The sequence below is a fragment of the Isoptericola sp. Y581 genome (assembly GCF_059445475.1).
In genome coordinates this window covers 539,690-597,360 of record NZ_JCAIUK010000001.1, presented here as the reverse complement: position 1 = coordinate 597,360, position 57,671 = coordinate 539,690, and the positions used below count along the sequence as shown (strand labels likewise).

Below are 57,671 nucleotides of genomic sequence, written 5' to 3'. Positions count from 1 at the left end.
CACGCGGGCGTGGCAGTTCGGGGCGGGCGCGCTCCTCGCACTGCTCCTGGCGCGCCCGGCACACAGGCAGGACACGCCGTGGCGGACGGTGGTCAGCTGGGCGGGCTTCGCGAGCATCGCCCTGGCCGGCCTGATCTACGGCACGTCGACGCCGTTCCCCGGCACCGCAGCGCTGTGGCCGGTGCTGGCCACGGCCGCGGTGATCTGGGCCGGGACGCCCCGGACGCGCGGCTCCCCCGCCGCCCTGATCACGTGGCGCCCGGTGCAGTACACGGGCGAGATCTCCTACTCGCTGTACCTCTGGCACTGGCCGGTGATCGTGCTCGCCCCGTTCGTCCTGGGCCACGTCCCCGGGCTGCTCGAGCGCGTCGCCCTCCTCGCGGGCGTCGTCGTCCTGTCCGCCCTCACCAGGAGGTACGTCGAGGACCCGGTGCGCTTCACCCGTCGCTGGGGGCTCCAGCGGACCGGCCGCGTCCTCGCGCTGACCGCGGCGGGCGCGGCGGTGCTGGCGCTGGCGGCCGGCTCGGTGTGGTTCGTCACCGACCAGCGCGCGCGCCAGCAGGAGGACGTCACCGCGCGCCTGGTCGCGGACATGCCGCCCTGCTTCGGCGCCGCCTCGATGGACCCCGACAAGCCCTGCGAGAACCCGGACCTCGACGGGATGCTGGTCCCCTCGCTCGAGGCCGTCGCCGGCGACTGGGACCACACCCCGTGCTTCGTCGAGAGCGCCGAGGAAGATCTCAAGGACTGCTCGTTCGGCCCTGTGGACGACCCCGACGTGCCCCACGTCGTCCTCGTCGGCGACTCGCACACCCGGGCCATGCTCCCGGCCTTCACGGCGCTGGCGGAGGACGGCACGATCAGCCTCACCCTGCAGCTCAAGGCGACGTGCACCTGGACCACGGGCGTCATGAACTACGACGAGCCCCAACGCGTCGCGACCTGCGAGACCTGGAAGGACCAGCTCGACTCATGGTTCGTCGAGCACGCGTCCCAGATCGACCTGGTCGTCACGACCGGATTCCTCGAGAAGCTGTCGGGTGACGCCGACCAGCAGGTCGAGGACATGGCCGCTGCCTGGCGCCCGGTCGCCGACCTCGGCGTGAAGATCGTCGCCCTGTCCGACAACCCCAGGCACGACTCGCGCCCGGTCGACTGCCTCGCCGAGCTCGACGTGATCGAGCCCGACAGCTGCGACACATCCGTCCGCGAGGCGTTCCCGTTCCCGGACACGTTCGCCGCGACGGCGAAGGCCGTCCCGGGGACGGCATACGTCGACCTGACGGACTACTACTGCAGGGACGGCAGGTGCCCCTCCGTGATCGGCGGCGTCACCGTCTACCGGGACAGCAACCACCTCACCACGACCTACACGCGCACCATGGCGCCGTACCTGCTGCGCGAGCTGCGCGCGGTCGGCGCGCTGCCGTGAGCCGGAGTCGCGTCAGCCCAGGCGAGAGGCGAGGGCGGGCTCGAGGTGGGGCGCGAGCGTCCGGGAGAACGTCGCCGTCAGGTGCGACGCGTCGAAGTAGACGACCACGTCGCCGATCACCGCGGGGCAGGTGTCCGCCGTGCACGCGTAACCGCTGAGGTCCAGGGTGGACAACCCCGGCTCGTCGAGGGCCTCTGCCGCGTCGTACAGCGGGTCGGGTGGGAGCCAGGCCGACCGCTCCCCGTCGCACTCGGAGGGCGACCCGGCCGCCGCGAGGCAGTCCGGCACGGAGGGGATCGTGAGCTTCGGGTACGGCATGTCACGCACGACGAGCGTCGGGGTGCCGGTCCCCACGAGGTCTTCGAGGTAATGGGTGTACCCCTCGGCGACGGTCGCGTCGTTGTCCGCCGGGGCCACACCCGCAGCCTTGAACGGCGACAGCTGCGAGGTGACGACGAGGTCGAAGCCGCCCGAGCCGACCTCGTCCAGCACCCGCTGTCCCCAGGCCTCGCAGCCCTCGGAGTCCTGCGGGGTCTCGAACTGCCAGCGGATGTCCGACGTGGGGCACTGCGACGCGACGATCGTGGTGAGGGACCAGTCGTTCTTCTCCGCCAGGTCCTGCAGGGGCGGCAGGAGGTTGCCCGCGTGCGAGTTGCCGATGAGCGCGACCCGGGTGTCGGCCTCATCGTCGCCGTAGTGGCACGTCGCTGTTCCGGTGAACGGCGGCGACTCCCAGCAGCCGTCCTCGTACGCGCTCGGCTTGTCGTCCGCCGCCTCCGCCGGCCCGAGGAGGAGGTCGCCGGCGAGATCGCAGTCGGCGCCCGGCTCCATGGCCGCCGCGCCGACGCACGGGGCATGTACGGCGTCGGCCGCCTCGGCGATGTGCGCCTCGGCACGCGCGTCCAGGGCGACGGAGCCAGCGATGGCTGCGGCGCCGATGACCACGGACGCCGACAGAGCCACGGCGAGCGCGCGCCCGGACCCGGCGGCACCACGACGGAAGCGGTCCTCGACCAGCGGCTTCGTCGCCGCGGCGAGGGTGAGCGCGACCGCGAGGACGCCCACCCGTTCGAGCAGCTCCGGGTTGTGGCCCAGCATGAAGGGCGCGAGGACGATGAGCGGCCAGTGCCACAGGTACACGGAGTACGAGACGTCACCGAGCCACTGGACCGGCGCGGCGTCCCCGACCTTCCGCGGCGACCAGCGTGTGCGCTCGGAGCTCGCCGCGATCACGAGCGCGCACCCGAGTACGGGGAGGGCGGCGGTGTACCCCGGGAACGGGACCGACCCGTCGAAGGCCACGGCCGCGGCCACGATCATCGCTATCCCGGTCCAGGCGAGCGGGGTGCGCCAGCGCGCAGCGACGCGGATCGTCAAGGTCGCGAGCAGCGCACCGACGCCGAGCTCCCAGATCCGGGTCGGCGTGATGAAGTAAGCGCTCGCCGGCCGCAGTTCCGTGGCGAGGACCGACCACGAGAACGAGGCCGCGACGATCACCCCGATCGCCACGGACGCCCGCCGCACGAGGTTCCCCCCGCGACGTGCCGCGGACCATGCGACGACGATCAGCACCAAGGGCCAGAGGAGGTAGAACTGCTCCTCGACCGACAGCGACCAGTAGTGCTGCACCGGCGAGGCGGCCGCCTCGGCGCCCAGGTAGTCCACCGACGAGGCCGCCAGCGACCAGTTCTCGACGTAGAGGGCCGCCGCCCCGATCTCGCGGAGGGTGTCGGCCCAGAGCGTGCTCGGGGCCAGGGCGAACATCGCCACCGCCGTGACCAGGAGCACGAGGAAGGACGCGGGCAGGAGCCGCCGCACCCGCCGGGCCCAGAAGTCCGCGAGGTCCCGACCGCTGCGCGGCGGGCGACGCATCAGGTGGGACGTGATCAGGAATCCCGAGATGACGAAGAAGACGTCGACGCCGACGAATCCGCCCTGGAGCCTGCCCGGCCACAGGTGATAGACCACCACGGCGCCGACTGCGAGCGCGCGGAGGGCCTGGATGTCCTTGCGGGTCCCGCCGGTACGGGGTGCGGTGCGCTCAGCGCCACGCTCCGCGATCGGAGCAGTCTCCAGCAAACCAGGGCCTCTCGTCGTACGGCAGTCGTCGTGACCCCGTTCCGGGCCCGGGCCATCTTAGGGCCCGGGCGCAAGTCGGCGGTCGCACCACCCGATCGCCCGGCTTCCGAACGTCGTCCGCACGGACGCGACCGAGTTCCCCTCCATGACCTAGAAGAATTCTGGCGTCGTCACGACGTTCTACGGGACGGCGGACGCAGCCGCCGGTGCCACGAGGCCAGCACCCGCGGCAAGCACCGCCGCGATCGTGGTGCTGATGATGCGCTTCATCGAACCCGCATTCTTGAGATCGGCGAGGTGCCGGGGCCGCACCGCGGCGGCCCCGGCACCCGCTCATGGACGGATCGCGACCGGGCGCGTCAGTCCACGTCGCGCAGGTCCCACGACGGCCGCACGGGAGTCTCCGCGCCCGCGGGATCCTTGGCTGCCGGCGACTCCTGGCTCTCCGAGAAGGCCTTGACCTGCGGTGCGTCGGCGGACCAGGGGCCCCACATGTCGTCGGTGCTCCTGATCATCCAGCCGTCCGGCGTGTTCCAGAAGGAGACGAACACGTTTTCGGAGTCCGGCCCGGTGTACCAGGCGACCTCCAACCGGTCCTCGTCAGACCCCGGGCCGTCCCATCGGGAGGTAATGGTCCCGGCTGAGCCGAACGTGGTGCGCACGTCCTGGAGGGTGTCACTCGTCGCCAGCATGGCGAACTCGTCCTGTGTCGCCAGGTCCTCGGTGGGCTCCGCCGAGCGGTCCCAGTACGCCCACCGACTCTCGACCTTCCAGACGCCCTTGGAGCTCTTGACGAAGTCGACCTGCACGAGGCCGTCAGGAGACGCGGTCGGCCACCCGAGGGACACTGCGTCGTCCGCCGTCCCCGGTGCGTCGTAGTAGTAGCCGATCGTGCCCGCGGTGCCGAACGTGGAGCGGGTGTAGTCGATCGAGTTCCCCGCCTGGACCTTGTCGAACTCTGCGTCGGTCGCCTTGTCCGCGGTCTGGGCCGGCTCGACGTCCCAGTAGGCCGACCGGGTGTCGATCTTCCACACGCCGGACGAGCTCTTGATGAAGTACACCTGGACCCAGCCTTCGGACGACGCCGTAGGCCACTCCAGGACCACGCCGTCGTACTCTGTTCCGGGAGCGTCGTAATACTCGGTGATCGTGCCGTTCGTGCCGAAGGTGCTCCGCACGTACGCAATGCTGTTGCCCTGCTTGACCCTGTTGAACTCCGACTGGGTCGCCTTGTCGGCCGTCCGCGTCGCCGTGTTGCCCCAGAGGGCGTACTTGGTCACGAGATACCAGGCGCCCGACGAACGGCGCAGGAACTCGACCTCGACGGTCCCGTCCTTGTAGTACGTCGGGAACGCGACCTTCACGTAGTCGCCGCCGTACCCCGGTGGGTCGTCGCGGTCGATCACCTTGCCGTTGTTGCCGAAGGTCTTCCGCACGTAGTCGATCGAGTTGCCGTACGCCACCTTGTTGAACTCCGCCGACGTCACCACGTTCGACGGGACGGCGGACGCCGCCGCCGGCGCCACGAGACCAGCACCTGCGGCAAGCACCGCGGCGACGGCAATGCCAAGGATTCGCTTCATTGAGCCCTCATTCTCTCTCTGTGGATCGGCAGGGCGACGGGGCCGCAACGCTGCGCCCCGTCGCCGTGCCAGGTGGGTGGTTCAGCCCGCGTTGCGAAGGTCCCACGTCGGGCGCGACGGGGACTCCTTCTCAGAAGGCACGCCGAGATCGGGCGATTCCTCGACCTCCGAGGACCGCGACGGAGCCCCGTCGCTCCAGGGCCCCGCGATGTCGTCGACGGTCATGGCCTTCCACGTGCCCGACGAGACGGAGAAGTTCATGACGACGTCCTCGCCCTCGGTCCCGGTGTACCACTGGACGAGCAGCTGGTCGTACTCCGTCCCCCGCTCGTCAGCGCGGTACACGATGGTGCCCGCGCTGCCGAACACGCTGCGCGCCTCGTCGAGGGAAACGGTGTCCCCGTTCACGAGCTTCTTCCGGAGCGAGGCGAGCTCCGCCTCGGTCGCGAGGTCGCTGGTGGGTGTCGCCGAGACGCCCCAGTACGCCCACCGGTAGCCGACCTTCCACACGCCCGAGGAGCTCCGGACGAAGTCGATCGACAGGTAGCCGGTCTCCGACTCCGTGGGCCAGTCGACGACCAGTGAGTCGGCGTCGCTCCCGGGGGCGTCGAACTGGCTGACGACCGTGCCCGCGGTGCCGAAGGTGCTGCGGGCGTGATCGAGGGAGTTGCCCACCTTGACCTGGTCGAACTCGGACTCCGTCGCCTTGTCCGTGGTCCGCTTCGTCGCGACCCCCCAGGAGGCCATTCGCGTGTCGACCTTCCAGACGCCGGAGGAGCTCTTGGCGAAGTACACCTGGAGCCAGCCGTCGACGGACTCCGTGGGCCACTCCACGACGACGCCGTCGCCCTGAGTACCGGGGGTGTCGTAGTACTCCGTGATGGTGCCGGCCGTGCCGAAGGTGCTCCGCACGTACCCGATGGAGTTGCCCTGCTTGACCTTGTCGAACTCCGACTGGGTCGCCTTGTCCGCCGTCCGCGCCACCGGGTTACCCCAGGAGGCGTACTTGGCGGTGAGGTACCAGGTGCCGCTGGTGCGGCGGGCGAAGTCGACCTGGACGAAGCCGTCGTCGTAGTAGGTCGGGAACTCGAGCGACACGTAGTCGTCCACGGTGCCCGGCCCGTCGATGCGTTCGGTGATCGTCCCCTTGGTCCCGAAGGTGGACCGCACGTAGTCGATCGAGTTGCCGTAGGCCACCTTGGCGAACTCCGCCGACGTCACCACGTTCGACGGGACGGCGGTCGCGACGGCCGGTGCGACGAGGCCCGCGCCCGCGGCGAGCACCGCGGCGAGCGCGGTGCCGAGGATGCGCTTCATGGAGTACCGCTTTCTCTCGAGATCGCTCGAGCTCTGACGAGGTAACTGATGGAGCGCCTCGTGCGGAGTTCGTCCGTGTCACCGCGTCGTCGCGATTCGCACGGTTGATCCCGATCTGGCAGCGGGCCCTATCTTCCGACAGATAGGTACCTGGGGCCAGGGTGAAATTTCCTCAGCGCTTGCTGGACACCGGCTTGGCCTCGGGGCGCGGCTTGCCGGCATACACGTTCTGATAGCTGTCGCTCAGGTGACCGATGTCGAGGGCGCGAACCCCGGCTCGGTGCAGCCGCCGTGCGAGCACCGTGCCGGCCGGGCCCAGTGCGATCAGGGCGATGTCGAACGAGCCCCCCGACGTCACGAGCTCGACGACCCGGTCGACGTCGGCGTAGGCGTGGGTCGCCGTGGACTCGACCACGGCGGTCGACGCCGCCGAGGAGAACAACGCAGGATCGGCGTCAAACCTCGATCCCGCGCCCGTCACGAGCGCGACACGCTTGTCCTGCCAGACCTGCCGCCAGAGCTCGACGGCGTCGTCGCGCAGGAGGTCGAAGACGGTGGGCCGGGTCACGTGGCTGTTGAGATAGGTGCCGTGCTCCGGCACGCGCGTGCGCAGCTGCGGCCAGAGCTCCGACCAGACGCCTGTCCAGTGCGCGTCCCGGAAGACCTGCGGGAACCCGACGTCGAGGCCGGGTTCGTCGACGCCTTGGAAGATGTCGAGCAGCTCGTTCTGCAGCTCCGGGCTGTTGCGCTGGAACCGGAGGTTGAAGTCGCCGCGGAGCATCAGGCGGAACTCGCCGTCGCCGAAGCGCGCCATCGAGTGGTTGGTCGTCGCGAGACGGCGGAGCGTGGTGAGCATGCTCAGCTGCCGTGCGTTGACGAACTCCTGCACCTCGGTCATCGTCTCGGACGACGTCGCGAGTCGCACCGAGTCGATCAGCCGGCGATGGTCCTTGAGCTCCCGGAGGACCGCGTCGAGCGAGCTGTTGGTCGTGCGGACCGCCGTCACCAGCTCCGCGAGATCGTCCGACGGGAGCCCTTGGGGCGCCTGCGGGCCGGCGGCCATCTCCCCGGCCTTCGACCCTGCGGAGGTCCCGTTCGCGATCCGACGCTTGACCCGCCCGAGTCCCGAGCGCGCGCCGGCCACCAGGCGCGGCGGCCGGGCGGGAAGCGGCGGCAGCTCGAACGGACGACCGGCACGCGCCCCTGTCGGAACGGGGAACGCCGTCAGCAGCGCGTCGAGGGACGTGCGCAGCTCGGGCAACGCGGCGTCGGCCGCCACGGCTGCGAGGTCGAGGGTCGCGAGCTCCTCCGCTCGGACGTCGCGCGTGACCGCCGCCGACTCGTCGAGGGTCGAGAAGAAGTCCCCGAACTTGAACGAGTCCCCACCCAGGGGGTGGTCCTCAACCCTCAGCCAGACCCACGGCACGCCGTAGGCCTGGGCGATGATGGCCCCGTGCAGCGACGTCGACACGCACGCGTCGGCGTTCGCGATCTGGTCGATGACCAGCTCCAGGTCCGCCGCGACGTCGACCATGGTGACGCCGGGCTCGGCCGAGCCGCTGAAGTACTTCTTGTGGACGTAGTGCGGGACGGCGGCGACCTTGGCGCGTGTCGCGCCGGCCGGGGTCGTCGGCGTGTAGAACCGCGGCAGCAGCAGCGCCGGGTCGCCGTACACCTCGGGGACGTTCCAGCCGAGCTTCGTCACGAGCTCCTCGCGGGTCCGGTGCCCGCGGACCGCGTGCACCCGGACGTCGCGCCGCTTGCGGAGCCCTTCGAGCTTGGCGCCCGCCAGCGGCTCCATCAGGCCTGCGCCCCACACGTCGACATCGTTGCGGTCGATGTAGCCGATGATCGAGCCCACACCGTACAGCGCGGGCTTCAGGGTGCGTCGGCGTCGCGCGTTGACCGGCTCCGCCCCGGAGATCCGCTGCACGAGCCACGGCCCGATCGCGTCGCCGAAGTTGGCCCGCTCGTCCCACCAGTACACGGCAACCTCGTCGGCCGCAAGGGCAGGGGCCTTGGCGTCACCAGCCGGCGTGCGCCGGACCGCGCCTGCGAGCCACCGCACCCAGCGGGCCCCGAGAACGGCCGCCATCGCGGCATCCCGGCGTCGTGGGGGCGAGCTCGCCGCGACGTGCGCGAGGACGTGGTGCTCGCCCGGCTCCGTCCGCAGCGGTGCCTTGCCGATCAGCGCGTCGCGCAGTGCGCGACGACTCTCGGGGCTTGCCCCGGACACCGTGACGGTCGCGGCGCCGTCCCGGACGGCGACGACGACCTCCCACTCGTGGGAGCGCGCGCCGCCAGTCACCGCGCAGCCGTCAGGACTGGCACGAACCACCACGCGCGGGCCACCGTCGAGGTGACGCGCGAGCTCCTTCTCGAGCACGGCGGAAAGCTGGAGCGGGTTCATCAGGAGTCTTCCTCGTTCACCGGGGATCTGGGTATGAGCCGTACCGTGGTGCGCGACGACACAGCGCGGCGCACTCTACCTGGACGGCCCGTCTACGAGGCCATCCGCAGCAGCTCGTCGACCACCCGAGCAGCAGAGCGGCCGTCCTCCCAGGGTCCGTACGTGCGCGCGAACTCTTCGATCTTGCCGGCGTACTCCGCCTCGACCGCATCGATCGCCTCGAGCGCCCGGAACAGCTCCTCTTCGGTACGCAGCACAGGCCCCGGCGCCTCGGACTCGAAGTCGAGGTAGAACCCGCGCAGCTCGTCGCGATATGTCTCGATGTCGTAGCAGTAGAAGACGATCGGACGCCGCGTCAGGGCGTAGTCGAACATGAGCGACGAGTAGTCGGTGACGAGCGCGTCGGAGGCGGCGAGCAGGTCCTGCACGTCGGGGTACGTGGAGACGTCCACGATGCGGCCGCGTGCCGACTCCGGTATCTGCACCGCCTGCCGGATGATCCCGTGCTTGCGGATCCCCAGCACGGTCCCGACCGGTAGCCGGTCTGCCAGCTCCTCAAGGTCCACGTGGGGGTCGAAAGCGAACTGCGCGCCGACCTTCTCGTTGTCCCGGAACGTCGGCGCGAACAGGATCAGCCGGACCTGCGGGTCCAGCCCCAGACGTCCCTTGACCAGGCGCGCCAGCTCGTCACGGTCGCCCGACACCAGGACGTCGTTGCGTGGGTATCCGGTCTCGACGACCCGCCCGCCGAACCGGAAGGCACTCGTGAGCCGGGCCGTGGCGAACGGGCTCGGCGAGACCAGGGCGCTCCAATATCCCGTCATCTGCGCAACGCGCTCGAGATATCCGTCGCTGCGACCCGTGGTCGAGACGGCGTCGAACTGCATCCGCTTCAGCGGCGTGCCGTGCCACGTCTGCAAGTAGAACGTCCGACGCGACGGCCGCACGTCGATGGGGAAGTTCTGGTTGTTGACCCAGGCCTTCGCGCGGCCCAGCTCCCAGTAGTACTGGGGAGAGCGCGGGACCACCTTGCGTGTGGTGAGGTCCGGCGGCCGGAATGTCCCGGTCGTCGACCACACAGTCCTCAGGCCGGTGTCACGACGGACCAGCTCCTCGTAGACGGCGCGCGGGCTGTCCGCGTACTGCCGGCCGTTGCCCGCCTCGAAGACGACGGTGTCGCGGCGGGGCAGCATCCGGGCCAAGCCCATGAGGAGGGCCATCGCGCGCGGATAGGAGCGACCGGCGCGGAACTTCAGCCAGGCCCCCTGGACGGCTGAGCCGTCCAGCAGACGCCACCACTGGACGGCAGGCCCGCCGGCGGCGGCGATCGAGGCCATGACCCGCTCGTTGTTACACCGATCGTGGTGCAGTATCAGCCGTGACGCGCGCTCCCAGTGCTCGTCGGCCATCACGAACCCGCCTGCAGCGGCGCGGACGACTTCCTCGACCAGGGAGTCCGCGTCGCGAACGATTTGGCCCGGCAGGTCGCTCTCCAGGTCGAGGTGCGATCCGCGTGGCCCGATGAACCGCTGGCGATCGAACTGGAAGTACAGGACGGGCCGGCGCTGGAAGGCGAAGTCGAACGCCACCGAGGAGTAGTCGGTCACGAGGCATGCGTGCTCGCGCAGCAGGGTCTGGACGTCGACCTCGCCCTGCTTGACGACCCTGACCCCGGGCACGTCGAACAGGTCGGCAAACCGGCGCATGTTCGGGTGCAAGATGAACGTGACGGGCAGCCCCTCGGAGATCGCCTCCTTCAGGCGCGGGTGCGACAGGAAGCCCTGCCACTGCTCGCGATAGTCGCTGATCTCGAATTCGTCACGGTTGCCCAGCCACTCCCGCCATGTGGGGATGACCAGGAGGCCGGTCGGCGGCGCCTCGAGGGGCGCGAGGAGCGCGTCGATCCGGGGCAAGCCCGTGACCCGCACCTGCCCCGGGCGGAACCCGAAGTCGTTGATGATCATCTCCCGCTCCCGGTCAGAGCTCACGTGGAAACGATCGGTGGCGAACCCGTGGGCGAGCTTGCCGTAGTTCGCCACCATGTTCTTGGTCCCCATGACGCCGTGCTGCAGGAACACCCGCACGCCTCGCACGCCCCGCGCTGCCCCGGCCGCCCGCGAGGGCAGCAGGTACTCGGCGTGGTGCGTGCTGATCAGCCGGCTCGCCAGGAACGCGACACGGATGTGCTCGCGCGAGTTGCGCAGCACCACGTTCCCCCACGGGGCGACGCGCTGCAGGTCGGGGGCGTGCTCGTCGATCACGTAGTAGGCGGACCGGCGGGGACGGTTCTCGCGGACCCATCGGAAGAAGTGGTAGCCGTTGTCCTGCGCCTTGTACGGGAGCTCGCCGACGAGCCAGATCCCGAGGAACGGCCGCACCAGGGGGAGCATCCAGGCGGCGCGGGTCCACCGTCGGAGGTACGCGAACGAGTCCGCGCTCATCCGCTCGACGTGTATCGAGATATTCGCCCCGCGGAAGGTGGCGTATGGGACGAACTGGACGATCCCGTCGGTACCCGGCGCCTGCCCAGGCCGCAGCGCGCCGTGGCGGCCGGCACTGTTGACCCGTCTGCTCTGCACGCAGCCGTCCGCGTCCTCGACCTCGACGAAGAGGTCGAGCGTCTCGTCACGAACGTCGAGCCGCCCCGCCAGGTCGTGCAGGTCGACGTCGACGGAAGCGCGCTGGACGAAGCGCCCCCGGTCGAGGAGCGCCTCATCCGCCCGGTCGGCCAGTCGGCCCACGAACGCATGGCGAACACCGCTCTCGCGCGCGACCGCGACGATCCGCACCTCGCGCGCGCGCCGGTCCGCGCCCCGGACATCGACCTGGAATTCGGCCCCGCTCTCCGCGAACCGGAGCTCCTCGACCGTCACCTGGAACCTGCGGCCTGGGACGCCACCGAGCAGGACGCTCAGGTTGCCCTTCTGCGTGACCACGACCCGGTCGTCGGCAACGCGGGAGCTCCCACCGTCAGCGGCGACCTGGCGCACCGTTCTGCCGAAGTTGCCGAGACGGACGGGGCCCGGGACGTCGGAGAGGTCCGGCCGGTCGCCGTCCTCCAGGGTGTCGCGAGGCACGAGGTGCATCCAGAGGTCCGCCACGTCGCCGTTGCCCGCGGACAGGCGCCGCAGCTCGTCGACCGGCAGTGTGACGGAGAAGTCGTAGTCGCCGTCGGCGGCAGCCCGGACCGTGGCCCCGCTCTCGCGCAGCACTGCCGTCACCTCGCCCACCCGCCAGTTCGGCCGGACGTAGTTCCCGCTGATGTGCAGCGACCCGTCCGACAGGGAGAACTCGATGTTCCGTTTCGCCGGCCTGGGCCAGGCGCCCGAGCGGCGGCGGAGTCGGCGCCGCACCGGCTCCGGGGCCACTCGTCGGAGCACTCCGCGCACACGAGAGGTCAGGGGTGCAGTCAAAGGTGATCGGCCCTTCGGTGTTGCTGCGAGAACTCCTCAGCATCGACGCCGATCAAGCCCGGCTCGTGCCGCGCCCGTTCCCAGCAGTGCGTCGTGCGGTTACGCATGGATGGCCCGCACAGTGTACGGCCCGTCGGGCACGGAGCCGCAAACTCAGAAGCGCTCCGAGAACCTCGCCAGATCACGGGACGCGCGCGACAGGACCCGAGCCGGGAGGCTCCTCCTGGGCGGCACCGGCAGCGGCACGTCCCGGTACCCGAACTTGCGGAAGTCCTTGAGGTAGAACTCCTCGAGGCGCGACTCGAGCGCCGGGGACACCTCGACGTCCTTGCTCGAGATACCGCGGGTCGTCTCGCTGGTGCGTACGCGCGCGACCTCGGTCGGCAGGCCGAGCTCGTAGCGCTCGTTGAGATCCTGCACGGCGGCGTCCAGCCCGTCCTCGAGCCGATAGACGCGCGCGCCCTTGACCAGGAACTCCACCTGCGGGCGGATGTGGTTGTCGTGGACGTACGGGTTCGAGGCGAACTGCTCGAAGCGCTCCTGCGCCCATCGCTCGACCGCGTCCGCGCTGGTGGAGAGCTCCTGCTTGTGCCGCATCACGTACTCGGAGCGGAGCCGCGCGACCGGGTCGCGCACCACGGCGAAGACCGCGTCGAAGCGCCGCAGCCGGAACGTCTCGGACAGCAGGAGCCCGTGCATGTGCTGCGGCGTACATCGGCGCAGGTGGTTCGGGTCGCCCTTGTGCATCCGGCCGTCGTGGTACGACATCCCCCAGCCGTCGGCGAGGAAGTGCTTCTCCATCGCCGACCCGCCGGTCTTGGGCACGTGGATGAACAGGACGTTCCGGCCGTCCTTGGTGAGGACAGGCATGAGCTCTCCTTCGCCGTCAGGACGCGTGCGGGAGGGTGCCGACCATCCCCGCCGCCACCGTCTTGTTCGTGGCCTCGTCTACCAGGATGAACGCCCCGGTATGGCGGTTCTGGCGGTAGGGGTCGACGAACAGGGGCTGCGTCACCCGCAGCCGGACCCGTCCGATCTCGTTCAACCGGATCTCGGTGGCGCCCTCGTCCCGGTGCAACGTGTTGACGTCCACCCGGTACTTGACCTCCTTGACCATCGCGCGCGCCCACCGCGTGGTGTGCTTGATGGCGTACTTCTTGCCCTGCACCAGCGGCGCGGACTCGTCCATCCAGCAGATCTGCGCGTCGATGTCCTGCAGCGCCGCGGGGGTGTTGTGCGGGCGGCAGATCATGTCGCCGCGCGAGATGTCGATCTCGTCGGCCAGGCGCACCGTGACCGCCATCGGCGGGTACGCCTCGTCGACCGGGCCGTCCGCGGTGTCGATCGCCGCGATCGTCGTCTCGAGGCCCGACGGCAGCACGCGCACGGCGTCGCCCGGCTTCAGGACGCCGCCGGCGACCGTGCCCGCGTACCCCCGGTAGTCGCGCGCGTCGTGCGACTGCGGCCGGACCACGTACTGCACGGGGAACCGGACGTCCTGCAGGTTGCGGTCGCTGGCCACGTGCAGGCTCTCGAGGTGGCTGAGCAGCGGCCGTCCGTCGAACCAGGGCATGTTCTCGCTGCGGTTCACCACGTTGTCGCCCGCGAGCGCGGAGATCGGGATGAACGTCAGGTCGGGGACCTGCAGGCGCGAGGCGAAGTCCGTGAAGTCGCGCCGGATGCCCTCGAAGACCTCCTCGGCGTAGTCGACGAGGTCCATCTTGTTGACGCACACCACGATGTGCGGCACGCCCAGCAGCGTGGCCAGGAACGTGTGCCGGCGGCTCTGCTCGATGACGCCCTTGCGCGCGTCCACGAGGATGAGCGCCACGTCGGCCGTCGACGCCCCGGTCACCATGTTCCGCGTGTACTGGATGTGGCCCGGGGTGTCCGCGATGATGAACTTGCGCTTCGGCGTGGCGAAGTAGCGGTACGCGACGTCGATCGTGATGCCCTGCTCGCGCTCGGCCCGCAGCCCGTCGGTGAGCAGCGCCAGGTCCGTGTAGTCGTTGCCGCGGTCCTTGCTGACCTGCTCCACCGACTCGAGCTGGTCGGAGAAGATCGTCTTGGAGTCGAACAGCAGCCGCCCGATGAGCGTGCTCTTGCCGTCGTCCACGGAGCCCGCGGTCGCGAAGCGCAGCAGGTCGGCGGAGGTGTCGATCGCGGTCTGGGTATGGGTCTCGGTACTCGTCTCGATACTCATAGCTTTAGAAGTAGCCCTCTCGCTTGCGGTCCTCCATCGCGGCCTCGCTCACCTTGTCGTCGCCACGGGTGGCCCCGCGCTCGGTGACGCGCACGGCGGCGACCTCCTCGACGATCTCCGCACGGGTCGAGGCCGTCGAGGCCACGGCCGCGGTGAGGTTGGCGTCCCCGACGGTGCGGTAGCGCACCGACCGCGCCTCGGCGGTCTCGCCGTCCTTGAGCGGGGTGAACTCGTTGACCGCGAACAGCATGCCCTTGCGGTCCACGACCTTGCGCTCGGCGGCGAAGTACAGGTCCGGCAGGTCGATGTCCTCGGCCTCGATGTAGGCCCAGATGTCCAGCTCGGTCCAGTTCGACAGGGGGAACACGCGGATCGACTCGCCCTGGTGGACGCGACCGTTGTACAGGTTCCAGATCTCCGGACGCTGGTTCTTGGGGTCCCACTGGCCGAAGTCGTCGCGGAAGGAGAACACGCGCTCCTTGGCCCGCGCCTTCTCCTCGTCGCGCCGCCCGCCGCCGAAGAGCGCGTCGAAGCCGTTCTTCTCGGCGGCCTCGAGCAGCACCGGGGTCTGGATGCGGTTGCGGGATCCGTTCGGCTCCTCCTGCACGAGCCCGCGGTCGATAGCGTCCTGCACCGAGGCCACGACGAGCTGGATGCCGAGGCGCTCCACCCACCGGTCGCGGGTCTCGAGCACGCTCGGGAAGTTCAGCCCCGTGTCCACGTGCATGATCGGGAACGGGATCCGGGCCGGCGCGAACGCCTTGGCCGCCATGTGCAGCATGACGATCGAGTCCTTGCCGCCCGAGAAGAGCAGACAGGGGCGCTGCATCTCGGCCACCACCTCACGGATGATGTGGATGCTCTCCGCTTCGAGGCTGCGGAGCTGGCTCAGGACGTGAGACGTCACGACTGGGCACCTTCCTTGATGTCGACCCCGACCGTCACCAGCGCCGCACGCAGGTGCGACGCCACGGCCGGGTGGCAGACGAAGAGATCTGGGAGCCAGGGGTCCTGGCGGTTGTACCGGAGGGGCGTGCCGTCCAGGCGCGTGCACTCGAGGCCGGCGGCGAGCGCCACGGCGACGGGCGCCGCCGAGTCCCACTCGTACTGCCCGCCCGCGTGCACGTACGCGTCGGCCGTGCCGTCGACCACGGACGCGACCTTGACGCCGGCCGAGCCCATCGGCACCAGCTCGACGTCGCCGCGCGCGGCGAGCTCGCTCACGAAGGCCGGCGGACGGCTGCGGCTGGCGGCGATCCGCAGCGGGCGGCGGCCGTCGAGCACGGCGTCGAGGTCGGACGTGCCGGGGGCCGCGCCGGGAGACAGGGTGTCGAGGACGACGCCGCGCGCGGGCAGCCCCACGGCGCCCGCGGTGAGGCCCGACCCGCGCTCCCAGAGGGCGACGTGCACCGCGAAGTCGTCGCGCCACGCCTCGCTGGTCGAGCCTGTCGAAACCCCGGCGGTCGAGCCCGTCGAAACCCCGTCGGTCGAGCCTGTCGAGACCAGGTCCTTGGTTCCGACAAGCTCAACCAGCGAAGTGGCGCGCTCGGCGAACTCGCGCGTGCCGTCCAGCGGGTCGATGATCCACACCCGGTCGGCGTCCACGCGCGACGCGTCGTCCTTGGCCTCCTCCGACAGCACGGCGTCGTGAGGACGGGCGTGCGCGAGGGCGGCGGCGAGCCAGGCCTGGCTCGCGGCGTCGCCCGCGTCCTTGAGGTCCGCGGCGACGAGCTTGCCGCCGGTGGCGTCGACGTCGGCCCGCAGGCCGAGCAGGACGGCACCGGCGCCGCGGGCGAGCGCGACCGCCAGGTCCGCGTCGCGCAGCGACGGGACGAGGGAGGTCGGGGTCGACTCCGGCATGCGGCACCTCGGCAGGATGGTCTGGGACAGTGGCCATGGCGGGCCGCGGCCGACGCTACCATCGCCGCCAGGTGTGAATCCTGGGGGCTCCGTACCGCGGAATCATTCCGATAATCCCGATAGAACTGGTGCCCATCGTGATCGACCTCCCCCTCGCGCTCGGCGGTCTCGCCGTCGGGTTCGTCGTCGGTCTCACGGGAATGGGCGGCGGTGCGCTGATGACGCCGATGCTCATCTTCGTCTTCCGGGTGGACCCGCTCACGGCGGTGTCGAGCGACGTCGTCGCGAGCCTGTTCATGAAGCCCGCGGGCGCGATCGTGCACCTGCGGCGCCGCACGGTGAACCTGCAGCTCGTGCTGTGGTTGTGCATCGGGTCCGTCCCCGCGGCGTTCTCGGGCGCGCTGCTCATCCGCTACCTCCCCCTCGGCGACGCGTTCGACGAGACGCTGACGCGGGTGCTCGGCGTCGCGCTCCTCGTCGCCTCCACCGGGCTCGTGGTGCGGGCGGTGCTCAGCATGCTCCAGCGCCGCACGGCGCTGGGCGAGGGGCCGGCCGCGCCGAGCAGCCCGGACATCGTGGTCCGCAAGGTCCCGACCGTGGTCCTCGGTGCGGTGGCCGGCCTCATGGTCGGCCTCACCTCCGTGGGCGCCGGGTCGATCATCATCGTGGTGCTGCTCCTGCTGTACCCGGCGCTCAAGGCATCCCAGCTCGTGGGCACGGACCTCGTGCAGGCCGTCCCGCTCGTGGCGGCGGCGTCCCTGGGCCACCTCCTCTACGGCGACTTCGAGCTGGGCCTCACCACGTCGCTGCTGATCGGGGCGATCCCCGGCGCCTGGTTCGGCGCCCACGTCTCGAGCCGCGCGCCGGGCGGGATCATCCGCCGCGCGCTGGCGATCCTGCTCCTCGCGTCCGGCCTCAAGCTGCTCGGGGCGTCGCTCGGCGTCGTCGCGGGCGCCGCGGCCGGCGCGCTCGTCCTGGGCAACCTGCTGTGGATCGTGGTGCGCGAGCGCATCAAGCGGCTCCCACCCAGACCCCTCCCGCGCGGCGCCGTCGCCGCGCCCGTCGACGCCACCGAGGCTGACAATGACAACGACTCCGACCCCACCGCGAAGGACCGGTCCCACCAGCCATGAACCTGCCCGCCACCACCCGCGTCCTCACCGCCGACGAGCTGGACCTGCTGGAGCTCGCCCTCGCGGGCGGGGCCCCCTGGTTCCCGCCGGGCGACCTGCCGGATGGCCCGGTGACCCTCACGGACCCGGAGAACACGCCGCTCGCCGTGACGGCCCGCGGTGCCGGCCCGGAGGAGCTCCGCGCGGTCAAGCCGTTCGCCCGCGCGGCCGGGCCGCACTGGGACCCGGCGCTGCGGCGTGCGGCCGCCGACGTCCGCCGCGGGGGGGCCATGGACGGCTCTGCCGGAACTCTCGCCGTCGTCGTGACGGAGCCGCCCACCCGGCAGGAGCGGGACGCGCTGCCGGGCCTGCTCGACGGCGCCACGTCGGTGCTGCTGCTCGTGCCGGCCTCCCGCCGCTCACCCGCCGCCGGCGCTGTCGGCGCGCCGGGGCTCGTCCGGGTGGCCGGGTCCCTGGCCGCCGAACTGAGTGGCGTCGATCCGACGGGCGGTCCCGCGCCCGCCGTGGACGTCGTCGTCGTCCCGTGGCCGGCCGTCGCCCCCGAGGGCCTGCGCTGGGACGACGTCGCCGCCCGGTACGGCGCGGGGCGTGCGTTCGTCGTGGCGGATCGCCGCGACGACGCCTCGCGGGCCCGCGTGGAGCGGCTCGGCACCCTGTGGGCGGACGAGGTGGCGGCGCTCTACCCGGAGGCCTCCGCACGCGAGGTCCTCCGGGCCGCCCGCACCGCCCGCCGCGCCGGCGCGGTCGTGTTCTTCACCGGGCTGTCCGGCTCCGGGAAGTCCACCGTGGCCCGCGCCCTGGCGGCGGAGCTCGACGACGAGGGTCTGCACACGACCCTGCTGGACGGCGACGAGGTGCGCCAGCACCTGTCCAAGGGGCTCGGGTTCGACCGGGAGTCCCGGGAGCTGAACGTGGAACGCATCGGCTACGTCGCGGCCCTCGTCTCCTCGCACGGCGGGGTGGCCGTCGCGGCGCCCATCGCCCCGTTCGCGTCCGGCAGGGCCCGCGTGCGCGCGCTCGCCGAGGCGGCAGGGGCATTCCTGCTGGTCCACGTGAGCACCCCGCTGGAGGTGTGCGAGGCCCGGGACCGCAAGGGTCTGTACGCCAAGGCTCGCCGCGGCGAGATCCCCGAGTTCACGGGCATCTCGTCCCCCTACGAGGATCCGACGGACGCCGACCTGGTGATCGACACGTCGCACGTCGACGTCGCCGACGCCGTCGCGCAGGTACGCGCCGCGCTGGACACCCGCGTCGGTTGAGCCTGTCGAAACCGCTTGTTGGTTGAGCCGGTCGAAACCGCTGTTGGTTGAGCCTGTCGAAACCGGTTTTCGACAGGCTCAACCAACGATCTCGACAGGCTCAACCAGCGGCGGGGATTCAGTCCTGCTGCTTCTTCTTGCGGCGCGCGCGGGGGCCGACGCCGCCTGCTCGCCCGGAGGAGTTCGCCTGGCGGTGCGCGCGCACGAACTTCCGGTACTCGGCGAGCACCTCACCGGTGGGGCCGTCCATGACCAGCTGGCCCTGGTGCACCCACAGCACGCGGGTGCACATGGCGTCGATCGTGCTGATCGAGTGGCTGACCAGGAAGATCGTGCCGGCGTCCTTGCGGACCTCGTCGATGCGGGCCTTGGAACGGGCCTTGAAGGCCGCGTCGCCGGTGGCCAGCGCCTCGTCGATCATGAGGATGTCGGGGGTCGCGGCAGACGAGATCGCGAACCGCAGCCGGGCCCCCATGCCGGAGGAGTACGTCTTCATCGGCATGTAGACGAAGTCGCCGATGTCGGCGAACTCCACCACCTGGTCGAAGCGCTCCTCGACCTGCTTGGGGGTGAGCCCCAACGCGAGGCCGCCGATCCAGATGTTCTTCTCGCCCGTGAGCTGCGGCATGAGCGCGGCGTTGACGCCGAGCAGGGCGGGCTCCCCCGCCACGTACACGGAGCCGGCGTGGGGCGGGATGAGGCCGGTGACGGCACGCAGCAGGGTGCTCTTGCCGGAGCCGTTGATGCCGACGATGCCGATGGACTCGCCGTGCCGGGCGACGAACGAGATGCCGCGCACAGCATGAACCTCGCTCACCGCGCCCACGTGCTGGGACGTCGAGGAGACCAGGCGCCTCAGGAGCGAGCGCTTCGGCGCGTCGGCCTGCCGCACGTTCTCGGCGCCCTTCGCGGCCACCTGCTTCGCCTTGCCGCCGAACACGCGGTAGACGATGTGCAGGTCGTCGACGACGAGCACCGGGTCGCCGAGGGTCGCGACGGGCGACGGCCCCTCGAGGTCCTCGGGTTCGAAGTCCTCGTCAAGGTCGACGTCGAGATGGAGATCGGACTCAGTCACGACCGTAACGCTCCTCTCCGCGCCAGAAGATGATGAAGCCGACGACGAAGGTCACGACGGCCCAGCCGGCCGCCCAGACCCACATCATCGGGTCCGGGGGGATATCCGGCTCCTGGGTGAGGATCGAGCGCGCCACGTAGAGGAAGACGCCGATCGGCTGGTACTCGAGGATCGCCCCGACGACGGGCTGTACCGCCTCGGGGAGACGGTACACATAGTGCGTCACGGGGAAGATCACGCCGGAGCCGTACATCACGAGCCGCAGGACGAAGCCGATAATGTTGTCCAGGTCCGGCGTGATGGCCACTGCGCGGGCGACGATGAACGCGATGCCGGTGTTGAAGATCCACATCAGCGCCACGATGGCCGGCAGCAGCAGCCAGCTCCAGGTGACCTGCACCATCGGGTACGCGGGCAGCAGCCCGCTGAGCAGCACGATCGCGCACATCACGAGCAGCGCGGGCACCAGCGTGGTGAGCAGCGAGACCACCTGCGCGATGGGCAGCACCGCGCGCGGGAAGTGCAGCGACCGGATGAGGTTGGTCTTCTGCGCGATCGACCGTGACCCGGCGTGCACCGACTGCTCGAAGAACCGGTACAGGAACGTGCCGATCACGATGAACGCGACGGCGTTCTCCAGCCCGCGGGTCGTGCCCAGCAGGATGCCGAAGATGAGGATGTAGACGGCCGCGTTGAGGATCGGGTTGAGGACGGCCCACAACTGACCCAGGTAGTTGTTCTGATTCTTGGAGTAGGCCGTCGCCGTGCCGAGGACGCGGATGAACGCCCAGCGTGAGGCGACGTCGCGGATGTACCGGCCCAGCGGAGGACGGATGCCCATCTGGCGCAGTCCGAACTGCTCCGCAAGGGCCAGGCGCTCCGCCGAGGTGGTGTCCGGCACGATCGGCTCCGGGGGGCGGAGCGGGTCGCGGCCGTCTCCCGGCGTCCCGCGGTCACCCGACGAGGCGCCCGTGGTGGTGTCGGTGGTCACGTAACTTGCATACCCGTCTTCTGAGGTACGGCCAGCGGCTGCCAGGCCCCGTTGATAGTACAGCGCAGAGACGGTCCAGATCCGCCCCCAGGCATCCCGGGACCGCCCCGGACGTCGTGGAATACTCGGTGCGCCATCGGACCCCGCCCCACCAGGAAGGCACGGATGTCGCACGTCAGCACCCCTCGCCCCACGCTCACGGACCGCGGGCGCAAGCTCCTCGCACGGCTCATCCTGGGTGCGGGCTCACGCGCCAAGCAGCTCGTGAGGCGCGCCATCGTGGGCGAGCCTCCGGAGTTCTCTCCGGAGCTCGACGAGCTGCCCCGGTACCCCGTGGTGGCCTACTTCGCGGACACCCCGAACCAGGTGTACCAGCTGCAGCAGTGGCTGCCCGTGCTCGAGCAGGTCGCCGAACGGCACCCGCTTGCCCTGGTCACCCGCAACTGGGAGGTGACCGAGCTGCTGCGCCAGATCACGCCCTTGCCGGTGCTCTTCACGCGCAAGCTCGACGGGTTGCGGCGCATCTACGACCAGGTCGACGTCAAGACGGTGGTCTACGTCAACAACGGCTGGCGCAACTTCCAGTCGCTCATCCACCAGCGTGCGCTGCACGTGCACGTCAACCACGGCGAGTCCGACAAGATATCGATGGTCTCCAACCAGGCCAAGGCCTACGACCACGTGGTCGTCGCGGGCCAGGCCGCGATCGAGCGGCACGAGCGCGCCCTGATCAACTTCGACCTCGACCGCCTCGTGGTGTGCGGGCGCCCCCAGCTGGACCTCGAGGTCGCCCCGGTGCTGGCCCCCGCCCCGGGCCTGCGCACCGTGTTCTACGCACCGACCTGGTCCGGCGAGGACGACGCCAACAACTACACGTCGATCGACGTGTACGGCGTCGCGATCGTGCGCGCGCTCCTCGGCCTGCCCGACGTGCGCCTGGTCTACAAGCCCCACCCGCGCGTGCTCACGGCCACCGAGCCGCACGTCGTCGACGCCCACGCGGAGATCGTGCGGCTCCTCACCGCGGCGACCCAGGCGGGGGTGCCGCACGCGATGCCGTTCGACGCCAACATCCTGGGCGTCTTCGAGGGCACCGACCTGCTGGTCACCGATATCTCGTCCGTCGGCCTCGACTTCCTGTACCTGCGCCCCGAGGCGCCCATCGTGATCACGGACCGACGCACCGACCGCGCCCGGATCGTCGCCGAGGCGCCCGTCGCGAGCGCCGTCGACATCATCGACGGCGACACCGTGGCCGACGTAGCCGAGATCCTCGGCGCGAACCTCGCGGTCGACCCGCGGCACGACGCCCGGCTGGGCGTGCGCGACCACTACTTCGGGTTCCCCCGCGGGGAGAGCAGCCGACGCTTCCTCGACTTCCTGTCGGACTGCGTCGCCCGCCGCGACACCATGCTCGCCGGCCGCCCGGAACCTGCGGCCGACGACGACAAGTGACGCCGCCGCTGGTTGAGCTTGTCGAAACCAGTCCTGCTGGTTGAGCCTGTCGAAACCCACCCCGCCGGTTGAGCCTGTCGAAACCCAGTCCTGCTGGTTGAGCCTGTCGAAACCCCGGCGACGTGGTCTCGACAAGCTCGACCGACGAACCTGCTGGTTGAGCCTGTCGAAACCCGGCGACGTGGTCTCGACAAGCTCGACCGACGAACCTGCTGGTTGAGCCTGTCGAAACCCCGGCGACGTGGTCTCGACAAGCTCGACCGACGAACCTGCCGGTTGAGCCTGTCGAAACCCGGCGACGTGGTCTCGACAAGCTCGACCGGCGAGAGCGGGACTAGCTCGACCGGCGAGAGCGGGACTAGCTCGACCGGCGAGAGCGAGACAAGCTCAACCGGAGCGAGGCGCCGCCCCGCTTCGAGAAAGCTCGACGAGATCACCCAGCCTGCCGTCGATCAGAGCGCGCCGCTTTGCGCGCGACCAGCCCTGGACCTGCTTCTCGAAGGCGTAAGCCTCGTCGATCCGATCGAACTCTGCCGCAAAGGCGAGGCGCACAGGTCGCCGTCGACGGGTGTATGCGGCGCCTTCGCCCGACTGGTGCTGTGCGATGCGCAGGTCGAGCGCCGTCGTGCTACCGACGTAGTACGAACCGTCTGCGCACTCGAGGATGTACATGTGTGCCATGCCGCCAGCGTGGCGGCGTCGACGGACGTCGAGGCCGCTTGGTCTCGGATGTGTTGACGAACAGTGGCTGTGGGCAGGTTCCCGCCGCCCTGCGGGTCGAACGAGGTCCGATGTCGCCGGTCGAGCTTGTCGAGGCCCTGGGTTTCGACAAGCTCAACCACCGGGTCGGGTTTCGACAAGCTCAACCAGCGGGTCGGGTTTCGACAAGCTCAACCAGCGGGCGGTCAGAGCTCGCGGTTCGCGCGCTCGAGGTCCTCCGCGAAGTCGACCTCGACCGCGTACAGGTCGGAGATGTCCACCGGCGTGATCTTCACGCCGTCGCGCTCGATGGCGAGCTCGACGCCGCGCTCGAAGTACGCCTGGTCGTCCACCTCGACGAGGCGCTGCAGCACCTTCGCCTTGTCCTGCGGTGCCACGTAGTTGATGCCGACGGCCTCGCCGAGCGCCCCGGCTCCGACCGTCTTCGACAGCTCGAGGATGTCGCCCTCGTCGTCCACCGTGTACTTGACCTCCTCGTCGCCCACGGACGAGGTGTTGACGCAGACGAACGACTTCTGCGAGTCGATCAGCGGCTGCACGCGGCGGAGCACGTCCGGGTGGAAGACGACGTCGCCGTTCATCCAGAGCACGCCGCGGTCACCGGTGACGCGCAGGGCGCGCATGAGGCTCTTGGAGGTGTTCGTCTGGTCGTAGACCTCGTTGTACGCGTAGGTCACGTCCGGGGCGGCCTCGAGGATCATCTCGAGCTTGAAGCCCACGACGATCAGCACCTCGGCCTCCCGGCCGTACACCGACCGCAGGTTGCCGAGCTGCTGGGCGAGGATCGTGCGTCCGTCGCGCAGCTCCGTCAGCGGCTTGGGGTGCGGCCGGCCGAGACGGGTCCCCATGCCCGCTGCCAGGATCACTGTCTGGATGCTCATCGCGTTCCTCTCTCGTTATCGGTCGGTGCGGCGCTCGGCGCGCCGTAGGCCTCGATCCGCGCGACCTCGCGGTCGCGGATCTCCATGAGGCGCTCGCACGCGGCGACGAACCGCCGCGTGGACGCCCCGGGCGTGGTGTCGCCGAGGTAGTGCTCCCGCAGCCGGAGCCGTTGCTCCCGCGTCGGGTCGTCGGTCAGCTCGCGGTCCACCGTCTTCAGCACCTCGCCGAGCCCAGCGACCGGCAGGGCCGGCGCGAGCTCGAGCAGCGGGCTGGACGCGATGACCACGTCGCCGACGGGCCGCGTCACGACGATCGGCTCCCCGGTGGCGAGCCAGTCCATCGCGACGCCCGAGACGTCACAGACCAGCAGGTCCGCCGCCGCGAACGCGGGCGCCACGTCGCCATGGGTGTCCGTGCCGTGCGCGGGGCCCTCGGCCGGGGCGGGGGCGGCCGCCAGGTACTCGCGGATCGCCTTGTCCGCCTCCCCGTACGCCGCGACACGCACGCCGGTCAGCGGGTGCGGCCGGTACAGCACGCGGTAGCGGCCGGACCCGACGAGGGCGCGCACGATCGCGAGGCCGTGCGTGGCCACCGACCCGTACTCGGCGGACGGCTGGCCGCCCTCCCAGGTGGGGGCGTACAGGACCGTGGGCAGCGGCCCCCGCGGGGTCTGGGCCCGCAGCCGCAGCTGGTCGTCGAGCTGGGGGCGGCCCACGGGGACGCAGCGGGCGTGCGCGTCGTACAGGGTGCTGAACTTCGCCATGCGCTCGACGGCGGCCTGACCCGCGACGAGCGAGAAGTCGTAGGCCTTGGTCTGGTTGGAGACCGTCACCAGCTTGTCGCTGTCGCCGTGCATCAGCGAGGCGTGCACCAGCTGGCCGAAGCGCAGGCACGTGAAGTTCTCGGGGTTGTGGTTGACGTAGAGCGCGAGCTTGGTCGACGAGCGCCCCAGGACGTCGTCGAGCGTCGTGTAGTGCGCCACCGTGCGCACGTCGAGCCCACTGTCGCGGCGGATCGCCCGGGCGGTGCGCGAGTCGCGCGTCACGACGACGACGGGGTGCTCGGCGTGCAGCGCGCGGAACGTCTCGTACCACTGCTCGATCTGGTACAGCGCCTCGGGGGTGTCGGCGAAGTAGACGAGCACCTCGTACGGCCACGACGTGCCGAGCAGGGCCTCGTCCTCGCCCAGGCCGTCCGGCATCCCTCCGGGCAGCAGCCCCAGGCGACGGATCACCTTGCCCCCCAGGGAGCGGATCCGGCGCCGCAGCGTGGCGCCCCGGGGTGTGGCAGGCAATGGGTCTCCTGAAGCGTCGTCGGTCAGCGGGGGGCGCGTCGCAGCATACCGGCCAGGCGTCGGAACACCCCGGGCCGGGCGCCGGGCGCCGTGATGGTCGTCGTGCCGGCCGTCGTGGTGCCGGCCGTCGTCGTGCCACGCGCGGCCCGGTCGGCCGGCTGGGGCCGCCGCCTGGTCACATCGCCGAACACCTCGGCCCACCGCGCGACCACAGCGGCGTCCGAGTAACCCCTGGCCGTCTCGATGGCGGCCTCGCGCATGCGGCGGACGGCGTCGTCGTCGAGCGTGACGAACCGTTCGATGGCGGCCGCGAGGGCGTCGGCGTCGCCGTCCGGCACGAGGAAGCCGTCCACCCCGTCGGTGATGATGTCGGCGGGGCCGTACCGGATGTCGTACGCGATGGGCACGCAGCCGCGCGACATGGCCTCCGCGAAGACGAGCGGGAGCCCCTCGGACCGGCTCGTCAGCAGCAGGAACGACGCGTCGGCGAGGTGGTCGGCCGCCCCGGGCACGAAGCCGTGCAGCGTGACGCCCGGGACCTTCGCCGCCCGCGCCGCCACCCGTTCGCGCTCCGGGCCGTCGCCGTACACGTCCAGCGTGAGGTCCAGGCCGGTGCGCCGCGCGGCCCGCCCCAGCCCGACCATGGCGTGGCCCACGCGCTTGCGTGCGTGCAGCGACGCCAGCACCGCCCCGCGGTACCGGTCCGGGTGCTCGGGCACGGGGCCGTCGGGCAGGTCGGTGCTGTTCGGCACGACGTAGGTGTTGGGGCGCTCGCCCACGCGGTCCACGACGTCGCGACGCTGGCCCTCGGTGAGGAAGACCACCGCGTCGTAGTCGTCGAGGTGCTCGATCAGCGGCGTCCGCGCCACCGTGAGAGGGCCGTGCGCATCGGTCGCCTTGGCCGACAGGTGCGCACCGTGCACGAGGTGGGCGGTGTAGAGGTCCTCGCGCTTCAGCGAGCCGAAGAACTTCACCATCGTCTTGCTGTCGATCACCACGTAGCCCGGCTTCTCCGGCAGCACGACGTCCAACCAGTACCGGTAGAGCGACCACACGGAGCCCCAGCGGCGGCCGGCGCGGCCGTCGCGGGAGTACAACGTGATGCTCCGGCTGGTCCCCGTGCGCTCGTCCACGGCCGCGAGGGTCCGGTCGGACCGGAAGTGCAGGTACCGCTGCGCCTCCTCGTCCTGACCACCGTCGTCACCGTCGTCCTGACCGCCGTCGTCCTGCCCGCCGGCGGGCCGGCCGCCCTCGACGCGCATCAGCTCCCCGGGCTCCCCCGTCCGCCGCTCCTGCGGCCGGGTGCCGGGCGGGGGCGCGACGACGTCGTCGGGCAGCTCGCGCAGGTCGGCCCAGACGTTGTGCAGCGTGACGCCGGGCACCAGCTCCCCGCGCTTCTCGAGGTCGGCGCGGGTGGCCTCGACGTCGAGCGTCGGGGCGAAGGTAAGGATCCGCACGGGGACACCGGCCTCCTGGGCGAACGCGCGAGAGCGCCGCAGCAGCGCCGACGTCATGCCACCGTAGGTGGCAGGGATCGTCCAGGTCGCCGCGGCGTGGCTCCCTGGCGGGAGCGGGATCGTCGGGTGTCCGTGGGTGGGGGGCACCGGCCCATCGTAGGGGCTGGCACCCCCCTGCACGGCCGTCCGGGGCCCGGGACGGACCGCCCGATCCGGGCCCGTTCTCCGACTGCTCCGGTGTAGTATCGCCCGGCCCGCCGACCCCCATCCGGGAGAGTTCATGCCCCGCCGCTCGCTGCACCCTGCCACCTGGCTCCGCGGCGCCCGCCGAGCCGTCCGGTCCGCACTCGGGCCGCGCCCGTCGTCGACCGCCGACGCCCCGGCGTCGCGCCGCCACCCGTCCGTGCACCAGGTGCGCGCTCAGCTGGGCGCCAAGGACGTCAAGGCGGCGCAGTCGCTGGTCGACGCGGGGCTGGCACAGGCCTCGCCCACCGACGACGCCCTGCTGGCGGCCGGCCTGGTCGCCCACCACAAGCGCCTCTACGAGCGCGCGCTGCACCTCTTCGACCAGACCGAAGGGGCCGCACTGGCCGTGACCCCCGTCGCGTTCGTCGAGTCCCTCTACCGCGTGGACCCGCAGCGTGGCCTCGAGCGGACCCGCGAGTGGCTCGACAACGCGCCCGTCGCGATCCGCGCGCGGACCTGGCACACGGTGCTGCGCTACGTGTTCGCGCACGGGGACACGGCGCTGCGGCACACGGTGCACGACCGCCTCGTCGCGTCGTACCACGGCGACGAGCAGCGCTGGCCCGGTGGCGCGCAGGAGATCGCCTGGCTCGACCGGTGGCGCCGCGCGGAGCGGCACGCCACCGCGCCCGCCCCCGGCGCCCGGGTGCCGTTCGCCGTCATGGACTACGTGCAGCCGGGCAAGGGCAAGACGTCGCAGAACATCGGCGACCACGTCCAGACGCTGTCCTCCCTGGGCCACGTGGTGCGCCGGCAGAACCTGCGGTTCCACGGGCAGCCCGAGCTGGTGGGCTTCGTCGAGGAGATGCAGGGCCGGGTGCGCCCGGAGCTGCAGCTCGACGGCGACGCCACAGACGTCGAGCTGTACCGCGTGGACCGCGACGGCTCCACGTTCCAGGCGTTCCCCGAGGGCACCTGGATGCTCGAGTTCGGCTGGCACTCCCACGACCTCGCCGCCACCGGCGTGTGGGACTTCCCCATGCACGAGAACCTGCAGCCGCTCTTCGTCTCGTTCCACTGCAACAAGCGCGGCCTGCTCACGCCCGAGGTGCTCGACTACCTGCGGGCCCACGGACCCGTCGGCTGCCGCGACTGGACCACGGTCGACCTACTCCTCTCCCTCGACGTGCCCGCCTTCTTCTCGGGCTGCCTCACCACCACGGTGAGCACCGTCTTCCCCGAGCTCGAGTCGCGGCCGGAGCCTGCCACCGTCTACGTCGACGCCGTGCGCGAGCCCGTGCCCGACGGGCACGACAACATCAAGCAGAGCTACCCCGGCGTCAAGGCGCGCACGTTCGTGGAGAACATGCGCGAGGCCGTGCGCCTGCTCGAGTGGTACCGCACCAGCTACACGCATGTCGTGACCAAGCGCCTGCACTGCTACCTGCCGACGACGTCCCTCGGCCTCGAGGTGGACTTCCAGCCCGCGAACTACGCCGACGTCCGCTTCAGCGGTCTGCACCCGCTGGACCACGACGGCTTCGAGGCCATCCGCGCCGGCATGATCGCCCGGCTCGAGCCCGTTCTGTCCGCGATCTTCGAGGGCCGGGCCGCCGAGGACGTCTACGCGCTGTGGCGCGAGACCGTCGCCCCCGAGGTCGAGCTCGCGCGGTCGCGGCACACCGCCGCGACGCCGCTCCCGGAGCTTCCCGTCACGCCGGCCGCGCTCGCTGCGCCGGCCGTCGTCGAGGCGGAGCCGGTCGCCGGGTCCGTCGACGTCGTGCTCCTGCCCCGTCGCGACGAGTTGTCCCGCGTCGGGGATGCGGTGCGCGCCCTGGACGCCGCCGCCTCCACCCCGCTGCGGGTCTGGCTCGTGGGCCCCCGCGTCACCCAGGTCAGCCTGCCGGAGCTCTCCGCTCGCACCGACGTGCACCGGGTCCCGACCACCTCGCTCGACCTGACGTCCGTGGGGATCACTCCCGGCCAGCACGCGCACCACGTGCTGCTGCCGCACCTGCTGCCCGGCGTCGACCGCGCGGTGGTGCTGCCCGTGGACGCAGTGGTGCTCGGCGACCTCGCCGAGCTCGCCGCTGTCGACCTCGCCGACACCGCCCTGGCCGCCCGGCACGCCTCGCACGCGGACCCCAGCGGGTTCGGCCTCCTGTACCGCGCGGCCCGGCGCCTCGACGACGCGCCCGCGACGGCGTACGACTTCTACCGGCGCATCCACGCACGCCACGTGTTCGACTTCAACGCGTTCGACACGAGCGTGCTGGTGCTCGACCTCGCGCGGCTGCGGGAGCGCGGATTCGCCGCCGAGGCCCTGACGGCCATGCGGGAGTTCCGCGTCGACGCGCGTGAGGCGCTGCACCTGTACGCGGGCCCGCACCGCACCGAGCTCGACCCGGCCTGGGACCACGTGCCCACGCGCGACCTCCCGGGCGCGGACGCGAAGCTGGTGCACTGGGCCGACCGCGTGAAGCCCTGGGACGACGCCTACGTCGCCCGGCAGGAGCTGTGGCACGACCGCGCCGAGACACCCGTCGAGCCCGTCGCCGCTGGTTGAGACGACAGTCGTCGCCCCCAGCACCGGACCAGGTACCGTCGCCGCCCGTGACCTCCCAGCCCACCGCCACCGCAGCCCCGCACGGGGCCGCCACCCCCGCACGGGTGCGCCCCCGGCCCCGGCTGCGCGGCCTCGACGGGCTGCGCTTCCTCGCGGCGGCGGTGGTGCTCGGCTTTCACTACACGGGCATCGGCATCCCGCAGTGGGGCGCGCCCCCGCACGAGGTGTTCCCGGTCCTCAACCACGTGACGCGGTACGGCTTCCTCGGCGTCCAGCTGTTCTTCGTGATCAGCGGGTTCGTCATCATGATGACGGCGTACGGGCGCACGATCAGCGGGTTCGCGGCCTCGCGGGTCGCCCGGCTGTACCCGGCCTACTGGGCGGCGATCGTGCTCACGGTCGGGCTGCAGCTCGTGTGGGACGGCGGGCGCAACCCCACGCTGCTCGACTCGCTGCTGAACCTCACGATGCTCCAGGAGGCGTGGGACGCGCCGAACGTCCAGGGCGCGTTCTGGACGCTCTGGTTCGAGATGAAGTTCTACCTGCTCATCGGCGTCTTCATCCTCGTGGGGATCACCCGCCGGCGCGTGATCGCGTTCGCCGTGCTCTGGCCGCTGGTCGCGCAGCTGGCGCGGGCCACGGACAGCGACCTGCTGTCGTCGCTGCTCATCCCCTCGTACGCCCCGTACTTCGCCGTCGGCATGCTGCTCTTCCTCGTGTACAAGGACGGCGGCGACCTGGCGGTCTGGCTCGGCGTCGCGCTCACCACGGCCCTCGGCATGCGCCAGGCGTACCACTACGCGGGCACGGCGGCCGAGCACGTGGGGGCGCCCGTCTCCCCTGCCGTGTGCGCGGCGGCGGTGGCGGTGATGGTGGTGCTGGTGTGGGCGCTCAGCAGCGGCCCGCTGCGACACGTCGACTGGCGGGTGCTCTCCACCCTCGGCGCGCTCACGTACCCGCTCTACCTCGTGCACGGGCAGTTCGGGTTCGCGGTGATCGACCTGCTGCACGACGACGTCTCGCGCTGGGTCGTGCTCGCCGTCGCGACCGCGCTGTCGCTCGGCATCGCCGCGCTGCTGCACTACGGCATCGAGAACCGCGTGCACGACCGGCTCCGCGACGGCGTGCGGCACGGCCTCGACAAGACGCTCGACACCCGGCGCTGAGCTTCGGCGGTCGAGCCTGCGCTCAACCGCCGGGCACGACGAGGTGCAGGCGGGAGTGCATCTCGCGCACGAGCCCGTGCTGGTCCTGGGCGAGGAACTCGTCGACCGCCTTGCGGCAGCCCGACCAGGCGAAGTAGTCGTCGATGACGACACGGCCGCCGGGGACGAGGCGCGGCACCACCCGCTCCAGGCAGGTGCGTGTCGACGCGTACCAGTCGCCGTCGAGATGTGCCACGGCGACGGGCTCGTCGCCGGTGAGGGTGTCCTCGAACAGCCCCCGCACCAGGTCGACGTTCGAGCTCTCGACCGGGAGCCCGTGCCGGGCGAACGACTCGCAGACCTCCGCGTACAGGTCGTCCCGGTAGCCGTAGTAGGCGTCACCGCCGCGCCCCTTCGCCCGCCCCTCGGCGATCGTCGCGTACCGGGTGTGCACGTCGTCCCCGTCGTCCACCGTGGGCGGCGGGATGAGGCCGAACACGTCGTGGACGGCGAGGTGCCGGGTAGGCGCCTTGGCGGCGGCGATCACGATGGCGGACCCTCCGCGGGCGGTGCCGCACTCGAGCAGCATGCCGGGCAGCGCCCGCGCCTCGGCGCCGAGCACGGCGTGCGCGAGGTCGTGCAGCGGCCTGATGCCGAGCAGGGTGAGGTGCTCGGCCCGCACCGCTCGGACCATGGCCGCGACGGGGTCGGGCAGGTCGTCGAGCTGGTCCGCCTCGAGCTCACGGACCCGCTTGCGCAGCTTGCGCACGTCGGTGCGGCGGGCCTCCAGCTCCTTGCGGGTCCGGGCCAGCTCGGTGCGCAGCTCGGCGACCTCGGCCGCCCCCCGTTCGTCGGCCGGCGCCGAGGTCGTCGCCCGTGCACCTCCCCGCAGGGCGGCCACGAGCCTTTCCCGCACGCTCCGTTGGGGCATGTGCCCATCGAAACCCACCGGGCGCCGGATGGCCAGGGGACGGTCGTGGGCGCGGTCGGCGGCACCCAACGTTCATCCCCCGGCTACCCCGACGTCCCCCGCGCGTCGCCCGCCGTGGTGACACTGACGAGGTAACCGCGCTCGTCGGGTCCCCGCTGCGCCGCCGGGCACGCCGGCGCCAGCACCCGCGTGCTGGCCCGCGCCGACGTCCCGGCGCTCACGGCCGGCATCGACGCCGTGCGCGCCCTCGGCCTGCCCCCCGGGCTGGACGTGGAGCCCGCCCCGGCGCCCCGGCGCCTGCCCGACGACACCGTGGTGGTGGGCGACCCCTTCTCGGGCGCCTTCCAGGCCGCGCTGCTGCGGGCGCCGCGCCCGCCGCAGCGCCTCGTCGTCGTCGGCTCCGCGCTGGTGGCCGACGGCCTCGTGCACGCCGACCGGTACGCGGCCTGGGTGCGCGGCACCGGCGAGCTCCTGCTGCGACGGGGCGAGTCGTGCTTCGTCCCCGACGCCGCGGGTCGCTCACCGTCGACGCGCCGTCTGCGCCTGGGTCCCCCGACCGGTTACCGGCACGCCGACCATGCACTTTCGCGCGTTCTCAGCGCTGAGAACGCACGCAAGTGCATGGCCGACACCCTGCGGACGTGTGTTGGTTTGGCCCGAGGACGCGGGGTGCGGCTAGCCTGACCGGCGTTCGTGCACCGGCGCCGTCACCGGAACCGACGGCGCGACCCGCACTGCCCCCGACGTTCCACGGTGATCCCTCCGCATGCCCAGCTCCGTGCACGACCACGACCACGTCCGCCCGCCTGCCGTCGACAAGGCCTCGGACGGCGCCGCCCCGGGCCGCGCCACCTCGGGCCGCGCCACCCCGCGGGGGTTCCGCCCGGAGGTACAGGCGCTGCGGGCGCTGGCCGTCGGGATGGTGGTCCTGTTCCACCTCTGGCCCGGCCGGATCCCCGGCGGCTACGTGGGCGTCGACGTCTTCTTCGTCATCTCCGGCTTCCTCATCACGGGCCACCTGCTGCGCGAGGCCGAGTCGACGGGACGTATCCGCCTCGGACGGTTCTGGGCCCGCCGCGCTCGCCGCCTGCTGCCCGCCGCCTACATCGTCCTCGCGGTGACGATCGTCGCGACCCTGCTGCTGGCGCCGCACTCCCTGTGGCAGCAGTGGTTCCGCGAGACCCTCGGCGCCACCCTGTACGCCGAGAACTGGGTGCTCGCCGCCGACGCCGTCGACTACCTCGCGGCGGACAACGACCCGTCACCCGTCCAGCACTACTGGTCGCTGTCCACCGAGGAGCAGTTCTACCTGGTGTGGCCGCTGCTCGTGCTGCTCGCCACGGTCGTCGCGGCCCGCCGGGGCGGGTCCGCGCGCCGCACGACCGGCGTGCTCCTCGCCGCCGCCACCGCCGCGTCCTTCGCCTACTCGCTCTGGCTGACCACCGCGAGCCCGGCCTCCGCGTACTTCGTCACCACCACCCGCGCGTGGCAGTTCGGCGCCGGCGCGCTGCTCGCCCTGTGGCTGGCACGGACGGGCCGGCGCCCGGTCGGCGACGGGGTCCGGGCCGCCGCGGCCTGGGCGGGGCTGGCCGCCCTCGTCGCGTGCGCGTTCACCTTCGACGCCGCGACGCCGTTCCCGGGCACCGCCGCCCTCGTGCCCGTGCTCGCGACGGCCGCCGTCATCGCCGCGGGCGCGCCGGGCGGCCGGCTGTCCCCCACCCGCCTGTACGGCTGGCGGCCCGTGCCGTTCACGGGAGAGGTCTCCTACTCGCTCTACCTGTGGCACTGGCCCGCGATCGTGCTGGCGCCCCTGGTGCTGGGCCGCGAGCCCGGCCTGCTCGAGCGGGTCGTGCTGCTCGCCGGCGTCGTGCTCGTCTCGGCGCTCACGAAGAGGTTCGTCGAGGACCCGGCCCGCTTCTCCCGGCGCTGGGACCTGAACCGCACCGGCCGCGCCCTCGGCCTCTCGGCGGCCGGCGCCGGCGCGCTCGCCCTCGTGGCCGGGTGCGCGCTCGGCGTCGCGCAGCACCGCGTGCAGGAGCAGGAGGCGATCGCCGCCGCCGTCGTCGCGGAGCAGCCCCCGTGCTTCGGCGCCGAGGCCATGGACCCCGACGAGCCCTGCCACAACCCCGAGCTCGACGACGTCGTCGTGCCGGCCCCCGAGGCCGTCTCCGGCGACATCGCCGAGCACAAGGAGTGCTTCGTGGACACCGACGAGTCCGCCCTCGCGGACTGCGAGTTCGGCGCGGTCGACGACGCCGACGTCCCGCACGTCGTGCTGGTGGGCGACTCCCACGCCCGCGCGATGATGCCGGCGTTCCTCGGGCTCGTCGACCAGGACCGGATCAGCCTCAGCGTGCAGCTCAAGAGCTCCTGCCCGTGGACGGCGGGCCCCGTCGACGCGGACGGCGAGCGGGCGCGCACCTGCGAGCGGTGGAAGGACCGGCTCGAGCCGTGGCTCGAGCGGGAGGCGTCCGTCACGGACGTCGTCGTCACCACGGGCTACCTCAAGTACCTGTCCGGGAGCGCCGACCGGCAGGCGGACGATCTCGCCGACGCGTGGGACCCCGTGGCCGAGCGGGGCGTGCCGATCGTCGCGCTGTCGGACAACCCGCGGCACGACGAGGATCCGTCACAGTGCCTCGACCGCAGCTTCGGCGCGAACCCCGACCGGTGCGATCTCTCGGAGCGGCGGGCGTTCCCCGACCCGCAGGTGTATGAGGACGCCGTCGACGAGGTGCCCGGAGGCTCGTACGTCGACCTCACCGGGCTCTACTGCCGCGACGGCCGCTGCCCCGCCGTCATCGGCGGCGTCAACGTGTATCGCGACAAGCACCACCTGACCACTACGTACACCCGGACGCTGACGCCGTACCTGGTGGACGGCATCCGCCAGGCGGGCATCCCGGTCTGACGCCCGCTCGTTGTGCCACCGCCTGTTCGGCACACGTGGCTGGAGGCTGCCCACAGGGCTCCTTGTCCGCCCCGCAGTGCGAGCGGCACGGCGTCGGCGCGTCCCGACGCTCACGGCTCGTCGCCGGTGGTCGATGGCGGGCCATGGCGCGTGGTGTCGTGGACACCGTGGCGGTGCCTCCGTGGGCACGTCGGCTCTTGCGCTCCACGGGATCGACGGACTACCCACCCGCCCGCGCCCGGGGGCCGCGTTACCGAAGGCGTCGCGCCGCGTCGGGCGCCCGGGCATCCCCCTGCGTCAGTTCGACGACGGCATGACGACCGCGGAGTTCGGCGACCGGCGCACCGGGCCGCGCAAGATCGCCTCGGCCGAGTGGGCGATCGCCCAGGCCGTCCCCGAGCCGCCGATGGCGCACGGCCTCGCGGTGCTGGACTCGGCGCTGCGACTCGACGCCATCGACCGCCGCGGTCTCGATCGCGCACACGACCATGCTCGGGGACGCCGCGGTGTCGCCCTCCGCCACGACCTGTGGGACCTCGCGGATCCGCGCGCGGCATCGCCGTTGGAGTCGATGGGACGTTGGCAGTGCATCGACGAAGGTGTCCCGCCGGACACGCTCCAGCTCCCCCTGCACGACCGTTCGGGCCACCTCCTCGCCGTCGGCGACCTGGCCTGGCGCATTCCTGGCGGCTGGCTGGTCGGCGAGATGGACGGGCGCGCGTGGCACGACGACCTCCCGGGCGGTGTCCGCCGCGACCGGGACCGTGACAACGCCCTCACCGCGCTCGGTGTGCAGCTGCTCCGGTTCGACGCCGGCCATGTGGCCCGGGACTCCGTGGGAACCATCGTCCGGTCCGCGCTGGCAACAGCCCGCCGAACAGGTGGTTGACACCGTGATGGGCGTCGTTCGGCGCCCATCACGGTGTCAATCACCTGTTCGGCACCCCGGGCGGCGGGCACCCCGGCGGCATTCAGGGGGTGAGGCGGTTGTCGACCATCGCGAGGGCGGAGCCGATGGCCATGTGCATGTCGAGGTACTGGTAGGTGCCCAGCCGACCGCCGAAGTGCACGTCCGGCTCGTCCGTCATCAGCTCGCGGTAGCGCTTGAGCCGGTCGCGGTCGGCGGGCGTGTTCACCGGGTAGTACGGCTCGTCCCCGCGCTCGGCGAACCGCGAGTACTCGCGCACGATGACGGTCTTGTCGGAGGTGTACTCGCGCTCGGGGTGGAAGTGGCGGAACTCGAGGATGCGCGTGTACGGCACCTCGGTGTCGGCGTAGTTCATCACCGGCGTGCCCTGGAAGTCCCCGACCGGTAGCACCTCGCGCTCGAAGTCCAGGGTGCGCCACGAGAGCGCCCCCTCGGCGTCGTCGAAGTAGCGGTCCACCGGCCCGGTGTACACCACCGGCACCTGACCCACGACGGCCTTCTTGTTGACCGGCTGCGCGTCGTCGAAGAAGTCGGTGGCCAGGCGCACCTCGATGTTCGGGTGGTCGGCCATGCGCTCCAGCCACGCCGTGTACCCGTCGACCGGCAAGCCCTCGTGGGTGTCGTTGAAGTACCGGTTGTCGTAGGTGTAGCGCACCGGCAGCCGGGAGATGATCGACGCCGGCAGCTCACGCGGGTCGGTCTGCCACTGCTTGGCCGTGTAGCCCTTGATGAACGCCTCGTACAGCGGCCGCCCGATGAGCGACACGCCCTGCTCGTCCAGGTTCGACGGCCGCCGGCCCTCGAGCTCGGCCGCCTGCTCGCGCACCAGCGCACGCGCCGCGTCGGGGCCGTGCGCCGAGCGGAAGAACTGGTTGATCGTGCCGAGGTTGATCGGCATCGGGAAGACCTCGCCGCGGTGCGTGGTGTACACGCGGTGCACGTAGCCCGTGAACGCCGTGAACCGGTTGACGTACTCCCACACCCGCTCGTTCGAGGTGTGGAACAGGTGCGCCCCGTACCGGTGCACCTCGATGCCGGTGTCCGGGTCCAGCTCGCTGTACGCGTTGCCGCCGATGTGGTCGCGGCGGTCGATCATGAGCACCTTGCGGCCCTGGCCGGCCATCTGCTCGGCGACGGTCAGGCCGAAGAGTCCGGTGCCGACGACGACGAGGTCGGTCATGTCAGGTTCCTCCAGGTTGCGCCGGTGGAGCTTGTCGAGACCACGGTCCCGGGTTTCGACGGGCTCAACCAGCGGGACGGGTTTCGACGGGCTCAACCAGCGGGACGGGTTTCGACGGGCTCAACCAGCGGGATCGGTCAGTCCGGCTCGTACCCGCCGCGCAGGCGCGTGTAGGTGCGGTACCCGGCCTTGCGCACCTTCTCGGGCACCACGCGGTAGCCGGCGCGCACCACCACGTTGCGCACCAGCTGCGGGCCCGTGAGGAAGCCCTCGGAGTGCAGGGTGCGCTGCAGCGCGAGCTCGGACGCGAGCAGTCGCCGCCCGCCGCGCCGCGCGTACGCCCCGGCGCCCACGCGGTAGAGCACCAGCGGGTCGGTGACGTTCTGCGCGACCGCGCCGCCCGCGATCATGCGGGCGAACAGCAGGTAGTCCTCCATGAGGTCCAGGTGCTCGTACCCGCCCGCCGCGGCGACGGCGGAACGCCGGTACACGACCGACGGGTGGTTGAACGGGTCGCGGAAGCGCGCCGTCGTGGCGATGTCGTCCCCGGTGGGCGGCATGCGCACCATGCCGGGCGCGGCCTCGTCCTCGTCGAACTCCTGGATGGCGGAGCCGACGATGTCGTGCCCGGCGGCGACGAGCGGCACCTGGGCGGCGAACCGCTCAGGCCGCGAGATGTCGTCCGCGTCGGCGCGCGCCACGATCTCGTGCTTGCACGCCTCGAGCCCGGCCTCCAGGGCGCGGGCCAGGCCGACGTTCCGGTCCAGCGGAACCAGCGTGACGGGGACGTCGGTGAGCTCGTGCAGCCGCGCGAGGCCGGCGGCGACGTCGTCGCCCACGGGCCCGTCGCGGACGACGACGACCTCGTCGGGCCGGAGCGTCTGGTCGCGGGTGACGGACAGGAAGCCGCGCTCGAGGTGCGCCGCGTCGTCGCCCGCGTACACGGGCAGCAGCACGGAGAACCGCTGGTCGTCGAGGGGGCCGCGGGCGACGGGCGTCCGTGCCGCCGGCGCCGAGGCGGGCGTGGCCGGACGCGACGGGCCGACATCGCCGTCGGCCGGGCCCACCTCGACCCGGGCGACGCTCAGCGCGGCCGGCCCGACGCCGGACAGCACCTCGGTGTCCGCACGGGGGCGCCGCACCATGCCGTGCCACAGCCCGCGACCGCCGGCCTTCAGCAGCGTGGCGCGGTCGGAGGAGCGCTCCACGGTGCGGGTCCAGCGACGCAGCGTCGACCCGCCGTAGAGCACGCGCTCCGACGCCGCGAGGGCCGACGAGCGCGTGAACGTCCAGACCTTGTTCCGCACCTCGTAGTAGAAGCGCGGGCCGGGGTCGTCGTCGGTGCCGACCAGGCGGGCCGTGCGGTGCTCGACGACGCTGCCCGGCACGTACAGGCCGGTGCCCCGGCGCAGCAGCCGGGTGGAGTACTCGAAGTCGTCGTTCCAGATGAAGAAGTCGCTCACCGGCAGCCCCAGGGCCCGCACGGCGCGCGCGTCGATCAGCATCGACACGAAGGACATCGACCGCACGGGCATCGCGCCGACGGCACGGGCCCGGTGCAGCTCGGCCGGCGTGGCCCCCGGCCGCGTGCGCGGCGTGTTCATGGGGTGGTCGCTGCCGTCGGTCCACACGACCCGGCTGGCCATCGCGGTCACGTCGCCGGCGTAGGCGTCGCGCGCGCCGAGCAGCGCGTCGAGGGCCGTGGGGGTGGGGATGGTGTCGTCGTCCATGACCCACACGAGGTCGGCGTCGAGGTCGGCGACGGCGGTCGCGATCCCGACGGCGAAGCCGCCGGCGCCGCCGGTGTTGCGCTTGAGCGCGACGACCTCGGGGGCGCTGGGGTGGGACCGCGCCACCTGGAGGGCGTCGTCGGTCGACGCGTTGTCGACGACGACGACGCGATCGACCGGGCGGGTCTGCGCGGCCAGCGCGTCGAGGGCCGCGCCGAGCAGCGCGGCTCTGTTGTACGACACGACGACCGCAACGACGAAGGGGGTGGACATCCCGCACATCTTAGTGGGCCGCGGGGGGTGCGAAGGTCGCCCGCCAGGTCTCCGGGTCGACCAGGCCCCCGGCGGCGGCCCGCCACCGGCCCGAGACGGCCCTCCACCGGAGAGCGAGGCGCAGGTGCGTGCCCACGGAGGCCCACGCCAGCCGCCAGAACCGGCGCCGGTCGCGGCGCAGCCAGACGCCGGAGCCGCCGTCGGAAGTCAGCACCAGCACCGAGTCGTGCCCGGGCACCTCCCACCAGGTCGCCTGCTCGCGGCGCAGGGTGGCGGCCGGGGCGTCGCCGCCCGGGGTGGGGCGGAGGTTGCGCGCCAGCCCGCTCAGCGCGAGCCGCGCCAGCGCCACGGGCGAAGACGGCCGCGGGCCCGGACCGGGGCCCGCTGCGCCGCCGGGCGCCCGGTCGAACACGGGGTCCCCGGCGCGGTGCACGGTGGTCTCGAGGTAGGCGGAGCCCACCGCGCGCGCGGCCGGGACCACCCTCTCGAGGTCGGCGTGCAGGTCGCCGGGGCCGGCGAGCACGTCGCGCAGGGCGCGCAGGTGCAGGTCGACGGCGTAGTACCGCATGCCCAGCAGGAGCTTCAGGTCGGTGGCGAGCAGCCCGGGCAGCAGCAGCCCGGCGCGCGGCCGACGGGCGTGCAGCAGGGCCGCGATCACCCGGTTGCGAACGTGCAGGTAGGCCTGCCACTCGACGGTGTCGTCCTTCTCCGTCCAGGCCACGTGCCACAGCGCCGCGCCGGGCAGCGACACCGTGTCGCGGCCGGCGTCGCGCGCCCGCAGCCCGAACTCCGCGTCGTCCCACTTGAGGAACAGCGGCAGCGACAGGCCGACGGCGCGCAGCACGTCGGTGGGCAGGAGGCACATCCACCAGCCGTTGAAGTCGCTGACGCCGCGCTCGTGCAGCCAGGGGGTGTCACGCAGCGGGCCGGCGGCGAGGTCGTGCCACTGCTGGTCGGGCCGCGGCGGGCCCCAGTTGAAGGTGCGCTCGTGCACCACCTCGCTGAACGAGTTGAGCACCGTCGGGCGGTACAGGTCGAGCATGTGCCCGCCCACGACGACGGGCGTGCGGGCGGCGCGGTGGAAGCGGATCGCCCGCAGCAGCGCCTCGGGCTCCACCTCGACGTCGTCGTCGAGGATGATCACCGCGTCCGCGTCCGGGCGGTCGAGCGCCTCGAGCATCCCCCGGGAGAAGCCGCCCGACCCGCCGAGGTTGCGCTGCTCGATCACGGTCAGCCGGTCGCCCAGGGCGGCCGCCACCTCGGCGTAGTCCGGGTGGTCGACGACGCGCCGCGTCCCCTGGTCGACGACGAGCACCGTGCCCGCCGCCTCGGCCAGCGGCGCCGAGGCCGCGATCCGCCGCAGCGTGGCGACGCAGAACTCCGGCTTGTCCATCGTGGTGATCGACAGGCACACGTCGCCGGTGCGGCGCGGGCCGACGTCCACCAGCCAGCGCGCGTCGGTGACGACGACGTCCGTGTCTCCGGCGTCCACCTCGAACCACAGCCAGCCGCCGTCGGCCATGCCCGAGACGTCGACGTCGATCACGACACTGCTGGTTGAACCTGTCGGAACCGAGGTCTCGACAGGCTCGACCGACGACGTCGAGGCCCGGGTACCGACAGGCTGAACCGGCAAAGTTTCGACAGGCTCCACCAGCGAGGTCGCGTCCGAGCGCACCAGCCGCACGGTGCCGGCGCCGGTGGCGTCGACCTCCAGACGAGCCGTCGTCACGCCCGCCCAGCGCACCCAGTACGAGGCCGGGAACGCCGAGAAGTAGGTCGCGAAACCCTGCGAGGTGCCCGCCGGGACGCGCGCCCCGTCGCCGGAGACGACCGCGGGGCCGTCCTCCACGCACAGGGCGCGGCGGTCGGACGACCCGTCGGCAGGGAGCAGGATCAGCTGCTGGGCGAGATGCACGCGCTCGACCCTAGCGCCCTCGCCGATCCTCCCTGCTGTCCTTCGCCGGTTGAGCTTGTCGAAACCACATGGGTTTCGACAAGCTCAACCAGCGGTGGTTCCGACAAGCTCAACCAGCGGTGGTTCCGACAGGCTCAACCAGCGGTGGTTTCGACAGGCTCAACCAGCGAGGGCTACCAGCGCGCAATGGAGATCTTGCTGATCCGTACCTTCTTCCCGTCGCTCACCTTGCGCAGCGTCACCGTGCCGTCGGACATGCTCGACAGCTTCACGCTGAAGATGCGGTCGCCGTCCCGCGCCCTGCCGAAGTCGAGCGTGCCGCGGACCTTCCCGCCCACCAGCACCTGGAGCTTGCCGTCGGCCGGGTTCGTCGGTCCGCGGACGATGACCCGCCGCACCTGGTTGGCGCTGCCGAGGCTGATCTTCGCGCCGCCCTTGGTCGTCTGGTACGCGTAGTCGCCGTAGTAGATCTTGTGGTGGACCTTCTTCCACCCGCTGGAGAACGACCACGACTTCGGCAGGATCGTGGTGCTCGTGCGCACGACGCTCGTCATGGGGCCGCGGTGGTACTTCGAGCTGATCGCGCGCACGGCGATCTCGCGGGACTTGCCGTAGCTCAGGTTCACCGTGATCGACCTGGCCGTGGTCTTCGACTTGAGCACGCGCCAGTAGTTGGTGCTGGGCATGTCGGAGTTCCAGTGCGCCTCGCGGTACAGCACCTGGTAGTACTTCGCGCCGGACACCTTCTTCCACTTGTACGTCGCCTTGGTGGACCACTGCACCGGCGCCTGCGAGGACGACGGCGTGTACCGGGTCGGCGCCTTCACCGCCCACCGCATCGAGCCGTACTTCTTGATCGCGGCGGCCTTGCGCGACGCCGCGCCGTTGCGCAGGGTGCCCATCTTCGCGGCGAGATATCGGCCCGGACAGGCCGTCTCGTTGGTGGTCCGGTGCATCAGCACGGTGGGCACGCGCACCGTGGTGCCGGGGTTCGCCCGCGTGCCCGAGCCGGTGCTGCCGCCCGTCATGAGGGTCGTCCTGCCCTTCGGGTTGATGTGGTACTGGTACGACTTCCACGCGATCACCTTGGCGATCCCGCTGAGGAGCGCGCTGGTGGGCCTCGCCGTCTCGAAGTTGCCCATCGCGGAGACGCCGATCGTGCCGGTGTTGTACCCGCCGGCCTGGGCGCCGATCGGGTTGTCGACGCGCGCGTCCTTGCGGCCCTGGAAGATGTTGCCGTACTTGTCGACGAGGAACTGGTACCCGATGTCCGGCCAGCCGCGGGACCTGGTGTGGTACGCGTAGATGCCGCGCACCAGGGCGGCGGACTGGCTCTCGCGATAACCGTTCGTGCCCGCGGTGTGGTGCACGTAGATCGCCTTGAGGGACTTCGACGTCTCGGGCCAGCTGCCCGACAGGGACTCGTCGGCACCCCAGCCGGACCGCGTCACGACGTGGGGCCGGATCTCGAACCCGGTGCCCGCGCTCGCCGAGGACGCCGGCCCGGTGTCGCTCCCGATGTTCGCGTCGGCGCGGGAGGTGCCCGGGTCCACCACGTCCACCTGGAGGCCCGCCGGCGGCGTACCGCTCGCGGTACGCACCCGGGCCTGGACGCCGTCGGCCCCGGTCGACACGATCGGTTCCGTCCCGGCCCGGCCGCCCTCCAGGGCGATACCGTCCAGGCCCATCGACTGCCAGTCGGTCCACAGGCCGCCCTCGCGCACGCGCACGGCCACCTCGGTCACGTCCTGCGTCGACGCGGCGTCCCAGGTGACCCCGGCGACGAGGAAGTCCTGCGTCGTGGTGCGCTCGCTCAGCGCCGCCAGGTCGCCTTCGTCCGGCGCCTCCTGCGTGGACAGCGCCTCCGCCCCGTCCCCGGGGTCCGCGCCCTCGGCCGCCTCGGCGCCCTCCGGCGCCACGTGGTCGTGCCCGACCGCGTCGTCGAGCGCACCCTTCTCGTGGCGGGCGCCGGAGTCGATGCCGTGCATCGGCACGCGCTCCACGTCGGGGGCCACCGCGTGGGCCTGAGGCACCGGGAGGGAGACGGTCGGGAGGACCACCCCCGCGAGGGCCAGCGCCACGACGGTCGTCGTCGTGACGCAGGTCCGGACCGTTCGTCGAGCCATTCCTCGAGTCGCATCCCTTGTCGCCATCGGTCGTCTCCGCTCGTCCACCATGGTCGCGCCGGGCACCTGACCCGCACGACGATAGGGAGTCCGACGCGCCCCGGCACCCCGAGGCGCAGATCCGCCGTGGCCGGGCAGCCTCCGGATGCCGGTCCCGAACCCCTGGGGCACAGTGGCCGAGGGGGTGATCACGATGAACGACGACCGCACGAGCGAAGGGGCCCGTGCCCCGAGAACACCGACGAGCCGCCGTGGCACGGCCCGCCGTGGTCCGCGCCGCCTGGTCGCGGCCGTGGTCTCGGGCCTGGTGGCGGTCAGCGGCGGGGTGGCCGTCGCGACGTCCGCACAGGCAGCGCCCCCCAGCTCGTTCACGCTGACCGGCTCGGGGTACGGCCACGGCGTCGGGATGGCGCAGTACGGCGCCTACCAGCTCGCCCGCCAGGGCAAGGCGAGCTGGGACGTCCTCAAGCACTACTACTCCGGGGCGAACGTCGCCTGGAAGACCACCACCGGCAACAACATCCTGGTGCAGGTCTACGGCAAGGACCCCGCCGGGCGGTCCGGCTACGGCGACACGAAGAAGACGACCACGGTCACGGTACGCGGCGGCAACTGGCGCCTGGGCAACGAGGACGGGAAGACCCTGGCCACCGGCTCCGGCACGGAGACCTTCGCGGTCACGGTGACGGCCGGCGGGCGTTCCCGGGTCACGGTGAACGGCAAGAAGTACTACGACCAGCTGCTGCGCATCAACTGGTCGGGAACCCGGTACTACAAGCGCACGGGGAAGGCCGCGGTCGCGTCCGTCTCAGGAGCGCACGGGACGTACAAGCACGGCCGGCTCACGACGACGGCCCGGGGCGGCGTCCCGAACATCACCAACGACGTGCTGCTCAACACCGAGTACCTGTACGGCATCGCGGAGATGCCGTCGTCGTGGGGGCTGAACAAGGGGCTGTCCGCACTGGCCGCGCAGGCGATCACCGCTCGCTCGTACGTGCTGACCAAGCCGGTGGACGCCGACTGCCGCTGCAATGTCGTCGACGACGTGCGCGACCAGTACTACTCGGGCTGGAAGAAGGAGTCCGAGGGCACGGGAGCCAAGTACGGCAAGGTCTGGAAGAAGGCCGTCGACGCCACCACGTCCAGCCGCACCCGGGCCCGCGTGCTGACCTACGGCGGCAAGGCCGTGGCGGCGCACTACTACTCGTCCAGCGGGGGGCGGACGGCGAACTCCGAGGACGTGTGGGCGTCGAGGATCGCCTACGAGCGCTCGGTCTCCGACCCGTACAGCAAGGCGGCGCCCGGCAACTCGTACGCGTCGTGGACCCGCAAGATCACCCAGGCGAAGGCCCGCGCGCTCTTCGGCCTGCCGAACGTCCAGTCCATCAAGGTGACGGCGAAGTGGTCGAGCGGTCAGGTCCGCACGCTGACGGCCACCGCGTCGAACGGCGCGAAGGCCACCCTGACGGGCAAGGCCGACGCGATGCGCTCGAAGATCGGCGCCCGCACCACGACCGGCTCCGTCCCCGCGGCCTGGATCACCAAGATCGCCGCTGGCTGAGCGCGTCGCCGGGCGCCACGAGGTACCCGTTCTCGCGTCGCGGATCACCTCCGCGGGGCCGTAGCAGCAGTCGTAGGCGACGAACGGCGTGCCCGCCGACATGTCCTCGGTGAGGGTGAGCGGCAGCCCCTCGTGCCGGGAGGTCATCGCTGCGACCCGCGCAGCCGCGAACGCGCGCAGCGGCTCCGCGGTGCGGCTCCGCGGTGCGGCTCCGCGGTGCGGCCGCGGAACGTCACCGCGTCGGCGATGCCGAGCCCGGCGGCGAGCGCCCGCAGGAGGTGGTCGAGCCGCTTCTGGGGGGTACCCGGCCACCGCCGGGGCGGCCGGCGTTCGCCGTCGTCGGCGGCGGTCAGAGCGTGCGGGCGTCGCTCTCCAGCAGCACGGGGATGCCGTCGCGCACGGGGTACGCGAGGGGCCGCTCGGGATCGGTCGAACGCAGCTCGGGCTCGCCCTGTGGCCCGACGGCGTCGACCAGCTCGGCGCCGGTCACCGGGCACCGCAGCACGCTGCGTACCCACGGGTCGAGTCCGGTGGTGGCCCTCGCCGCGCCGGTGATGCCCTCGTCCTGGGTCATGCCTGCGTCCCCTCCCGCACGAGCGACAGCACGTCGTCGCGCACCTTGATCATGATGTCCTCGTCGGCCGCCTCGACGTTGAGCCGCAGCAGGGGCTCCGTGTTGGACGCGCGCAGGTTGAACCACCACTGCGGGTGCGCGTCGTCCCAGTGCGCCACCGTCAGCCCGTCGAGCTCGTCGACGTCCGCGTCGGGGTACGACGCGCCGTAGGCCGCACGCACCCGCTCGGTCGCGGCCGCGGCGTCCGCCACGGTCGAGTTGATCTCGCCCGACGCGACGTACGGGGAGTACATCTCCGCGACCACGGACAGCGGGTGCGGCTGGCCGCCGAGCGCGGCCAGCACGTGCATCGCCGCGAGCATGCCGGTGTCGGCGAAGAAGAAGTCGCGGAAGTAGTAGTGCGCGCTGTGCTCGCCGCCGAAGACGGCGTCGTGCTGGGCCATCTGCGCCTTGATGAACGAGTGGCCCACGCGGGTGCGCACCGTCGTGGCGTCGCCAGCCCGCAGCAGGTCCGGCACGGCGCGGGAGGTGATGAGGTTGTGGATCACCGTCGGCGTGCGGCCGGCGTCGAGCTCCTTGGCCACCTCCCGCAGCCCCACCAGGGCGGTGACCGCGGACGGCGAGACGGGGTCGCCGTGCTCGTCGACGACGAAGCAGCGGTCGGCGTCGCCGTCGAAGGCGAGGCCGAGGTCGGCGTCGTGCTCGACGACGGCGGCCCGCAGGTCCTCGAGGTTCTTGGGGTCCAGCGGGTTGGCCTCGTGGTGGGGGAACGTGCCGTCGAGCTCGAAGTACAGCGGCACGATGTCGAGCGGCAGCGCGGGCAGCCCCGCCCCCGTGCCGAGCACCGCCGGGACCGTGTGGCCGGCCATGCCGTTGCCGGCGTCCACCACCACCTTCAGCGGGCGGATGCCCGACAGGTCCACCAGCCCGCGCAGGAACGCGGCGTAGTCGCCGAGCGTGTCCTGCTCGCTGGTCGAGCCTGCGCCGTCCTGAGCCTGTCGAAGGGTCGAAACCGTCCCGCTGGTTGAGCTTGTCGAAACCGTCCCGCTGGTTGAGCTTGGCGGGCCGTCCAGCAGCTCCTGCGCGAGCTCGCGGACCGCGGCGAGCCCGGTGTCCTGCCCGACGGGCCGCGCGCCCGCCCGGCACAGCTTGATGCCGTTGTAGACGGCGGGGTTGTGCGACGCCGTGAACATCGCCCCCGGGGCGTCCAGCACCCCCGACGCGTGGTAGAGCCCGTCGGTCGAGCACAAACCGATCCGCACGACGTCGACGCCCTCGCCCGTCACACCCTGGGTGAACGCCTCCACCAGGGCGGGGCCGGAGTCGCGCATGTCGTGGCCCACCACCACGCGCCGCGCCCCCTCGGGCAGCGCCACCACCCGGGCGAACGCGGCGCCGATGGCGCGCGCCACGTCGGGCGAGAGCTGGTCCGGCACGGTGCCGCGCACGTCGTACGCCTTGATGATGGTGCCCAGGTCGATCGTCACGCCCCACAGCGTACGTGCCCCTTCCGCGCTCCAGCGGGTGGATCTGCGGGTGGATCGGATCCGCGCGGGGCCCCGCCGTCGGCCCGGTGTGGAAGGCTGAGCACCGTGCCCGAGCTGTACCCGCTGGAGAACACCGTCCAGCACTCCGACTGGGGCTCGCGCACGCGCCTTCACGAGCTCCTCGACACCACGCCCGACGGCGAACCGGCCGCGGAGCTGTGGCTCGGCGCGCACCCCAGCGCCCCGTCGCGGGTGGCTCCGTCGTCGGCCGCGTCGTCATCCCCCACGTCCCTGCTGGAGCTGGTGCGCTCCGCCCCCGACGCGATGCTGGGACGGCGCGTGGCCGACGAGTACGGCCCGCGGCTGCCGTACCTGCTCAAGGTCCTGGCGGCCGACCGGGCGCTGTCCCTGCAGGTGCACCCGCGCCCGCACGCCGCGCGCGCCGGGTTCAACCGCGAGAACCGCGCCGGGCTGTCCGCGGGCGACCCCCGCCGGTCGTTCCACGACGACCAGCACAAGCCGGAGATGGTGGTCGCGCTCACCGAGTTCGACGGGCTGGCGGGATTCCGCGCGCCGCGCGCAGTCCTGGACCTCGTCGACGGGCTCGACGGCGCCCTGGTAGGCGCCGTCCGCGACCTACTCGCCGCGGACCGGTCGGCGCGCGGCGTCAAGGCGGCGTTCTCCCGCCTGGTCGCCGCGCGCCGCGACGTCGGCACGCGGCAGGACGTCGCCGCGACGGTGGCGTCCGTCGGCGCGCGCCTCGCGGGCGGTTCGCCGTCCACCCGCGCGGACGCGACCGTCCTGCAGCTCGCCGACCAGCACCCCGGCGACCCGGGCGCGCTCGCCTCGCTGCTGCTCAACCGCGTCACCCTGGACCCGGGCCAGGGCCTGTTCCTCCCCGCCGGCGAGGTGCACGCCTACCTGTCGGGTCTCGGGATCGAGATCATGGCGTCGTCGGACAACGTGCTCCGCGCCGGCCTCACCACCAAGCTGGTGGACGAGGCGGCGCTGGTCGAGTGCGCGTCCTTCGTGCCGCGCCCGCCGCAGCCGCCGCGCACCCGGACCACGGGCGCGCGGGGCCAGGTGAGTACCTACCGGGCCCCGGTGCGCGAGTTCGCGCTCTCCGTGGCCGACGTGGTCCCGGGCGAGGACGTCGACCTGCCCGGGGAGGGGCCGCGCATCGTGCTGTGCCTCGCCGGCGACCTGACCCTCACCGCCGAGCGGTGCGCCGGCCCGACGACGGTGCGCCGCGGCGGCTCCGTCTTCGTGCCGCACGCCGCCGGTGCCCTGACGCTCTCCGGCTCCGGGCACGCCGTCTGCGCCTGGGTGCCCTGACCCGCGGCTCCGCCGGTGGGCTCAGTCGCCCTCGGCGCGCAGCACGCGCAGGTGGCCGCGGCGGGCGGTCTCGGTGACCGACGTCGGCTCGCTCACCGGCTCCTGACGCACGCGGCCGGCCTCGCGGACGGCCTCCGCCAGCGCCGACAGGTCGTCGGGGGACGGCGCCGGATCCTCGAAGGCGGGGGTGAAGCGCATGACCTCCCACCCGCGGGGGGCGGTCAGCCCCTCGGCGTGCTCCGCGCACAGGTCGTAGCTGTGGGGCTCGGCGTGCTGCGCGAGCGGACCCAGCACAGCGGTCGAGTCCGCGTACACGTACGTGAGCGTCGCCACGGCGGCGCGCGAGCACGCCGTGCGCGAGCACTGCCTCACCGATCTCACGCGGGGAGACTACGCCGCAGCCGGGTACCCGCGCACGGGGCTCGCCGTGCCCCGCCGGTTGAGCTTGTCGAAACCCGGGGTTGATGGTCTCGACAAGCTCGACCGACGAACGAACATGATGTCGACAAGCTCGACCGACGAACGAACGTGGTTTCGACAAGCTCGACCGGTGGCCCCCACCGACGGACCCCCCTGGTTAGGCTCGACGGGTGCACAACCTCGCCGACCCTGAGCCCGACCCCGCCCAGCCCGACCCCGGTGGCGTGCCGACGGTCCGTCGTCGCGACCGCCGCGGCCGCGGGGTGCGGGGCCCGCTCCTGCCGCCGGGGATGCCCGCCCACCGCACGCGGGCGGAGCAGTTCGACGACCTCGTGCTGGACGTGGTCGAGCTGCTGCAGCGCCGCTGGGGCGCGCAGCTCGCGGGCGCGGAGTTCGCCGTCGAGGACGTGCCGCCGTCCGAACCGGCCCCGTGGGAGATCGAGGGCGTGCCGCTGGGTCGCTGCTTCCCCGCCGAGTCCGGCCAGGCCGCGCGCATCGTCGTGTACCGACGCCCGGTGGATTTCCGCGCGGCCGACGACGCGGACCGCGCGGACCTGGTGCGCGAGGTCGTCGTGGAGCAGGTGGCGCACCTGCTGGCACGCAGCCCGGAGGAGATCGACCCCGAGTACGGCAGCTGACCCGCCGGACGTCGGCCCGCGCCCTCAGCCCGCCGCGTCCTCAGCCCGCGGAGTCGACGGCCCGCACGTCCACGGCGCCGGGGGTCGTCACGGTTGCCGTGGGCGCGAGGGTCGCGACGAGGGAGCCCGGGGCGGCCGTCCCGTCGTCGGCGCGCAGCACCGCGGCCCACGTCACGGCGGGCTCGTCCCCCTTCGCGTCGTTCTTCGCGCCGGCCCTCGCGCCGGCCTTTGAGTCGGCCTCGCCGTCCGCGCGGTCGACGCTCACCCCCGCCGGCGTGGTGCCCGCGTCGACGACGTCGGCCATCGCGAGCGAGGTCGTGGTGCCCGCGGCGAGCTCGACGTCGCGGCTTCCGATCTCGGCGCCCGCGGCGTCGTAGGCGCGCACCGTCACGGAGGTGGACCCCTCGGGCTTCGTGTCGGCGTCGCGCACCGCCGGCACGGCTGCCAGCGTGAGCGCCGAGCGGACGCCGCCCGGCAGCCCCACCTGGCCGGCCGGGGCCCCCGCCGGCGTCGGGGCCACCGCCTGCCCGGCGGACCAGGCCACGTCGTAGGGCGTGCCGCCCACCACGGAGTCCTCGGGCTGCCGGCCCGGATGGTCGGTGCGGCTCGCCCCGACGACAGGCACGTCCGCGTCGACGACCACGGTGTACCCGCCTGCGGGCAGCCCGCCCAGCGGGACGTCGGTCACGACGCCCGCCTCCAGCTCGACCTCGTCGGCGCCGCGCAGCACCACCGCACCAGACGGCCCGTACACGCTGACCCGCGCCGTCCCGCCCTCGGTGCCGGGTGCCAGCACCCGCAGGCGCGGCGCGTGCGGGTCGTCCACCGCCTCGCCCCGGCTCAGCACGCCGCTGACGGCGAAGGACTCGCGTGGCGCGGCCGACGCCGTCAGCAGTTCCACGCCCGCCGGCAGCAGCCCGTCGATGGCCTGGCTCTGCAGGGTGGCCGTGACGCGCGCCCCCGAGGAGCGCACGTTCAGCGCGAGGCGCTCCTGCTCGGGCGCCACCGACTCGAGGCGGGTCGTGACCTGCTCGTGCGGGGCCACCGTGAACGTGCCACTGCCGCCGAGCGCCACCGGGCCGCTCGGCCCGTAGGCGTCGAGAGCCACCGTCGCCGGCCGCTCGGACGGGTTCTGCACCGTCAGCGTCGCGGTCGCACCCACCACCGTGGCGCCGCCCACCAGCCACTGGGACGTGGCGGGGGTGGTGCACGCCCCGACGCCGAGCCCGCGCAGGTCGCCCTGCGTGGTGACGGAGCCCATCGCCCCGGCCGCGCGGAACGGTTCGTCGGCCACCGGCGTCGCGCGCAGCACCCGCGTGCCGTCGACGCCCGCCTGCTGGGCCGCGGCGCCGGCGCCGGCGTCCAGCGGGGCCTCGTCCTTGCCATCGAGCGCAGTGGTGAGCGCGTCCTCCCGCGCGCCGCCGAGCACGACGGCGCCCAGCTGGCTGCGTGTCGCGACCGGCGTCGCGTCGAACTGCGAGTCCCCGACGTCGGATCCCTCCGGGAGCGCGACGGGCGTGGGGCAGACGACGGTCGCGTCCGCCGGCTGCACGCCCACCGTCCGCGTGCCCGCCGCGACGGCACGCTCCTCGGCGCCGGTCCACGACTGCGCCCACTGGTCGCCGAGCACGGCCACGGCGGCGAGGGCCGCGACGGCGACCACGCCGGTCACCGTGGCCACCGCCGCGCGCACCGCGCGCCGCACCCGCGCGCTCCGCACGTCCGTGCCCGTCCCCCCGGGATGCTCCGGCGTCACCTGCGGCGTCCTCCCGCGAGCCTCCGGCGCCTTCTCCGGCGCCTTCTCCGCGCTCATCGTCCGCGCCGCCGTCCGACGGGCAGCGCCAGCAGCACGTGCACCAGGAGCACCGCCCCCGCGAGCACGAGCCAGGCCGTGCGGTGCGACGACTCGTACCAGACCTCCAGGTGGCCGGCCGTCGGGCCGACGGCGAACGACTGCGTCCCGCCCGCGTCCGCAGCCGGGAGCCGCCGCCCGTCGAGCGTGGCGTGCCAGCCGGGGTCGGCCGTCTCGGCGAGCCGCAGCGCGCGGTCCTCGTCGCCGTCCGCCAGGCGGTCGCTCACCCGCATGCCGTCGGACGGCAGCGTGCGCACGGCGTCCTGGGGCGCGAAGTAGGGGCTCGGCGCATCGTCGCCGGTCCCGGCAGCGTCGGGGTCGCCGCGCAGCACGGTGGCCCAGCCGGGCCCCGGGCCGTCGGTCGTGACCCGCCACACCAGCGGGCCCTCCTCGGTGACGCGGGTGAGGCCCGGCACGAGGTCAAGGGTGGTGGCCAGGTCGGCGTCGCCGCCGGCCGGGACCTGCACCGCGCCGATGCCGAGCGCCGCGAGCCGGTCCGCGACATCCGTCGAGCGGCCCGTCGCCACCTCCGCCGCGACCTGGTCCAGCAGGGCCGTGTCGGCGCGCTCCGCGCCGTCCCCCTGCGGGATCAGCCCGGCGGCCCGGGCACGGACCACCGTCGACGAGTCCTCGATCCGGGTGCCGTCGGCGTGCAGCAGCGAGTAGTCGACCACCGCGGGGTCGGGGGCCCCCCGCGCGGAGCCCCCGTCGTCCGCGCCGGGCTGGACGCGATCGATCTGGAGCACCCGCGCGGACCGCGGCGGCGCCTGCATCTGGGTCCCGACGGCCGGCACGACGGGCGCCTCGGCGGCGTGCAGGTCGCCCACGCCCCCGCCGTCGGAGGACTCGAGCGCCCACGACCCGAGCTGCACCCCCGGCAGCGCGAGGGCCACGACGCCGATCGCCACGACCCCGGCGGAGCCCACCCGCCGGAGGACCCCCCGGGGCTCCTCCGTGCGCGTTCCTGCCACCGGCGTCGGCACCCGGCCCGTGCTCGGCAGCGCACACACCGCGGCCGCGCCGAGTGCGAGCAGCAGCAGCGAGAGCCCCACGCCGGGCCAGCCGGTCACGCTCGCGGCCGTACCGTCCGCCGACGTGCCGCTCGCGACCGCCGTCGCGACCGCCAGCACGGCGACGGACAGTCCCGCCGCCGCCGCGAGCCACGCGACCCGCACGCCGCGCACCCCGCGGCCTCGCACCAGCGCGACGGCGGCGAGCACGAGCACCGCCCCACCGAGCACGGCCGGGCCCACGACGCCGATCCGGCCGAAAGACCCGTCGCTGCCCAGCCACTGCCCGAACCAGGCGGTGTCGCCGGGCAGCCCCAGCAGCAGCTCGATCGCCGTGGGGGTGCCCTGCGTGACCAGCGGGGCGCCCGGCTCGGCGACCAGCAGCCGCCAGCCGCCGTCCGACCAGGTGCTCAGCACCTCGCCCCAGAACGGCAGCGGCAGCACCACGGCGGGCACCAGCACGAGGAGCAGGGAGCGCCACGACCGCGGCACCGCCAGCGCGGCGACGACGATCAGCACGACCGCCACGGGCAGCAGCACCGGGGCCGCGCACACCGCGACGGCGAGCAGCAGCCCGGCCGCGCCGGCGGCGCCGAGCGACCCCCGACGTCGGAGCGGATGGTGCGCGACGTCCCGTGCGTGCGCCCCCACCGTGTGCAGCACGGCGACGAGCACCCACGGAAGGACCAGGTGTGCGACGACCGCGCCCAGCCGGCCGGAGCCCAGCGACGCGAGGAAGCCCGGCGCCGCCGCCCAGACGAGCGCGCCCACGGCCCGCACCACGACCGAGCGGGTCAGGCTCCCGGTGGCGTACCAGCCGGCGAGCGCGGCCAGCGGCAGTGCCACGACGACGAGTGCGTTCACCGCCGTCTGCAGCCCGCCGCCGACCAGCCCGGCGAGCGCCGCGAGCGGCAGGAGCAGCGGGTCGGCGGGCGCGCGGGCGCCGAGCCCGTCCCGCACCCACCCCGATGTGGCGGCCTCCCAGACGTCGCCGACGGTGCCGGGCGCCGGCAGGAGCCCCCCGCCCACGACCCGGCCGCCGTCGGCGAGCACCCCCTGCCACGGCCCGAAAAGCACGACGTCGAGCGCCACCACCGCCACCATGACGACCGCCAGCACGGAGCGTCGCGTCCGCCCGAGACGCCGCAGGTCGGCACGTTCCAGCTCGCTGGGCGCCCACCGCGCGCGCTGCGCCTCGGCGCGCGCGAGGCGTGCGTCCCGGCGCTCGGCCAGCACCTGCCGCCACGTGCCGCGCAGCGGGGCCAGTACCCGCCGGGGAAGCCGCCGCGAGCGGGTCGCCCGCCGCCGGGCCCGGTACAGGGGCACCAGGCGCAGCGCAGTGACCACGGCCGCGACGATCTCGTCCCGCGCGTGCGCCGGCCGCTTGAGCGCGAGCCGGTACATCGCCGCGAACGGCGCCCACAGGATCACCCCGAACCAGGCGAGCGGCAGCAGGGGCAGCGGCGCCTCGACCAGCCGCAGGTAGAGCTGGCTGCGACGGCGGCCGTAGCGCGACGCCTCGAGGTCGGGGGTGGCCGTCGGCCTGCCGCGCAGCCCCAGCAGCGACGCCTGCACGTGCCGCACCACGGCGTCGGGCACGACGACCACGCGGTGGCCCGCGAGCCGCGCGCGGCGGCACAGGTCCAGGCCGTCACCGAACGGGCCGAGCTCCGGGTCGGTGCCGCCCAGCTCGACCCACACGTGCGCCCGCACGAGCGCGCCGGCCAGGCCCACGGCGAGCACGTCCTCCCGCGCGTCGTGCTGCCCCTGGTCGATCTCGGTGTCGTCGACTCCGGTCATCCGGCGCCCGAGCGGCGAGACCGTGCTCCCGACCTCGATCAGCATGCTGCCGTCCGACGCGGGCGCCGGGGTGCCGTCGGGGGCCGTCCCCCAGCGCCGCTGCTTGCAGCCCGCGACGGCCACCGCGCTCGAGTGCTCCACGGCGCGCAACAGCCGGGCCAGGGCGTCGGGCTCGGGGGCGGAGTCGTCGTGCAGGATCCAGAGCCACCCGGTCTCCGGGACGCCCACCGCCTCGTTCGCCCGGTCGACGGCGTCGCCGAGGCTCCGGGCGCCCGCCGCCGCCACGAACCGCGCGCCGCCGAGGCGTAGGTCGGGGTGGGCGGTGGACTCGGAGGCCCCGACGTCCACGACGAAGACGTCGTCCGCGGCGCGCTCCTGGTGCGCGAGGGCGTCGAGCGTGGCGTCGAGGTAGGGGGTGCGGCCGTGGGTGACGACGACGGCCGTCACGCTGACCACCAGGGGGACGGCGCCCGTGCCGTCCAGCCTCTCGCCGGTGGTGGTCGAGGGCGCGGCGGCGGAGGTCGCGCCCGGGGGTGCGACCTCACCGCCGGGGCGGACTCGGGTCGGGTGCGGAGCAGTCATCCTGCCCGCCATGATGCGACGGGCCCCGACCACGTCGTGGGATATCCGGCCCGTGCGTGTCGGGCCGGATATCCACCGCTCAGACGGCGCGGCGCTTCAGCTTGCGACGCTCTCGTTCCGAGAGCCCGCCCCAGATCCCGAATCGTTCGTCGTTCTCGAGCGCATAGCCCAGGCACTCGGCCCGGACCTCGCACGACGCGCAGACCTTCTTCGCGTCGCGGGTGGACCCGCCCTTCTCCGGAAAGAAGGCCTCCGGGTCCGTCTGGGCGCACAGGGCTCGTTCCTGCCACCCCAGGAGAGTCTCGTCGTCGACCACCGCACCGTCGCCGAACAGCGGCAGCACAGGCGCCACGCGCTCGGGCTCACGGACGACGTCAGACGGGAAGACCCCCCGGTCCCCATCCAGCAAGTTCCACATGGCGTGCCCCTCCATGCCGTTCTTTTTACGGAAACTGCATACCTGGAATTACACGCGTGTCCTTCGGAACCGTCAAGTCGAAATGTGCTAGTGATCTCGATCTCCACCGGCCATTCACATGCCCTCGACCCCGGTGTCGGGACCGACGAGGCCGGCCCCTCGTAGGCTGACCTGCGTGAACTCTCTTTCTGCCGTCCACCCGGCACCCCGAACGATCCCGCAGATACTCGATCTGATCGTCTCGGACCCGGGGCGTCCGCGTCTCACGTGGTATGGGGACGGCGGGGAGCGCATCGAGCTCTCGGGCGCCGTGCTGCAGAACTGGGTCAGCAAGACGGTCAACCTCCTCGTGGAGGAGTTCGACGCCGCACCGGGGACGATCGTGACTCTCGACCTGCCCGTGCACTGGCGCGGCGTGGTGTGGGCGGTCGCCGCGTGGCGCAGCGGCACGACCGTCCGCACCGCGGGTGCCGCGCCGGAGCCCGGCGCCGACGTCGTTGTCACGTCCCGGCCGGCGGCGTGGGCCGACGTCCTGACGACGCCCGGGGCGGCCGACCTCGTGGCCGTGGCCCTGCCCGCGCTCGCCCGGTCCTTCGACGGCGAGCTGCCCCCCGGCGCGGTCGACGCCGCGTCGGCCGTCATGACCTACGGCGACGTCATCGGCTGGGCGCCGGAGGCGGATCCGTCGGGGACGGCCCTCATGGCAGCGGGCGACGCACCCGACACCTCGGCCGTGTCCTACGCAGACCTCGTCCCCGCGCCGGGGGCCGCGGGCGCGCGGGTGCTCGTCGACGGCGGCCGGCCGGTCGGCGAGGTGCTGCGGGAGCTCCTGGCCATCTGGGCCGCCGACGGCTCCGTCGTGCTGACGTCCGTGGGCGCCGCCGCCGAGCTGGCCGCCGACCCGGCGCGGCTCGCCCGGCTGTGCGACAGCGAGCGGATCACCGTCTCCGCCGGTTGAGCTTGTCGGAGCCCAGACGGCGCCGTGGGTTTCGACAGGCTCGACCAGCGGCAGTGAGTTCACCCGGCCGATGACTCGCGATTGCGACACAATCAACAGCCATGCGCGGCATCATCCTGGCCGGCGGGTCCGGCACCCGGCTCCACCCGATCACCATCGGCGTGAGCAAACAGCTCGTGCCCGTCTATGACAAGCCGATGATCTACTACCCGCTGTCGACGCTGATCCTCGCGGGCATCCGGGACATCCTGGTCATCACCACCCCGCACGACGCCGAGCAGTTCCGCCGCCTGCTGGGCGACGGATCCCAGTTCGGCGTGTCGATCGAGTACACCGAGCAGCAGCAGCCCAACGGCCTCGCCCAGGCCTTCGTGCTCGGCGAACGGTTCGTCGGCAGCGACGAGGTCGCGCTCGTGCTCGGCGACAACATCTTCTACGGGCCCGGCCTCGGCCGGCAGCTCACGCGCTTCCACGATCTCGTCGGCGGGGCCGTCTTCGCGTACCGGGTCGCGGACCCGACGGCGTACGGCGTCGTCGAGTTCGACGAGCACGGGCACGCTCTCTCCCTGGAGGAGAAGCCGCGCGAGCCGCGGTCCAGCTACGCGGTGCCCGGCCTGTACTTCTACGACAACGACGTCGTGGAGATCGCCAAGGCGCTGCGGCCGTCGACCCGCGGCGAGTACGAGATCACCGACGTCAACCGCGAGTACCTGCGCCGCGGCACCCTGCAGGTCGAGGTGCTCCCCCGTGGCACGGCCTGGCTCGACACGGGCACGTTCGACTCCCTGCTGGAGGCGTCCGACTACGTGCGCACCATCGAGCGGCGCCAAGGCCTGAAGATCGGCGCGCCCGAGGAGGTGGCCTGGCGCCGGGGGTTCCTCAGCGACGACGAGCTGCACGTCCGCGCCGAGAAGCTCGTGAAGTCCGGCTACGGCACGTACCTCCTGGGCCTGCTCGGCGCCGGTTGAGCCTGCCGTTCGCCGCCGTGGCGACGCACGAGACGGGCGGGGCGGGTTGTCTCGTCCCGAGGCTGGTCGGGCCTGGCGGGAGCAGAGCGAGGGACGAGCGATGCGGATGGCGCGCCTCGGGACGAGACAACCCAACCCGCCCGCCGGTTCCACCGTCAGGTCCGCGGCGCGCTCCCCCACGCGACGAGCCCGGTGCCGGTGTGCGGGAACGCGCGCTGCGCCATGCGGAACGGCCAGGTCGCGGCCCGGACTAGCGTCCCCTGAGCGGCCGTCGTCGGCTGGAAGAGGCGGCCGCTGCGGGCGGTGCGGTCGGCGGTGCTGCCCTCCTCCCGCAGGCCCGGGCGGCGCCGGGCGATCTGGTTGCGGGCGGCCTCGAGGGCGTAGCCCAGGGGCATGCCGTACAGGCGCAGGCCGACGTCGGTCAGCCCGGCCGACACCAGCAGCGCGGCGAGCGCGGGCGGGTCGTAGCGGCGGAAGTGCCCCACGGCCTCGTCCATGGGCCCGTACCGGGCCTGCCAGGCGGGCGTCGAGACGAGGAGCATGCCGCCCGGCCGGAGCCGGGAGACCCACTCGCGCAGCGCCGCGGCGTCGTCCTCGATGTGCTCGATCACCTCGAAGGCGCAGACCAGGTCGAACCGCTCCGCGGCCGGCAGGGTGTCGAGCGGGCCCTGCACGACCGCGCCCGGCACCCCCGCGTCCGCGAGCCGCTGCTCCGCCGTGCGGGCACTCACGCCGTCGAGCTCGACCCCCGTGTAGCCGGCCGCGCGCGCCGCGAGCCGCACGGCCGCGGCGCCCTGCCCGCACCCGACCTCGAGCACACGGCCGGGCGCCGCGGGGAGCCGCTCCTCCACGACGTCCCAGCGCAGGCTGCCGTAGAGCGTGAGCGGGGGCGGCGGGGTGGTGGCTGCTGGCACGGGCGCTCCTTGTGGTTCGACGACGGGCTCGACGGGGTTGCGCGGTTCAGCCTGCCAGCACCTCGTCCGCGGCCGCGTCCCACCGCGCGGCCCAGTCGCCGATCGGCTCCACGCCGACGGCCCGCAGGGCGTCGTGGCCGAGCACCGAGTACGCCGGCCGGGGCGCGGGGCGCACGAACGCCTCGCTCGTGGTGGGCCCCACCCGCACCTGCGCGCCCGTCGCGGCGACGATGCGCTGCGTGAAGCCGAACCACGTCGTCCGTCCGCCGGCGGTGCCGTGGTACGTGCCCGCCGGGGCCTGCGCCTCGACCAACCGCACGATCAGGTCGGCGAGGTCGCGGGTCCAGGTGGGCTGGCCGCTCTGGTCGTCGACGACGGACAGCTCGTCCCGCTCGCCCGCGAGGCGCGCCATGGTCCTCGGGAAGCACCCGCCGTGCGCCCCGTACAGCCACGCGGTACGCACGACGAGGTGGTCGGGCGCCTCGGCCGCCACCGCCCACTCCCCCGCCGCCTTGGTGCGGCCGTAGGCCGAGGTCGGGGCCAGCGCGGCGTCCTCGGCGTACGGGGCGACCGCGCGGCCGTCGAAGACGTAGTCGGTGGACACGTGCACGATCCGCGCGCCCGCAGCGTCGGCAGCACGGGCGAGGTTCGCGGCGCCGACGGCGTTCACACGGAACGCTTCGGGCTCGTGGGA

General features: G+C 72.7%; 42 protein-coding genes and 1 pseudogene (2 of these 43 running past the window's edge). 14 read left to right on the top strand and 29 right to left on the bottom strand.

Annotated features, from left to right (window positions below; all coding sequences use genetic code 11):
* A protein-coding gene (locus AC1C2W_RS02695; RefSeq protein WP_495412306.1) for an acyltransferase family protein crosses the window boundary here: on the top strand, positions 1-1,432 show its 3' portion. It extends 674 nt beyond the left edge of the window; the window shows 1,432 of its 2,106 coding nt (coding positions 675-2,106); the start codon falls outside the window, past its left edge; its stop codon occupies positions 1,430-1,432.
* A 12-nt stretch (positions 1,433-1,444) separates the two neighbouring features.
* On the opposite strand, the gene AC1C2W_RS02690 is transcribed toward AC1C2W_RS02695, so the two are convergent.
* The 9 genes from AC1C2W_RS02690 to AC1C2W_RS02650 all read right to left on the bottom strand — a co-directional run bounded on the left by AC1C2W_RS02690 (position 1,445) and on the right by AC1C2W_RS02650 (position 16,297).
* Positions 1,445-3,511, bottom strand: coding sequence for an acyltransferase family protein (locus tag AC1C2W_RS02690; protein ID WP_495412305.1), 2,067 nt, complete (start codon positions 3,509-3,511; stop codon positions 1,445-1,447).
* A gap of 359 nt (positions 3,512-3,870) precedes the next feature.
* Entirely contained in the window at positions 3,871-5,094 is a 1,224-nt protein-coding gene (locus AC1C2W_RS02685; protein ID WP_495387911.1) for a hypothetical protein, read from the bottom strand.
* Positions 5,095-5,175: 81 nt separating this feature from the next.
* Positions 5,176-6,411, bottom strand: a complete 1,236-nt coding sequence (locus AC1C2W_RS02680; RefSeq protein WP_495412304.1) for a hypothetical protein — start codon at positions 6,409-6,411, stop codon at positions 5,176-5,178.
* Positions 6,412-6,583: 172 nt separating this feature from the next.
* Positions 6,584-8,821 carry a GT-D fold domain-containing glycosyltransferase gene (locus AC1C2W_RS02675; protein ID WP_495412303.1) on the bottom strand — a complete coding sequence of 746 codons (2,238 nt, stop codon included), beginning with the start codon at positions 8,819-8,821 and terminating at the stop codon, positions 6,584-6,586.
* A 92-nt stretch (positions 8,822-8,913) separates the two neighbouring features.
* Complete coding sequence (locus tag AC1C2W_RS02670) at positions 8,914-12,201, bottom strand: CDP-glycerol glycerophosphotransferase family protein (protein WP_495387914.1); 3,288 nt, start codon at positions 12,199-12,201, stop codon at positions 8,914-8,916.
* Positions 12,202-12,387: 186 nt separating this feature from the next.
* Positions 12,388-13,104 (bottom strand): sulfotransferase family 2 domain-containing protein, encoded by a 717-nt coding sequence (locus AC1C2W_RS02665; protein ID WP_495412302.1) that lies wholly within the window; start codon positions 13,102-13,104, stop codon positions 12,388-12,390.
* Positions 13,105-13,120: 16 nt separating this feature from the next.
* Positions 13,121-14,437 carry a sulfate adenylyltransferase subunit CysN gene (cysN, locus tag AC1C2W_RS02660; protein WP_495412301.1) on the bottom strand — a complete coding sequence of 439 codons (1,317 nt, stop codon included), beginning with the start codon at positions 14,435-14,437 and terminating at the stop codon, positions 13,121-13,123.
* Between the two features lie 4 nt (positions 14,438-14,441).
* Entirely contained in the window at positions 14,442-15,344 is a 903-nt protein-coding gene (gene cysD, locus AC1C2W_RS02655) for a sulfate adenylyltransferase subunit CysD (protein ID WP_495387917.1), read from the bottom strand.
* Entirely contained in the window at positions 15,341-16,297 is a 957-nt protein-coding gene (locus tag AC1C2W_RS02650; RefSeq protein WP_495412300.1) for an inositol monophosphatase family protein, read from the bottom strand. Before AC1C2W_RS02650 ends, cysD begins: the two co-directional genes overlap by 4 nt.
* Before the next feature lie 128 nt (positions 16,298-16,425).
* Here AC1C2W_RS02650 and AC1C2W_RS02645 point away from each other — a divergent pair, with 128 nt between their 5' ends.
* Positions 16,426-17,430 (top strand): sulfite exporter TauE/SafE family protein, encoded by a 1,005-nt coding sequence (locus tag AC1C2W_RS02645; protein ID WP_495412299.1) that lies wholly within the window; start codon positions 16,426-16,428, stop codon positions 17,428-17,430.
* Complete coding sequence (gene cysC, locus AC1C2W_RS02640) at positions 17,427-18,689, top strand: adenylyl-sulfate kinase (protein ID WP_495412298.1); 1,263 nt, start codon at positions 17,427-17,429, stop codon at positions 18,687-18,689. Before AC1C2W_RS02645 ends, cysC begins: the two co-directional genes overlap by 4 nt.
* Before the next feature lie 118 nt (positions 18,690-18,807).
* Here cysC and AC1C2W_RS02635 read toward each other — a convergent pair whose 3' ends face one another.
* Both AC1C2W_RS02635 and AC1C2W_RS02630 read right to left on the bottom strand, forming a co-directional pair.
* Entirely contained in the window at positions 18,808-19,764 is a 957-nt protein-coding gene (locus AC1C2W_RS02635) for an ABC transporter ATP-binding protein (RefSeq protein ID WP_495412297.1), read from the bottom strand.
* Positions 19,757-20,755 carry an ABC transporter permease gene (locus tag AC1C2W_RS02630; RefSeq protein WP_495412296.1) on the bottom strand — a complete coding sequence of 333 codons (999 nt, stop codon included), beginning with the start codon at positions 20,753-20,755 and terminating at the stop codon, positions 19,757-19,759. The genes AC1C2W_RS02635 and AC1C2W_RS02630 overlap by 8 nt, the downstream gene beginning before the upstream one ends.
* 165 nt (positions 20,756-20,920) lie before the next feature.
* Between AC1C2W_RS02630 and AC1C2W_RS02625 the strand changes: the two genes are divergently transcribed.
* Positions 20,921-22,210 carry a CDP-glycerol glycerophosphotransferase family protein gene (locus AC1C2W_RS02625; RefSeq protein ID WP_495387923.1) on the top strand — a complete coding sequence of 430 codons (1,290 nt, stop codon included), beginning with the start codon at positions 20,921-20,923 and terminating at the stop codon, positions 22,208-22,210.
* Between the two features lie 387 nt (positions 22,211-22,597).
* Here the strand turns inward: AC1C2W_RS02625 and AC1C2W_RS02620 are convergent, their stop codons facing one another.
* The 4 genes from AC1C2W_RS02620 to AC1C2W_RS02605 all read right to left on the bottom strand — a co-directional run bounded on the left by AC1C2W_RS02620 (position 22,598) and on the right by AC1C2W_RS02605 (position 26,710).
* The gene (locus AC1C2W_RS02620; protein ID WP_495387924.1) at positions 22,598-22,891 is read right to left on the bottom strand and encodes a GIY-YIG nuclease family protein; all 294 of its coding nucleotides are present in this window, start codon (positions 22,889-22,891) and stop codon (positions 22,598-22,600) included.
* Positions 22,892-23,115: 224 nt separating this feature from the next.
* The gene (locus AC1C2W_RS02615; RefSeq protein ID WP_495387925.1) at positions 23,116-23,811 is read right to left on the bottom strand and encodes a phosphocholine cytidylyltransferase family protein; all 696 of its coding nucleotides are present in this window, start codon (positions 23,809-23,811) and stop codon (positions 23,116-23,118) included.
* On the bottom strand, positions 23,808-25,106 hold the full coding sequence (locus tag AC1C2W_RS02610) for a CDP-glycerol glycerophosphotransferase family protein (RefSeq protein WP_495412295.1): 1,299 nt from the start codon (positions 25,104-25,106) through the stop codon (positions 23,808-23,810). Before AC1C2W_RS02610 ends, AC1C2W_RS02615 begins: the two co-directional genes overlap by 4 nt.
* Before the next feature lie 23 nt (positions 25,107-25,129).
* Positions 25,130-26,710 (bottom strand): glycosyltransferase, encoded by a 1,581-nt coding sequence (locus AC1C2W_RS02605; protein WP_495412294.1) that lies wholly within the window; start codon positions 26,708-26,710, stop codon positions 25,130-25,132.
* 133 nt (positions 26,711-26,843) lie between these two features.
* Here AC1C2W_RS02605 and AC1C2W_RS02600 point away from each other — a divergent pair, with 133 nt between their 5' ends.
* On the top strand, positions 26,844-29,315 hold the full coding sequence (locus AC1C2W_RS02600) for a glycosyltransferase (protein WP_495412293.1): 2,472 nt from the start codon (positions 26,844-26,846) through the stop codon (positions 29,313-29,315).
* Positions 29,316-29,362: 47 nt separating this feature from the next.
* Positions 29,363-30,481: an acyltransferase family protein gene (locus AC1C2W_RS02595; protein ID WP_495412292.1), complete on the top strand. Its 1,119-nt coding sequence runs from the start codon at positions 29,363-29,365 to the stop codon at positions 30,479-30,481.
* A gap of 22 nt (positions 30,482-30,503) precedes the next feature.
* On the opposite strand, the gene AC1C2W_RS02590 is transcribed toward AC1C2W_RS02595, so the two are convergent.
* On the bottom strand, positions 30,504-31,391 hold the full coding sequence (locus AC1C2W_RS02590) for a TylF/MycF/NovP-related O-methyltransferase (protein ID WP_495412291.1): 888 nt from the start codon (positions 31,389-31,391) through the stop codon (positions 30,504-30,506).
* A 189-nt stretch (positions 31,392-31,580) separates the two neighbouring features.
* On the opposite strand from AC1C2W_RS02590, the gene AC1C2W_RS02585 reads away from it, so the two are divergent.
* The 3 genes from AC1C2W_RS02585 (at position 31,581) to AC1C2W_RS02575 (ending at position 35,191) form a co-directional block, all read left to right on the top strand.
* Positions 31,581-32,075, top strand: a complete 495-nt coding sequence (locus AC1C2W_RS02585; RefSeq protein ID WP_495412290.1) for a hypothetical protein — start codon at positions 31,581-31,583, stop codon at positions 32,073-32,075.
* An 82-nt stretch (positions 32,076-32,157) separates the two neighbouring features.
* Complete coding sequence (locus AC1C2W_RS02580; protein ID WP_495412289.1) at positions 32,158-34,302, top strand: acyltransferase family protein; 2,145 nt, start codon at positions 32,158-32,160, stop codon at positions 34,300-34,302.
* A 313-nt stretch (positions 34,303-34,615) separates the two neighbouring features.
* Positions 34,616-35,191 carry a putative endonuclease domain-containing protein gene (locus AC1C2W_RS02575; protein WP_495412288.1) on the top strand — a complete coding sequence of 192 codons (576 nt, stop codon included), beginning with the start codon at positions 34,616-34,618 and terminating at the stop codon, positions 35,189-35,191.
* 82 nt (positions 35,192-35,273) lie between these two features.
* Here the strand turns inward: AC1C2W_RS02575 and glf are convergent, their stop codons facing one another.
* The 4 genes from glf to AC1C2W_RS02555 all read right to left on the bottom strand — a co-directional run bounded on the left by glf (position 35,274) and on the right by AC1C2W_RS02555 (position 42,457).
* Positions 35,274-36,410 carry a UDP-galactopyranose mutase gene (glf, locus tag AC1C2W_RS02570; RefSeq protein ID WP_495412287.1) on the bottom strand — a complete coding sequence of 379 codons (1,137 nt, stop codon included), beginning with the start codon at positions 36,408-36,410 and terminating at the stop codon, positions 35,274-35,276.
* Between the two features lie 137 nt (positions 36,411-36,547).
* Positions 36,548-38,413: a glycosyltransferase gene (locus tag AC1C2W_RS02565; protein ID WP_495412286.1), complete on the bottom strand. Its 1,866-nt coding sequence runs from the start codon at positions 38,411-38,413 to the stop codon at positions 36,548-36,550.
* Positions 38,414-38,423: 10 nt separating this feature from the next.
* Positions 38,424-40,331, bottom strand: a complete 1,908-nt coding sequence (locus AC1C2W_RS02560) for a glycosyltransferase (protein WP_495412285.1) — start codon at positions 40,329-40,331, stop codon at positions 38,424-38,426.
* A gap of 173 nt (positions 40,332-40,504) precedes the next feature.
* The gene (locus AC1C2W_RS02555) at positions 40,505-42,457 is read right to left on the bottom strand and encodes a peptidoglycan recognition protein family protein (RefSeq protein WP_495387937.1); all 1,953 of its coding nucleotides are present in this window, start codon (positions 42,455-42,457) and stop codon (positions 40,505-40,507) included.
* 193 nt (positions 42,458-42,650) lie between these two features.
* Here AC1C2W_RS02555 and AC1C2W_RS02550 point away from each other — a divergent pair, with 193 nt between their 5' ends.
* The gene (locus AC1C2W_RS02550) at positions 42,651-44,021 is read left to right on the top strand and encodes a SpoIID/LytB domain-containing protein (protein ID WP_495412344.1); all 1,371 of its coding nucleotides are present in this window, start codon (positions 42,651-42,653) and stop codon (positions 44,019-44,021) included.
* Between the two features lie 30 nt (positions 44,022-44,051).
* On the opposite strand, the pseudogene AC1C2W_RS02545 reads toward AC1C2W_RS02550, so the two are convergent.
* From AC1C2W_RS02545 to AC1C2W_RS02535, 3 genes and pseudogenes are all read right to left on the bottom strand, one after another.
* Positions 44,052-44,333, bottom strand: a pseudogene (locus tag AC1C2W_RS02545) (glycosyltransferase); the annotation flags it as partial.
* 37 nt (positions 44,334-44,370) lie between these two features.
* The gene (locus tag AC1C2W_RS02540; RefSeq protein ID WP_495412284.1) at positions 44,371-44,595 is read right to left on the bottom strand and encodes a Trm112 family protein; all 225 of its coding nucleotides are present in this window, start codon (positions 44,593-44,595) and stop codon (positions 44,371-44,373) included.
* Positions 44,592-46,082, bottom strand: a complete 1,491-nt coding sequence (locus tag AC1C2W_RS02535; RefSeq protein WP_495412283.1) for a phosphomannomutase/phosphoglucomutase — start codon at positions 46,080-46,082, stop codon at positions 44,592-44,594. The genes AC1C2W_RS02540 and AC1C2W_RS02535 overlap by 4 nt, the downstream gene beginning before the upstream one ends.
* A gap of 105 nt (positions 46,083-46,187) precedes the next feature.
* Between AC1C2W_RS02535 and manA the strand changes: the two genes are divergently transcribed.
* A complete protein-coding gene (manA, locus tag AC1C2W_RS02530; protein ID WP_495412282.1) occupies positions 46,188-47,417 on the top strand; it encodes a mannose-6-phosphate isomerase, class I in 1,230 nt (409 codons plus the stop codon).
* Between the two features lie 21 nt (positions 47,418-47,438).
* Here the strand turns inward: manA and AC1C2W_RS02525 are convergent, their stop codons facing one another.
* Positions 47,439-47,798: a DUF3499 domain-containing protein gene (locus tag AC1C2W_RS02525; RefSeq protein WP_495387942.1), complete on the bottom strand. Its 360-nt coding sequence runs from the start codon at positions 47,796-47,798 to the stop codon at positions 47,439-47,441.
* A 209-nt stretch (positions 47,799-48,007) separates the two neighbouring features.
* Between AC1C2W_RS02525 and AC1C2W_RS02520 the strand changes: the two genes are divergently transcribed.
* The gene (locus AC1C2W_RS02520) at positions 48,008-48,475 is read left to right on the top strand and encodes a metallopeptidase family protein (RefSeq protein WP_495412281.1); all 468 of its coding nucleotides are present in this window, start codon (positions 48,008-48,010) and stop codon (positions 48,473-48,475) included.
* A 40-nt stretch (positions 48,476-48,515) separates the two neighbouring features.
* Here AC1C2W_RS02520 and AC1C2W_RS02515 read toward each other — a convergent pair whose 3' ends face one another.
* The 3 genes from AC1C2W_RS02515 to AC1C2W_RS02505 all read right to left on the bottom strand — a co-directional run bounded on the left by AC1C2W_RS02515 (position 48,516) and on the right by AC1C2W_RS02505 (position 54,137).
* Positions 48,516-50,288, bottom strand: coding sequence for a DUF5719 family protein (locus AC1C2W_RS02515; RefSeq protein ID WP_495412280.1), 1,773 nt, complete (start codon positions 50,286-50,288; stop codon positions 48,516-48,518).
* Positions 50,285-53,719 carry a glycosyltransferase gene (locus AC1C2W_RS02510; RefSeq protein WP_495412279.1) on the bottom strand — a complete coding sequence of 1,145 codons (3,435 nt, stop codon included), beginning with the start codon at positions 53,717-53,719 and terminating at the stop codon, positions 50,285-50,287. The genes AC1C2W_RS02515 and AC1C2W_RS02510 overlap by 4 nt, the downstream gene beginning before the upstream one ends.
* A 79-nt stretch (positions 53,720-53,798) precedes the next feature.
* On the bottom strand, positions 53,799-54,137 hold the full coding sequence (locus AC1C2W_RS02505) for a WhiB family transcriptional regulator (protein ID WP_495387946.1): 339 nt from the start codon (positions 54,135-54,137) through the stop codon (positions 53,799-53,801).
* Positions 54,138-54,312: 175 nt separating this feature from the next.
* Between AC1C2W_RS02505 and AC1C2W_RS02500 the strand changes: the two genes are divergently transcribed.
* On the top strand, positions 54,313-55,095 hold the full coding sequence (locus AC1C2W_RS02500) for a TIGR03089 family protein (protein WP_495387947.1): 783 nt from the start codon (positions 54,313-54,315) through the stop codon (positions 55,093-55,095).
* Positions 55,096-55,196: 101 nt separating this feature from the next.
* Positions 55,197-56,063: a glucose-1-phosphate thymidylyltransferase RfbA gene (gene rfbA, locus AC1C2W_RS02495; protein WP_495387948.1), complete on the top strand. Its 867-nt coding sequence runs from the start codon at positions 55,197-55,199 to the stop codon at positions 56,061-56,063.
* Between the two features lie 155 nt (positions 56,064-56,218).
* Here rfbA and AC1C2W_RS02490 read toward each other — a convergent pair whose 3' ends face one another.
* Positions 56,219-56,977, bottom strand: a complete 759-nt coding sequence (locus AC1C2W_RS02490; protein WP_495387949.1) for a class I SAM-dependent methyltransferase — start codon at positions 56,975-56,977, stop codon at positions 56,219-56,221.
* A 46-nt stretch (positions 56,978-57,023) separates the two neighbouring features.
* Positions 57,024-57,671, bottom strand: the 3' portion of a protein-coding gene (gene rfbD / locus AC1C2W_RS02485; protein WP_495388435.1) for a dTDP-4-dehydrorhamnose reductase. It continues 198 nt past the right edge of the window; only the last 648 of its 846 coding nucleotides appear in the window; its start codon lies off the right edge, out of view — the gene reads right to left on this strand; it ends in the stop codon at positions 57,024-57,026.

What these genes read in the sequence shown, in the direction of transcription:
- AC1C2W_RS02590 (WP_495412291.1), bottom strand. Translation starts at nt 31,391, where the DNA reads ATGCCCCAACGGAGCGTGCGGGAAAGGCTCGTGGCCGCCCTGCGGGGA.
- AC1C2W_RS02580 (WP_495412289.1), top strand. Translation starts at nt 32,158, where the DNA reads ATGCCCAGCTCCGTGCACGACCACGACCACGTCCGCCCGCCTGCCGTC.
- AC1C2W_RS02555 (WP_495387937.1), bottom strand. Translation starts at nt 42,457, where the DNA reads ATGGCTCGACGAACGGTCCGGACCTGCGTCACGACGACGACCGTCGTG.
- AC1C2W_RS02650 (WP_495412300.1), bottom strand. Translation starts at nt 16,297, where the DNA reads ATGCCGGAGTCGACCCCGACCTCCCTCGTCCCGTCGCTGCGCGACGCG.
- AC1C2W_RS02510 (WP_495412279.1), bottom strand. Translation starts at nt 53,719, where the DNA reads ATGACTGCTCCGCACCCGACCCGAGTCCGCCCCGGCGGTGAGGTCGCA.
- AC1C2W_RS02575 (WP_495412288.1), top strand. Translation starts at nt 34,616, where the DNA reads ATGACGACCGCGGAGTTCGGCGACCGGCGCACCGGGCCGCGCAAGATC.
- AC1C2W_RS02625 (WP_495387923.1), top strand. Translation starts at nt 20,921, where the DNA reads ATGTCGCACGTCAGCACCCCTCGCCCCACGCTCACGGACCGCGGGCGC.
- rfbA (WP_495387948.1), top strand. Translation starts at nt 55,197, where the DNA reads ATGCGCGGCATCATCCTGGCCGGCGGGTCCGGCACCCGGCTCCACCCG.
- AC1C2W_RS02550 (WP_495412344.1), top strand. Translation starts at nt 42,651, where the DNA reads ATGAACGACGACCGCACGAGCGAAGGGGCCCGTGCCCCGAGAACACCG.
- AC1C2W_RS02620 (WP_495387924.1), bottom strand. Translation starts at nt 22,891, where the DNA reads ATGGCACACATGTACATCCTCGAGTGCGCAGACGGTTCGTACTACGTC.
- cysN (WP_495412301.1), bottom strand. Translation starts at nt 14,437, where the DNA reads ATGAGTATCGAGACGAGTACCGAGACCCATACCCAGACCGCGATCGAC.
- AC1C2W_RS02505 (WP_495387946.1), bottom strand. Translation starts at nt 54,137, where the DNA reads ATGTGGAACTTGCTGGATGGGGACCGGGGGGTCTTCCCGTCTGACGTC.
- cysC (WP_495412298.1), top strand. Translation starts at nt 17,427, where the DNA reads ATGAACCTGCCCGCCACCACCCGCGTCCTCACCGCCGACGAGCTGGAC.
- AC1C2W_RS02665 (WP_495412302.1), bottom strand. Translation starts at nt 13,104, where the DNA reads ATGCCTGTCCTCACCAAGGACGGCCGGAACGTCCTGTTCATCCACGTG.
- AC1C2W_RS02675 (WP_495412303.1), bottom strand. Translation starts at nt 8,821, where the DNA reads ATGAACCCGCTCCAGCTTTCCGCCGTGCTCGAGAAGGAGCTCGCGCGT.
- glf (WP_495412287.1), bottom strand. Translation starts at nt 36,410, where the DNA reads ATGACCGACCTCGTCGTCGTCGGCACCGGACTCTTCGGCCTGACCGTC.
- AC1C2W_RS02515 (WP_495412280.1), bottom strand. Translation starts at nt 50,288, where the DNA reads ATGAGCGCGGAGAAGGCGCCGGAGAAGGCGCCGGAGGCTCGCGGGAGG.
- AC1C2W_RS02685 (WP_495387911.1), bottom strand. Translation starts at nt 5,094, where the DNA reads ATGAAGCGAATCCTTGGCATTGCCGTCGCCGCGGTGCTTGCCGCAGGT.
- AC1C2W_RS02600 (WP_495412293.1), top strand. Translation starts at nt 26,844, where the DNA reads ATGCCCCGCCGCTCGCTGCACCCTGCCACCTGGCTCCGCGGCGCCCGC.
- AC1C2W_RS02540 (WP_495412284.1), bottom strand. Translation starts at nt 44,595, where the DNA reads ATGACCCAGGACGAGGGCATCACCGGCGCGGCGAGGGCCACCACCGGA.
- AC1C2W_RS02615 (WP_495387925.1), bottom strand. Translation starts at nt 23,811, where the DNA reads ATGAGCATCCAGACAGTGATCCTGGCAGCGGGCATGGGGACCCGTCTC.
- AC1C2W_RS02680 (WP_495412304.1), bottom strand. Translation starts at nt 6,411, where the DNA reads ATGAAGCGCATCCTCGGCACCGCGCTCGCCGCGGTGCTCGCCGCGGGC.
- AC1C2W_RS02565 (WP_495412286.1), bottom strand. Translation starts at nt 38,413, where the DNA reads ATGTCCACCCCCTTCGTCGTTGCGGTCGTCGTGTCGTACAACAGAGCC.